52 protein-coding genes and 4 pseudogenes (1 of these 56 cut by a window edge) are annotated in these 55,858 nt (G+C 43.3%); 26 read left to right on the forward strand and 30 right to left on the reverse strand.

What is annotated here, in order from left to right; translation table 11 throughout:
- Both H6G17_RS04610 and H6G17_RS04615 read left to right on the forward strand, forming a co-directional pair.
- Nucleotides 1-970: the 3' portion of a 3-isopropylmalate dehydratase large subunit gene (locus H6G17_RS04610; protein ID WP_192154684.1), read on the forward strand. The gene continues 350 nt to the left of window position 1, outside the view; only the last 970 of its 1,320 coding nucleotides appear in the window; its start codon lies off the left edge, out of view; it ends in the stop codon at nucleotides 968-970.
- A gap of 96 nt (nucleotides 971-1,066) precedes the next feature.
- Complete coding sequence (locus H6G17_RS04615; RefSeq protein ID WP_192154582.1) at nucleotides 1,067-1,960, forward strand: hypothetical protein; 894 nt, start codon at nucleotides 1,067-1,069, stop codon at nucleotides 1,958-1,960.
- Nucleotides 1,961-2,070: 110 nt separating this feature from the next.
- Here H6G17_RS04615 and H6G17_RS04620 read toward each other — a convergent pair whose 3' ends face one another.
- Nucleotides 2,071-3,048: a carbohydrate kinase gene (locus H6G17_RS04620; RefSeq protein ID WP_192154584.1), complete on the reverse strand. Its 978-nt coding sequence runs from the start codon at nucleotides 3,046-3,048 to the stop codon at nucleotides 2,071-2,073.
- A gap of 72 nt (nucleotides 3,049-3,120) precedes the next feature.
- Nucleotides 3,121-3,252 (reverse strand): hypothetical protein, encoded by a 132-nt coding sequence (locus H6G17_RS33905; RefSeq protein WP_277875930.1) that lies wholly within the window; start codon nucleotides 3,250-3,252, stop codon nucleotides 3,121-3,123.
- A gap of 173 nt (nucleotides 3,253-3,425) precedes the next feature.
- Between H6G17_RS33905 and H6G17_RS04625 the strand changes: the two genes are divergently transcribed.
- From H6G17_RS04625 to arsS, 8 genes are all read left to right on the forward strand, one after another.
- Nucleotides 3,426-3,701, forward strand: coding sequence for a LuxR C-terminal-related transcriptional regulator (locus H6G17_RS04625; RefSeq protein WP_015154161.1), 276 nt, complete (start codon nucleotides 3,426-3,428; stop codon nucleotides 3,699-3,701).
- A gap of 117 nt (nucleotides 3,702-3,818) precedes the next feature.
- Entirely contained in the window at nucleotides 3,819-4,475 is a 657-nt protein-coding gene (locus tag H6G17_RS04630) for a DUF6391 domain-containing protein (RefSeq protein ID WP_192154586.1), read from the forward strand.
- A 157-nt stretch (nucleotides 4,476-4,632) separates the two neighbouring features.
- The gene (locus H6G17_RS04635; protein ID WP_192154588.1) at nucleotides 4,633-5,007 is read left to right on the forward strand and encodes a photosystem I reaction center subunit IV; all 375 of its coding nucleotides are present in this window, start codon (nucleotides 4,633-4,635) and stop codon (nucleotides 5,005-5,007) included.
- Nucleotides 5,008-5,010: 3 nt separating this feature from the next.
- Complete coding sequence (locus tag H6G17_RS04640; RefSeq protein ID WP_192154590.1) at nucleotides 5,011-5,925, forward strand: DNA-formamidopyrimidine glycosylase; 915 nt, start codon at nucleotides 5,011-5,013, stop codon at nucleotides 5,923-5,925.
- Nucleotides 5,926-6,058: 133 nt separating this feature from the next.
- Nucleotides 6,059-6,274, forward strand: coding sequence for an NAD(P)H-quinone oxidoreductase subunit O (locus H6G17_RS04645; RefSeq protein ID WP_192154591.1), 216 nt, complete (start codon nucleotides 6,059-6,061; stop codon nucleotides 6,272-6,274).
- Between the two features lie 246 nt (nucleotides 6,275-6,520).
- Nucleotides 6,521-7,063 (forward strand): hypothetical protein, encoded by a 543-nt coding sequence (locus H6G17_RS04650; RefSeq protein ID WP_192154593.1) that lies wholly within the window; start codon nucleotides 6,521-6,523, stop codon nucleotides 7,061-7,063.
- Nucleotides 7,064-7,234: 171 nt separating this feature from the next.
- On the forward strand, nucleotides 7,235-8,203 hold the full coding sequence (arsM, locus tag H6G17_RS04655) for an arsenosugar biosynthesis arsenite methyltransferase ArsM (protein ID WP_192154595.1): 969 nt from the start codon (nucleotides 7,235-7,237) through the stop codon (nucleotides 8,201-8,203).
- 97 nt (nucleotides 8,204-8,300) lie between these two features.
- A complete protein-coding gene (gene arsS / locus H6G17_RS04660) occupies nucleotides 8,301-9,302 on the forward strand; it encodes an arsenosugar biosynthesis radical SAM (seleno)protein ArsS (RefSeq protein WP_192154689.1) in 1,002 nt (333 codons plus the stop codon).
- An 84-nt stretch (nucleotides 9,303-9,386) separates the two neighbouring features.
- On the opposite strand, the gene ispF is transcribed toward arsS, so the two are convergent.
- Complete coding sequence (ispF, locus tag H6G17_RS04665; RefSeq protein ID WP_015154169.1) at nucleotides 9,387-9,866, reverse strand: 2-C-methyl-D-erythritol 2,4-cyclodiphosphate synthase; 480 nt, start codon at nucleotides 9,864-9,866, stop codon at nucleotides 9,387-9,389.
- Nucleotides 9,867-10,052: 186 nt separating this feature from the next.
- On the opposite strand from ispF, the gene H6G17_RS04670 reads away from it, so the two are divergent.
- The 3 genes from H6G17_RS04670 to H6G17_RS04680 all read left to right on the forward strand — a co-directional run bounded on the left by H6G17_RS04670 (nucleotide 10,053) and on the right by H6G17_RS04680 (nucleotide 14,005).
- A complete protein-coding gene (locus H6G17_RS04670; RefSeq protein ID WP_192154597.1) occupies nucleotides 10,053-10,901 on the forward strand; it encodes a VWA domain-containing protein in 849 nt (282 codons plus the stop codon).
- 18 nt (nucleotides 10,902-10,919) lie between these two features.
- Nucleotides 10,920-11,693: a hypothetical protein gene (locus H6G17_RS04675; protein ID WP_192154600.1), complete on the forward strand. Its 774-nt coding sequence runs from the start codon at nucleotides 10,920-10,922 to the stop codon at nucleotides 11,691-11,693.
- Between the two features lie 74 nt (nucleotides 11,694-11,767).
- The gene (locus H6G17_RS04680) at nucleotides 11,768-14,005 is read left to right on the forward strand and encodes a hypothetical protein (RefSeq protein WP_192154602.1); all 2,238 of its coding nucleotides are present in this window, start codon (nucleotides 11,768-11,770) and stop codon (nucleotides 14,003-14,005) included.
- A gap of 230 nt (nucleotides 14,006-14,235) precedes the next feature.
- On the opposite strand, the gene H6G17_RS04685 is transcribed toward H6G17_RS04680, so the two are convergent.
- Together H6G17_RS04685 and H6G17_RS04690 are read right to left on the reverse strand one after the other, a co-directional pair.
- Entirely contained in the window at nucleotides 14,236-14,883 is a 648-nt protein-coding gene (locus tag H6G17_RS04685; protein ID WP_192154604.1) for a hypothetical protein, read from the reverse strand.
- Between the two features lie 57 nt (nucleotides 14,884-14,940).
- Nucleotides 14,941-15,420 (reverse strand): hypothetical protein, encoded by a 480-nt coding sequence (locus tag H6G17_RS04690; RefSeq protein ID WP_192154605.1) that lies wholly within the window; start codon nucleotides 15,418-15,420, stop codon nucleotides 14,941-14,943.
- Nucleotides 15,421-15,905: 485 nt separating this feature from the next.
- On the opposite strand from H6G17_RS04690, the gene H6G17_RS04695 reads away from it, so the two are divergent.
- The gene (locus H6G17_RS04695; RefSeq protein WP_106168296.1) at nucleotides 15,906-16,553 is read left to right on the forward strand and encodes a hypothetical protein; all 648 of its coding nucleotides are present in this window, start codon (nucleotides 15,906-15,908) and stop codon (nucleotides 16,551-16,553) included.
- Between the two features lie 365 nt (nucleotides 16,554-16,918).
- Nucleotides 16,919-17,368, forward strand: a complete 450-nt coding sequence (locus H6G17_RS04700; RefSeq protein WP_192154606.1) for a response regulator — start codon at nucleotides 16,919-16,921, stop codon at nucleotides 17,366-17,368.
- Nucleotides 17,369-17,593: 225 nt separating this feature from the next.
- On the opposite strand, the gene H6G17_RS04705 is transcribed toward H6G17_RS04700, so the two are convergent.
- Together H6G17_RS04705 and H6G17_RS04710 are read right to left on the reverse strand one after the other, a co-directional pair.
- On the reverse strand, nucleotides 17,594-17,776 hold the full coding sequence (locus tag H6G17_RS04705) for a hypothetical protein (protein ID WP_192154607.1): 183 nt from the start codon (nucleotides 17,774-17,776) through the stop codon (nucleotides 17,594-17,596).
- A 125-nt stretch (nucleotides 17,777-17,901) separates the two neighbouring features.
- Nucleotides 17,902-19,320 (reverse strand): 1-acyl-sn-glycerol-3-phosphate acyltransferase, encoded by a 1,419-nt coding sequence (locus H6G17_RS04710; RefSeq protein WP_192154608.1) that lies wholly within the window; start codon nucleotides 19,318-19,320, stop codon nucleotides 17,902-17,904.
- 374 nt (nucleotides 19,321-19,694) lie between these two features.
- On the opposite strand from H6G17_RS04710, the gene H6G17_RS04715 reads away from it, so the two are divergent.
- Together H6G17_RS04715 and H6G17_RS04720 are read left to right on the forward strand one after the other, a co-directional pair.
- Nucleotides 19,695-21,149 (forward strand): condensation domain-containing protein, encoded by a 1,455-nt coding sequence (locus H6G17_RS04715; protein WP_192154609.1) that lies wholly within the window; start codon nucleotides 19,695-19,697, stop codon nucleotides 21,147-21,149.
- 58 nt (nucleotides 21,150-21,207) lie between these two features.
- Nucleotides 21,208-21,642, forward strand: coding sequence for a hypothetical protein (locus tag H6G17_RS04720; protein ID WP_347276407.1), 435 nt, complete (start codon nucleotides 21,208-21,210; stop codon nucleotides 21,640-21,642).
- Between the two features lie 167 nt (nucleotides 21,643-21,809).
- Here H6G17_RS04720 and H6G17_RS04725 read toward each other — a convergent pair whose 3' ends face one another.
- Nucleotides 21,810-22,646: a sugar transferase gene (locus tag H6G17_RS04725; protein WP_192154610.1), complete on the reverse strand. Its 837-nt coding sequence runs from the start codon at nucleotides 22,644-22,646 to the stop codon at nucleotides 21,810-21,812.
- A 1,267-nt stretch (nucleotides 22,647-23,913) separates the two neighbouring features.
- Between H6G17_RS04725 and H6G17_RS04730 the strand changes: the two genes are divergently transcribed.
- Nucleotides 23,914-25,074 carry a WecB/TagA/CpsF family glycosyltransferase gene (locus H6G17_RS04730; protein ID WP_199316503.1) on the forward strand — a complete coding sequence of 387 codons (1,161 nt, stop codon included), beginning with the start codon at nucleotides 23,914-23,916 and terminating at the stop codon, nucleotides 25,072-25,074.
- A gap of 98 nt (nucleotides 25,075-25,172) precedes the next feature.
- Nucleotides 25,173-26,138, forward strand: a complete 966-nt coding sequence (locus H6G17_RS04735; RefSeq protein ID WP_192154611.1) for a glycosyltransferase family 2 protein — start codon at nucleotides 25,173-25,175, stop codon at nucleotides 26,136-26,138.
- Nucleotides 26,139-26,230: 92 nt separating this feature from the next.
- Here the strand turns inward: H6G17_RS04735 and H6G17_RS04740 are convergent, their stop codons facing one another.
- From H6G17_RS04740 to H6G17_RS04790, 11 genes and pseudogenes are all read right to left on the reverse strand, one after another.
- The gene (locus H6G17_RS04740; protein WP_192154613.1) at nucleotides 26,231-27,040 is read right to left on the reverse strand and encodes a glycoside hydrolase family 16 protein; all 810 of its coding nucleotides are present in this window, start codon (nucleotides 27,038-27,040) and stop codon (nucleotides 26,231-26,233) included.
- A 107-nt stretch (nucleotides 27,041-27,147) separates the two neighbouring features.
- Complete coding sequence (locus H6G17_RS04745) at nucleotides 27,148-28,206, reverse strand: glycosyltransferase family 2 protein (RefSeq protein ID WP_192154615.1); 1,059 nt, start codon at nucleotides 28,204-28,206, stop codon at nucleotides 27,148-27,150.
- Nucleotides 28,207-28,259: 53 nt separating this feature from the next.
- Nucleotides 28,260-30,122 carry a hypothetical protein gene (locus tag H6G17_RS04750; protein ID WP_192154616.1) on the reverse strand — a complete coding sequence of 621 codons (1,863 nt, stop codon included), beginning with the start codon at nucleotides 30,120-30,122 and terminating at the stop codon, nucleotides 28,260-28,262.
- Nucleotides 30,104-31,972: an asparagine synthase-related protein gene (locus tag H6G17_RS04755; protein ID WP_192154618.1), complete on the reverse strand. Its 1,869-nt coding sequence runs from the start codon at nucleotides 31,970-31,972 to the stop codon at nucleotides 30,104-30,106. Before H6G17_RS04755 ends, H6G17_RS04750 begins: the two co-directional genes overlap by 19 nt.
- A 22-nt stretch (nucleotides 31,973-31,994) precedes the next feature.
- On the reverse strand, nucleotides 31,995-33,278 hold the full coding sequence (locus H6G17_RS04760; RefSeq protein WP_192154620.1) for a lipopolysaccharide biosynthesis protein: 1,284 nt from the start codon (nucleotides 33,276-33,278) through the stop codon (nucleotides 31,995-31,997).
- Nucleotides 33,242-34,246, reverse strand: a complete 1,005-nt coding sequence (locus H6G17_RS04765) for a glycosyltransferase family 4 protein (RefSeq protein ID WP_192154623.1) — start codon at nucleotides 34,244-34,246, stop codon at nucleotides 33,242-33,244. The genes H6G17_RS04760 and H6G17_RS04765 overlap by 37 nt, the downstream gene beginning before the upstream one ends.
- Before the next feature lie 135 nt (nucleotides 34,247-34,381).
- Entirely contained in the window at nucleotides 34,382-35,623 is a 1,242-nt protein-coding gene (locus tag H6G17_RS04770; RefSeq protein WP_192154625.1) for an O-antigen ligase family protein, read from the reverse strand.
- A gap of 88 nt (nucleotides 35,624-35,711) precedes the next feature.
- Complete coding sequence (locus tag H6G17_RS04775; RefSeq protein WP_192154627.1) at nucleotides 35,712-37,100, reverse strand: hypothetical protein; 1,389 nt, start codon at nucleotides 37,098-37,100, stop codon at nucleotides 35,712-35,714.
- 740 nt (nucleotides 37,101-37,840) lie between these two features.
- Nucleotides 37,841-40,174 (reverse strand): NACHT domain-containing NTPase, encoded by a 2,334-nt coding sequence (locus H6G17_RS04780; RefSeq protein ID WP_192154629.1) that lies wholly within the window; start codon nucleotides 40,172-40,174, stop codon nucleotides 37,841-37,843.
- Between the two features lie 897 nt (nucleotides 40,175-41,071).
- A complete protein-coding gene (locus tag H6G17_RS04785; RefSeq protein ID WP_199316504.1) occupies nucleotides 41,072-41,287 on the reverse strand; it encodes a hypothetical protein in 216 nt (71 codons plus the stop codon).
- Between the two features lie 80 nt (nucleotides 41,288-41,367).
- Nucleotides 41,368-42,003: pseudogene (locus tag H6G17_RS04790) on the reverse strand (efflux RND transporter permease subunit); the annotation flags it as partial.
- A gap of 56 nt (nucleotides 42,004-42,059) precedes the next feature.
- Between H6G17_RS04790 and H6G17_RS04795 the strand changes: the two are divergent.
- Nucleotides 42,060-42,212, forward strand: a pseudogene (locus H6G17_RS04795) (IS630 family transposase); the annotation flags it as partial.
- Here H6G17_RS04795 and H6G17_RS32450 read toward each other — a convergent pair.
- The 5 genes and pseudogenes from H6G17_RS32450 to H6G17_RS04810 all read right to left on the reverse strand — a co-directional run.
- Nucleotides 42,213-42,650 (reverse strand): annotated as a pseudogene (locus H6G17_RS32450) (alpha/beta fold hydrolase); the annotation flags it as partial.
- 181 nt (nucleotides 42,651-42,831) lie between these two features.
- Complete coding sequence (locus H6G17_RS32455; protein ID WP_242038245.1) at nucleotides 42,832-43,041, reverse strand: hypothetical protein; 210 nt, start codon at nucleotides 43,039-43,041, stop codon at nucleotides 42,832-42,834.
- Between the two features lie 12 nt (nucleotides 43,042-43,053).
- A pseudogene (locus H6G17_RS32460) lies at nucleotides 43,054-43,479 on the reverse strand (alpha/beta hydrolase); the annotation flags it as partial.
- 50 nt (nucleotides 43,480-43,529) lie between these two features.
- Entirely contained in the window at nucleotides 43,530-43,829 is a 300-nt protein-coding gene (locus H6G17_RS04805) for a translocation/assembly module TamB domain-containing protein (protein WP_199316506.1), read from the reverse strand.
- Nucleotides 43,830-43,891: 62 nt separating this feature from the next.
- Nucleotides 43,892-44,800: an NmrA family NAD(P)-binding protein gene (locus tag H6G17_RS04810; protein ID WP_192154632.1), complete on the reverse strand. Its 909-nt coding sequence runs from the start codon at nucleotides 44,798-44,800 to the stop codon at nucleotides 43,892-43,894.
- Between H6G17_RS04810 and H6G17_RS04815 the strand changes: the two genes are divergently transcribed.
- Nucleotides 44,799-45,083 carry a hypothetical protein gene (locus H6G17_RS04815; protein ID WP_192154634.1) on the forward strand — a complete coding sequence of 95 codons (285 nt, stop codon included), beginning with the start codon at nucleotides 44,799-44,801 and terminating at the stop codon, nucleotides 45,081-45,083. The genes H6G17_RS04810 and H6G17_RS04815 overlap by 2 nt on opposite strands.
- Nucleotides 45,084-45,086: 3 nt before the next feature.
- Complete coding sequence (locus H6G17_RS04820) at nucleotides 45,087-45,269, forward strand: hypothetical protein (protein ID WP_192154636.1); 183 nt, start codon at nucleotides 45,087-45,089, stop codon at nucleotides 45,267-45,269.
- A gap of 326 nt (nucleotides 45,270-45,595) precedes the next feature.
- Here H6G17_RS04820 and H6G17_RS04825 read toward each other — a convergent pair whose 3' ends face one another.
- Nucleotides 45,596-45,868 (reverse strand): Mo-dependent nitrogenase C-terminal domain-containing protein, encoded by a 273-nt coding sequence (locus H6G17_RS04825; protein WP_192154638.1) that lies wholly within the window; start codon nucleotides 45,866-45,868, stop codon nucleotides 45,596-45,598.
- 361 nt (nucleotides 45,869-46,229) lie between these two features.
- Between H6G17_RS04825 and H6G17_RS04830 the strand changes: the two genes are divergently transcribed.
- The 3 genes from H6G17_RS04830 to fahA all read left to right on the forward strand — a co-directional run bounded on the left by H6G17_RS04830 (nucleotide 46,230) and on the right by fahA (nucleotide 49,791).
- The gene (locus H6G17_RS04830) at nucleotides 46,230-47,486 is read left to right on the forward strand and encodes an RNA-guided endonuclease TnpB family protein (RefSeq protein WP_192154640.1); all 1,257 of its coding nucleotides are present in this window, start codon (nucleotides 46,230-46,232) and stop codon (nucleotides 47,484-47,486) included.
- Nucleotides 47,487-47,547: 61 nt separating this feature from the next.
- The gene (locus H6G17_RS04835) at nucleotides 47,548-48,414 is read left to right on the forward strand and encodes a hypothetical protein (RefSeq protein ID WP_192154642.1); all 867 of its coding nucleotides are present in this window, start codon (nucleotides 47,548-47,550) and stop codon (nucleotides 48,412-48,414) included.
- A gap of 60 nt (nucleotides 48,415-48,474) precedes the next feature.
- Nucleotides 48,475-49,791, forward strand: a complete 1,317-nt coding sequence (gene fahA, locus H6G17_RS04840; protein ID WP_192154644.1) for a fumarylacetoacetase — start codon at nucleotides 48,475-48,477, stop codon at nucleotides 49,789-49,791.
- A 93-nt stretch (nucleotides 49,792-49,884) separates the two neighbouring features.
- Here fahA and H6G17_RS04845 read toward each other — a convergent pair whose 3' ends face one another.
- Nucleotides 49,885-50,370 carry an ankyrin repeat domain-containing protein gene (locus H6G17_RS04845; RefSeq protein ID WP_192154646.1) on the reverse strand — a complete coding sequence of 162 codons (486 nt, stop codon included), beginning with the start codon at nucleotides 50,368-50,370 and terminating at the stop codon, nucleotides 49,885-49,887.
- Between the two features lie 1,213 nt (nucleotides 50,371-51,583).
- Between H6G17_RS04845 and H6G17_RS04850 the strand changes: the two genes are divergently transcribed.
- On the forward strand, nucleotides 51,584-52,441 hold the full coding sequence (locus H6G17_RS04850; protein WP_192154648.1) for an SDR family oxidoreductase: 858 nt from the start codon (nucleotides 51,584-51,586) through the stop codon (nucleotides 52,439-52,441).
- A gap of 38 nt (nucleotides 52,442-52,479) precedes the next feature.
- Here H6G17_RS04850 and H6G17_RS04855 read toward each other — a convergent pair whose 3' ends face one another.
- From H6G17_RS04855 to H6G17_RS04870, 4 genes are all read right to left on the reverse strand, one after another.
- Nucleotides 52,480-53,616 carry an endo-1,4-beta-xylanase gene (locus H6G17_RS04855; RefSeq protein ID WP_192154650.1) on the reverse strand — a complete coding sequence of 379 codons (1,137 nt, stop codon included), beginning with the start codon at nucleotides 53,614-53,616 and terminating at the stop codon, nucleotides 52,480-52,482.
- Nucleotides 53,613-54,371 (reverse strand): WecB/TagA/CpsF family glycosyltransferase, encoded by a 759-nt coding sequence (locus H6G17_RS04860; RefSeq protein ID WP_192154652.1) that lies wholly within the window; start codon nucleotides 54,369-54,371, stop codon nucleotides 53,613-53,615. Before H6G17_RS04860 ends, H6G17_RS04855 begins: the two co-directional genes overlap by 4 nt.
- Complete coding sequence (locus tag H6G17_RS04865; protein WP_192154653.1) at nucleotides 54,368-55,576, reverse strand: glycosyltransferase; 1,209 nt, start codon at nucleotides 55,574-55,576, stop codon at nucleotides 54,368-54,370. The genes H6G17_RS04860 and H6G17_RS04865 overlap by 4 nt, the downstream gene beginning before the upstream one ends.
- Nucleotides 55,577-55,664: 88 nt before the next feature.
- Nucleotides 55,665-55,811, reverse strand: a complete 147-nt coding sequence (locus H6G17_RS04870) for a Mo-dependent nitrogenase C-terminal domain-containing protein (protein ID WP_277875933.1) — start codon at nucleotides 55,809-55,811, stop codon at nucleotides 55,665-55,667.
- Between the last annotated feature and the right edge of the window lie 47 nt (nucleotides 55,812-55,858).

Here is a 55,858-nt window from a genome sequence, read left to right on the forward strand (position 1 = left end):
TGCCCTCGCCCAAGAAGGGCATACCCGCCCCGGGGAAGTTTTATTTGGGACTGACTCCCACACTTGTAATGCTGGCGCTTTTGGTCAATTTGCTACAGGAATTGGTAATACCGATGCAGCATTTATTATGGGTACGGGCAAGTTACTAATTAAAGTTCCTGCCACAATGCGATTCGTCCTCGATGGTGAAATGCCCAATTACTTGTTAGCAAAAGACCTGATTTTGCAAATTATCGGCGATATTAGCGTCGCTGGAGCCAACTATCGGACGATGGAATTTGTTGGGGAAACCGTCAGCCGCATGACAATGGAAGACCGCATGACCCTGTGTAATATGGCGATCGAAGCTGGGGGCAAAAATGGCACGATCGCGGCTGATGATACCACCTTCGAGTACGTTCGCGCCCGTACCGATAAACCATTCGAGCCAGTCTACACCGACTCCGATGCCAAATTCTACAGCGATCGCCGTTACGATGTCTCGCAGTTAGAGCCAGTTGTCGCTCAACCCCATTCTCCAGATAACCGCGCCCTTGCACGAGAATGCAGCGATGTCAAGATCGATCGCGTGTATATTGGCTCCTGCACGGGGGGTAAAACTGAAGACTTTATCCACGCCGCCCATATTTTCAAAGGACAGCAAGTCAAAGTACCTACCTACCTCGTACCTGCTACGCAAAAAGTCTACAACGACTTGTTTACGATCAAGTATGAAGGGCAGACTCTATCAGAAATCTTCCTGCAAGCTGGGTGTATGGAACCAGCTGCACCCTCCTGTGCCGCTTGTTTAGGGGGACCAAAAGATACTTTCGGGCGGATGAACAAGCCAGAAGTTTGCGTTTCTACGACTAATCGTAACTTCCCCGGTCGCATGGGTGATAAGTCAGCGCAAATTTATCTCGCTTCCCCCTACACCGCCGCCGCTTCTGCCTTGACAGGTTACGTTACCGATCCGAGAGAATTTTTGTAAGTCGTAAGTCGTAAGTTGTAAGTTAAGATTCTGTCTCTTACCTCTTACTGCTTACTTCTTGCCTATTACCAATTACCGTTATCAGGAAAAATTACAATGAATTTGCGAAATTTAGTTAGAACCTATAATTATTTGAGTCCGCAGCAAAAAATTGTGATGGCGATCGCGGCAGTTTTAGGTGGTGGAGTCTTGCTGTGCATTCCTTTCTTATCGCTACAGCCATCTCGTCCACCTGCTGTGAGTACAGGTGGTGCTGTTGGTAATCCAAACGGCGGACAAAATCCTTCCGGGGAAAACAACACCGAACCAAGTCAAGCCGCACCGCTTGACACGGCAAATCCCATCGATCTTCCTGCTGATAGCACTGCTGGAACTGAATCGGGTAGCGAATCTGCTTTTGGTGGAACTAGTACAAACTCCTCTAGTGGCGGTGGTAGTAGTACTCTAGATACCACAGATCCGCTAGATGAAAGAGTCGCAAATCAACGGCGATCGCCTGCGTCGTTGAACGATTCTTTATCCAATAATGTAGACAACCCTTACTCTCAATCGACAATGGGTCGATACCAGTCTCCTACTAGCATCAGCAACAGTCCCTATAGTGCTAGTCCTGGCAGTAGTAGTAATTTATCAACTGCCTACGGTCGTGGTGCTGGTGGCTCGTCTGCATCTTCGTCATCGTCCCGGTTATCTAATCTCGAACCTGCTAAAGGCAACAACTTTACCTATCTCAACCCCTTCAGCCCGAATAGCGGTAATGGAACGACAGGCGCTAATTCCAACGCGACAAACCTTCCTGGTAATACCTCAGCCATTCCCAGCCAAAGCGCGATCGCTCCTAGCGGCTTGAGTGGTAATAGTAATGGCATGAGTGCTTCTCCTCGCAATGGTTCTAGCAGTGTTGCTCCACAAACATCTGCTCCCACCAGCCAGCAAAATCCTTCCTTCCCTTCTTCCCCAGGCAACACTCAGTCAGCGCCAAATCTTTGAGGAAGGGAGCAGGGAGCAGGAAGTAGGGAGCAGGGGAGATTTTGATTCCGAATTCCGAATTCTCTCCACTACACTCCATACCCCACACCCTTTCTTCACGCACCACTTTCTTACCCCTCATTCCTTGTTAAAAATGTTTCTACTTCTGCGGCGGTGGGTTGGGCGGCGATCGCGCCTGGTTTGGTTGTCGTCAGCGCCCCTGCCGCACTAGCATAGGTGACAACCTGTTTGGCAATTGCGGCATCAGCGAGGCTGTGAATACCCCGTTGACATAGTTGGTGGACGAAGCCAGCTACAAAGCTGTCACCCGCACCAGTGGTTTCGACGACAGGGACGGAAAAACTAGGGGCTTTACCCTCATTTTCTGACAAACAATAAGCGCAACCATTTTCTCCATCCGTGATCAGCACTCCTTCGACGGTATTGAGGCGATAGGCGATCGCCCCTGGATCGGCTGTTTGGAACAGCAAGAGTGCTTCTTCTTTAGAAAGTTTGAGAAAATCGACGTGCGGCACGATTTCTAAGATTGTCGCTACAGCTTTATCGGGATCTTGCCAAAATACTGGTCGCCAATTGACATCTAGCAAAATTTTGGCGTTGTATTGGTCTGCGAGTTGTAAAGCGCGGCGGACGCTAGCACCACTTTGAGGATAGGCAAGTTCTAAAGTTCCCAAGACGAGAAAATCAGCGTCCTCAAATAGGGATATAGGCAAAGCAGACGCTTGTAGATGCGTATCGGCAAATTCTGCCGTGTCGTAGTCGGCAAAACCTGCAAAAATGCGATCGCCCGACTCAGTGCGGGTAACATAGATTTGCCTTGTTGGTGCTGTGGGATGGCGTTGAATCCCCGTCGTATCGACTCCTACAGTTTGCAGTAACTCTACTAAGGTATTTCCTGGTTCGTCTTTACCCACACAGCCAATGAAACTAGAAGTTGTACCGAGTTTGACCAAAGCACAGGCAACATTAGCAGGTGCGCCACCAGGATAGGGTGTCCAAGACTCAACTTGTTCGAGCGATCGCCCTAGTTGATCGGCAATGAGATCGAAGAGAATTTCACCCAAGCACAGCACGCGAGAATTACTCATTCCAGCCAGCATTTAATGAATGTACGACTTTACCAATACCCTACAACAGAAACTGTTGTCAGTTGTCAGTTGTCAGTGGTAATGGGTAGTTGGTAATGGGTAATGGGTAATTGGTAGTTGGTAGTTGTCCCCCTTGTCTCTCTTGTCCCCCTTATCCCTTCCTGCTCCCTGCTCCCTACTCCCTACTCCCTCTTTAAGTAACAAATATTACTTAATTAAGCTTTACTAAATTTATTACAGTTCTCTTTTTGCTCCAATGTCAACTTATAGAGCAAAAATACTAGTCGAACTTCTAAAACGATAGAGGATCGTCACTAGAAGAATCCTCTAGAATTGAAAGAGGAGCGTGAGTAGATCTACTAAGGAAAAAATACTTCATGGCTGGTGGCGAGTCTCAAAACCCTGTTTCCCTGTCAGAAAGAGAGCTACAAATCATCGATTTGGTAGCTGCTGGCTTGACCAATCAGGAAATAGCAGAAAAGTTGGAAATCAGCAAGCGTACTGTTGACAATCACATTAGTAATATTTTGACCAAAACAGCTACAGAAAATCGCGTATCTTTGGTGCGATGGGCTTTACAGTGGGGAAAAGTCTGTCTTAACGATGTTAACTGCTGCCCTTTACCCGTGAGTGGCGATCGCGAAGTTTTCTAGCAATTAAATTTTCTAACAATAGTCGAGTCGCGAAATTTCGCGGCTCGACTGCTTTAAAGTAGTAAGCGCTAGATTAAGAGAAAAGTCTCCGATCGGGCTGCTACTAGCGGTGTTGGTATGAACAATTTTGCCCCAGACAACATTTTTGAATCGTTAATCCCTTGGTTCAATTTTGAGGAGAATATTCCTCAACCTACCCAAGACACGGATTTAGTCAAGCATCTTCCCTTTGTTCCTGGGTTGAAAGAACTGTTGATGCTGAGGCAAGTTCATGCACTAGAACACGCTACAGTTTGGCTCTTAAGCCAGTCAGGGCGATCGCCATATCCTCGTTTTTCATCCCAGCAAACAGACAACGAATCGTTAGGCGGTCTATCTACCGAACGAGGCTTTTACATTTACGGTCAGGTGAATAAAATCGAACTACAGCGGGCAGTGCTGGCTGCCCTTCAGCGTCTTACCAATGGAGAGTGGAATTTAGCCGTGCATCCCCGTTGTGGTACGAATGTGTCGGTAGGATTGTTGCTAGGCTTGGGATTAGTCATGGGTATGCATCTGCTGCTACCGCGATCGCCGATCGAGCAGATGTTGGGGTTAGGAGTAGCAGCAACAGCCGCCGCCAATTTAACCCCCGAACTGGGAATGCTAGCACAGCGCTATGTCACGACGGCGATTCCTTTCAATTTAGAAATAGTTGAGATCGCAGATGTTCGCGACGAAACCGGACGCACTGCCCATTTTATCCAAGTTCGCTGGCGGGAATCAGTTTATTAGTGACTAGTGACTAGTGGCTGGTGACTAGTCACTCACGAATGACCAATGACCGCTTTAGACAAATAACTTAACAGTTGATTGTGAGATTACCAAAACATTGTATCTTGATGCTATTAACCCGCTCGATTAGCAATTATCTATAACAGGGAAGATACTCATGGTTGAACGTGGTTCTAAAGTGCGGATCTTAAGAAGAGAATCCTACTGGTATCAAGATGTTGGTCTTGTTGCTTCTGTTGACAAAAGCGGCATCAAGTATCCAGTCATCGTTCGCTTTGATAAAGTGAACTATGCTGGCGTAAATACTAACAACTTTGCTGATTTTGAACTTCTAGAAATAGAAAAACCAAAAGCTAAAGCGAAGAAAACTACACCTACGGCTTCTGGTGGTCAGCAAACTCCAATTCAGGAAGATATCCGCAAAACAGGACAAGCTGGACAATCTACAGCTAAAGGTACTGCCGTACAAGAATCCGGTAGTAGCGATCCACTGGCAGAAGGTGGTGGCAATCAGGGAACCGAAAAACGATAAATCGTGCCTGAATTGCCAGAGGTAGAAACAGTTCGACGGGGTGCAAATCAAGTCACCCTGAATCGAGAAATTACGGGTGGGGATGTGTTGCTCGATCGCACCATCGCCTACCCGTTTTCTGTGGTAGATTTTCTCAACGGGATCTCGGGAAAAGCGATCGCCCAATGGCATCGACGCGGGAAGTATCTGCTGGCAGAGTTAGTGCCAGTTACCAGTTACCAGTTACCAGTTACCACCAACTCCCGACTCCCTAGTACGGGCGCACAGCAGTGCGCTCCTACCGACTCCCGAACGTGGTTGTGTGTCCATTTACGAATGACTGGACAGTTATTATGGCTTCCACAGGACGAGCCTTTACACAAACATACGCGAGTCCGATTATTTTTTGCCGAGAATTGGGAATTACGCTTCGTCGATCAACGCACCTTCGGACAGATGTGGTGGGTTCCTCCAGAACGAGTAGTTGAATCAGTCGTGACGGGATTGGCAACATTGGGTCCCGATCCGTTTTCTCCAGATTTTTCTGTGGAGTATTTTGCGGCAAAATTGCGCGATCGCCGTCGTCCGATCAAAAATGCCTTATTAGACCAATCAATCGTTGCAGGAATCGGTAACATCTACGCTGATGAAGCGCTGTTTCGCGCTGGCGTGCAACCCCAGACTTTATGTGCGGATTTGCGATCGCCACAAATATCGCGCCTGCGAACCGCCATTCTTGAAGTGTTAGAAGCGAGTATCAACGCTGGTGGCACGACTTTTAGTAATTTTCTCAACGTTCAAGGCGTTAACGGTAATTATGGCGGTGTAGCTTGGGTTTATAACCGAGCAGGCAAACTCTGCCGCATCTGCAATACTCCCATACAAAAGCTACGTTTAGCTGGGCGATCGGCTCACTTCTGTCCGCAATGCCAGAAATAGTGGTGCGTGGTCATTTGTCATTTGTCATTTCTGTTCCCTAGTCACCAGCCACTAGTCACTAGTTACTCTCCACTGACAACTGATAACTGTAAAATGCGAAAAGAAATAGTTTAGCAATTTGAAAGAGCAGCATATGGCGATTAAAAGAGGGGATATGGTTCGTGCCGTGCGCGAACAGCTAGAAAATAGCCTAGAAGCAAAAGCTAGCGATTCTCGCTTTCCCAGCTATATTTTTGAAACCAAAGGAGAGGTTTTAGATATTAAAGGTGACTATGCGTTAGTCGTATTTGGACACGTACCAACTCCGAATATTTGGTTGCGAGTCGATCAACTAGAGTCATTCAAGTAATTTCAAAGAGATCTCCCAACTGAGATAAAAATAGGGCTTTAAATTCCCCCCTTTTTCATGGAAGTTAGGGGGGAGCGAGATCTGAAGCTTCAAGTGCGCAAATTATAAAGGAGACAAAACTGTAGTTTCAGGGTTACACCAGGGGTTATACTCAGTTAGCTAATTCTCTGGCGGATTGTAAAAAGGCGATCGCTTTTTGACAATCTTAGGATTAGCTACGACTGTATTTAAGAAACTTTGAACTAAATGACAAATATTTCGGCTGATACCCGCATTCCTTTTCCATGCCACCTTGTCTATGCTACATACCGAGATAAGCTGAACGATCTCATTCCCTACATGCACAACGTGCGATCGGTTCAAATCAAATCTCGGCGTGAAGAAAATGGTAAAGTTTACACAATCAATGAATGGCATGGTGGCGGTGAAATTCCTACCGCAGCCAGAGCAATTCTCAGCGAAGATATGCTTTCGTGGACGGAATACAATACTTGGGATGAATCAAAGCTAACGTTGGAATGGCAAATAAAAACTCATGCTTTCACAGAAGCCGTACATTGTGGTGGGAAAAATCAATTCATTGCTGAGGGCGATACAACTTTAATTCAGAGTCGGGGAGCAATGAGTATCGATCCGCATCAGATTAAGGGAGTCCCTTGGTTTCTGACTGGAACTATAGCCCATGTGGTTGAGGATTTTTTAGGTAAAAAAATCGAACCTAATCTATTACAAATGAGCGAAGGCGTACGTCATTTTTTAGAACAAGTCACAAAAAATCGATCGCTTTGACACGGATTTTCTCTAACTTCTGTGCTTGGGCGATCGCCAGTTCATCTCTGCTGCGTCAAGATGTCAACCGCTACTTCTTTATGAGGATTCGCGAGAGTAAAAATCCGCTAGAGTAGAACACAGTGCCAAAGAATACGCCATATTCATCTCGGCATCTTACTCCAGCTGACAATGAGTTATTTAGAGACAACAGCAAAGTTTTACTCCGAAGTCGCAGAAACACCCCAAATCGGTCTATGCTGCGTGCAAAGCAGTCCCCTGCAACTACCCGGACTCAAAATTCCCCTGGTAATGCAGGAGATGAACTACGGTTGCGGTACAACCGTTCACCCTACTGAACTAGCCAACCAACCGATAGTACTATATGTAGGCGTTGGCGGTGGTTTAGAGGCATTACAATTCGCTTATTTTTCTCGTCGTCCTGGTGCAGTGATTGCTGTCGATCCAGTTGTAGCCATGTGCGAAGCAGCTACACGGAATTTACAAGCTGCTGTGACAGAAAATCCTTGGTTCGATCCTAGTTTTGTCGAAATTCGGGCAGGTGATGCTTTTAATCTCCCGATGCCAGATGCATCTGTGGATGTAGTAGCGCAGAACTGTCTGTTTAATATATTTGAGCCAGCAGATTTAACTCTTGCCTTAAAAGAAGCTTGGCGAGTGCTAAAACCAGGCGGACGCTTGCAAATGAGCGATCCAATTGCCACTCGTCCGATTCCAGTTCACCTACAGCAAGATGAAAGACTGCGGGCGATGTGTCTGTCAGGCGCACTTACATACGATGAGTATACTCAGACGATTGTAGATGCTGGTTTTGGACAAGTTGAAATTCGGGCGCGTCGTCCCTATCGGTTGTTAGATTGTCATACATATAACCTGCAAGAAAATTTGCTTTTAGAAAGCCTCGATTCTGTATCCTTCAAAGTACCAATCCCTGATGATGGAGCCTGTATTTTTACAGGAAAAACAGCTATTTATGCTGGTACAAAACCCTTTTTTGATGACTCAGCCGGACACGTACTTCAACAAGGAATTCCAGCCGCAGTCTGCGACAAAACAGCAGCCAAACTCGCTGCTTTGATGCCAACTGAAGTTATAGTGACTAATTCGACTTGGCACTATACTGGGGGCGGATGTTGTTAGTTGATAGTTAATAGTTAATGGTTGATGGTTGATGGTTGAGATGAATCGAAAATTGACCATTAACTATCGATCGCAAAAGAAAAGTGCTTGTCAAATCATGATTCAAACATCAATTACACCTTTCGCCCGTAAATTAAAATTTCCTTTAACTAAAAGTCAAATCAAAGTTTTACAAATAAATTTAGGTAAGCGCTGTAACCTAGCTTGCACTCATTGTCATGTTGAGGCAAGTCCAAAACGGACAGAGGAACTGTCACCCGAAATTTGCAGTCAATTAATTCAAGTTATCGAACGATTTCCTGAAATTCAAATTGTCGATCTAACTGGTGGTGCACCAGAAATGAATTACGGTTTCAAACCTATAGTTGAAGCCGCACGCCAACATGCTAAGCAAGTTATTGTTAGATCTAATTTAACGATTTACTTTGAACCTGGTTTTGAAGATTTGCCAGAATACTGCACTCGACATCAAACGAGAATCGTTGCTTCACTCCCCTGCTATATGGCTACCAATGTGGATAAAATGCGAGGACAAGGAGTTTTCGACGCTTCGATCGCAGCAATACAAACCCTAAATCGATTGGGTTATGGTAAAGAGCCTGAATTAATTCTCGACTTGGTATACAATCCTCAGCTACCAGTCAGCGATCGCTTCTCTCTGACTCCCGACCAACATAAGCTAGAAAAGGATTATAAAATCTTTTTAAAAGAACATTTCGGAATTACATTCAATAACTTATTTACAATTACTAACTTACCAGTAGGACGCACGCTAACGTATTTACAACGAAAGAAACTTTATGCTCCCTACTTAGAGTTTCTAGAATCTAATTTTAATCCGAATACAGTCGAACACTTAATGTGTCGGGATGAACTTTCTGTAGATTACTTAGGGAATATCTACGACTGTGATTTCAATCAAATGATGAATTTGCCTGCCAAAACTCGTGCTGGGGAAACTTTAACAGTAGCGAAAATTTTGGCAGCAGGAACTTTAGATGTAATCGATGAAATTCAAACCGCACCCTATTGTTACGGCTGCACGGCTGGGAGCGGTTCTAGTTGTGGTGGAGCGTTGACAGTGACCAGTGACCAGTGACTAGTGCAGCAGGAAGACAAGGGAGACAAGGGGGACAAGGGAGACAAGGAAGATAACTTACAAATGACAAATGACAAATGACGATTACTGCACTAGTAAAGCAACAGCATAGGCGCAGATCCCTTCTTCGCGTCCTTCGGGACCTAATTTTTCATTGGTAGTCGCTTTAATCCCAATTTGTTCTGGCTCCACTTGCAGAACGGTGGCAAGGCGATCGCGCATGGCTGTAATATGAGGTTTTAGTTTTGGGCGTTCTGCTACGACTACGGAATCGATATTACCAATTTGCCAACCCCGTTCTTGAATGAGTTGGTTGACTTTACTCAGTAGTACCAAACTATCTGCACCTTTCCATTGCGGATCGGACGGGGGGAAATACAAGCCAATATCTCCCAGGCTCAGCGCTCCCAGCATGGCATCCATAATCGCATGGGTGAGTACGTCAGCATCGCTATGTCCCAATAATCCCAATTCGTGCGGAATTTCCACTCCTCCCAAAATTAAACGGCGTTCTGTAGTTAGTTGGTGGATGTCGTAGCCGTTACCGATGCGAATTTTTTGCATAGAATGAGTTCCCTGTGAATATATGTAATTGAGTTGTTAATTATTGGCAATACAACTTTAAAACTTTGCGATCGCCAAAAAGAGATTTTAGATCGCCAACACTAATCTACCAGGCGCAATCAGTCATTTAGCCAAGTTGGGAGATTTTGTATAATCGCTCCCACAAATCTTTGGGATTTAACTGCTATGTCCTACACCCAAGAAATTAGTCGTGCTACGCCGGGATACCTAGTCATCCTGATCGATCAATCTTTCTCTATGTGCTATCCGTTTGGTTCCGCAGGCACTAAATCGAAAGAATGTGCCAAGGCGGTAAATCGGGTATTGCGCGAGACAGTCTTAGCCTGTACCGATGGCGAGGATATCAAGAATAGCTGCGACATCTCAGTATTGGGCTATGGCAAGCTAAAAGATGCAGCCGTCAATGCTTTTTCGGGAACATTAGCCGCGAAACCAGTTGTCACCATTCAAGAACTCACCGAAAATTGCTTGCGAGTCGAAACTATCAAAAGAAAAGTATCGGATGGAGCAGGCGGATTAGTGGAAATCGACGACCAATTTCCGATTTGGATCGAACCTGCGGCGGTGGGAGAAACTCCCATGACAGAAGCATTTGAAATGGCGCATCAGTTAGTCCAAGACTGGATTGAAACGCATCCCTCTAGCTTTCCCCCTGTTGTAATTAATATTACCGATGGTGAAGCCGACTCCCTACCCACAACCCGCAAAGCAGCTGAGGCACTCGCTGGACTAGAAACAGACGATGGCAAGACTTTGTTACTCAACGCTCATATCTCTGGCAATGCAGTACAAGAAGTCGTCCTTCCCGCTGCTCCCACTCAGTTACCCAAGGGAGATAGTTACGCTCAATTTTTATTTGAAACTTCTAGCGAATTGCCCCCAAATATGCTCGAACGAGCCGCGGCATCTGGGTTGAAACCAACTCCATACGCTAAAGGTTTTGTATATAATGCCAAACTCGAAACCCTGATTCAACTATTAGAAATAGGAACAAAAGCAGAATTTCGCGGGTAGATTATCTACCTAAATTCAATGTTTTATGAAATCCGCTATTTCTCTCTACCTAAAGTTGGCGAACTAGAGCAAAACATTCAAGATCGCTTTGAGAACAGCCCCGATGGTAGTTTAGTAGCTCTAGCAGACGGGGCTAGTACTTCGCTATACCCGCAAAAATGGGCGGAGATTCTCGTCAAATCTTTTTGTCATGTAGCAGAAAATCCGATTGAGAGTATCCGGCGATCGCATGAGGATTGGTTGCAGCCATCTCAAGAAATTTGGCGACAATATTACTTGACCAAACTTCAATCTCCTAATCGTAAATGGTGGCAAGGAGGCTCGGAAATCAAAAATCGCGGCTCAGCTACTTTTTTGGGGTTGCAACTACAAAACTTAGAGCTACAAAACTTAGAAGATTTTCCCAAAAGCCAATGGCAAGCTGTCGCCTTAGGAGATACTTGTTTATTTAAACTAGAGCAGGAGACTGGCAATCTCCTCACTTTTCCTATGACCGCTGCACGAGATTTTAGAGGCACAACACTCTGTTTTGAAAGTTTACCAGAATACACTTCATTTCCGCCTCAATTTGCCGCAGGATGGTACGAGTGCGGAGATATTTTTTTACTAGCAACAGATGCCTTATCTCAGTGGTTTTTAGCAGATTATGAAGCTCAAGGAGAAGATTGGAAAAATGTGTTTTATTTTCACAAACAGTATGATTTTGATTGTTTTATTAACAAACTCAGACAACAAAAACTGATTAAAAACGATGATACGACATTAGTAGTAATAAAAGTGAGTAGTCATTAGTCATTTGTGCGTGATTCGGAGATACTTTCTTTTCTACTCCCTGCTCCCTGCTCCCTGCTCCCTACTAACTGATTATGAAATATCCCAGTCGTTCGGAATACTGTAGCGCAATTCGCAATCCTCAATTTGCCTTTCGTAAAAAAGATCCTCAAACCAAAATTGAGCGTGACTTGGATGCAAGCTTGGTTATGGGAAAAGCAGTAGAAAAAATTAAGCCTGATGGGACTAAAGATATTTGGTCGGCTGCTGGAAGTTTCGCGATCGCTTTTAAATTTGAAACTTCGTCACCTCGCAAACTTTGGGCAGTGAGATGTTTCTACCGGAGTAACTTTGAGGTCAAAAATCACTATAAACAGGCTTTAACCCGATTAAAAAATAGTTCATGTCGAAATTATTTTGTAGATTCTACCTTTTTAGAAGCAGGAATTAGAGTACAAGGCGATTGCTACCCAATTTTGAAAATGGAATGGGTAGAAGGGGAAAATTTAAAAAAGTTTATTAAAGCAAATCTTGGGAAAAGAAATATTTTACTCTCTTTGGCAGAGCGATGGCGTGAATTATGTAAAAACTTATACGATGCTGGTATTGCTCACGGCGATCTGCAACATGGTAATGTTTTGGTAGTTAAATCTTTTCAACAGGTTTCGCTTAAACTCATTGATTATGACAGCCTCTACTTTTCAGAAGATCGCCACTCAGTTGATGATAATATCAAAGGATTGTCTGATTACCAACACCCTTTGCGAAAATCTTTAGAGACAAGATGTTTGGAAATTGATTTTTTTCCTCAATTGACAATCTATTTATCTATTTTGGCTCTGGCAGAAGATAAAAAACTTTGGGAAGTTTATCAACTAGATGCTAGAGAAGGCTTGCTATTTTCACGAATAGATTTTCAAAATCCTGATACAGTAGATATCTTTAAATCTTTAGCTCAACTCTCCGATCCAATTCCAGAGTTGGCAAGAAAGATGAAGAAAATTTGTCGATTAAGAGAGTTTAGAAATATCCCTAACTTAGAAACCGTTCTTTCTAACGAACAGTGGGTAGAATTGCATCATGCGAATTCTGTCGAGCGACATTCTAGTTCTCATCAACTGCTCAATTCGATTGTTTCTTGGTTGAAGGAAAGATCCCCCCAACTCCCCTTAAAAAGGGGGGCTATGAGAGAGTGTACTGAAGTGGCTCAGGTGAGCGTACTGGCAACAAACCTAGAACAGGAGGCTATGAGAGAATCTGCTGAAGTCGAGCGGGTGAGCGTAGTTGCAACAAACTTAAAAAGCGATTCCGTGCGAGAATGCCCCGAAGTGCAAGGAGAAGATAGCTTGGAGCCAATAGTGAAAATAACTGCGCTTTCAAGTGAAATTCAACCAATTCAGTCTTTAGTTGAATCTCCAAAAAAGATAAGAGGATGGGACCCGCGATCGCTTAAGTCAGACTATATAAAATACATCAATCCAGTTAGCTCAATTCAAACTACTAGTACAAAAATATCGTCAATTCCTACTCAGTTTGGAACTTTGGTGAAGCAAAAAACGGAGAAACTGCTGAACTGGGTAAATAGTACAAAAGATAATGTCTTGAAAGCCTGTCATTCAGTTTTGAGAAATTTAGCCTTGCAGTGGCAAAACTTGAAGTCAACAATTGTGCAGGCGATCGCACCTATATTCAATCGGTTGGAACAAATTGATCGAGTTCACATTCCAACAAAACCTGTCATTCATCAACCAAAAATCATCGATACACGCAGTGGAGGACAAGAGGAGAGCAAAATTTCTGACTTGAGTTATGTTACTACTGCATCAACTGAATTAGCAAATCCATCTGTTCCTAAAATCGATCGCGCTCAAACCTCCATCCAGCTACAACCGTCCCAGCCAAAAACCCAAACAACTGCCCAAGTCGCCGCTCAACTAGGGTGTTCTTTGAGTTGGTGTCACGCTCAACGATACCAGCATCCAGATCGATTCTTAGCTGACACTCACTACTATAAGGATGCAGCAGGAATCGTGCATTGGATGGACGCGGGAATCGAGCAATTACGTTGTCTGAAATCAAAAAAAAGTCTGAAGTCACAAAAAAAATTATCTGGTATTCCAGCAAACTCTTTACCAACAAAAGAAGTCAGCCGTCGTCTAGGAGTTTCACCAGAATGGCTGACCAAAACTAAAGCCAAACATGCCTCCGACTTTGCGATCGAAATTCACTATCACACCGATGCAAGAAAAAGGTACTATTGGACTCCGAGAGGTATTCAGTTATTACAAAAACTGCTCGACGAGCAAAAACCGCTTGTAGTAGATGGTTATTAGCTTAGAGAAAAATACGTCATGTGTAGCGGCTTTAGTAATACAAAAGGGAGAAAATTTGATGCGATCGCCATCTACTCGATTATCTAAAATTTGGCTTGTTATCTCATATTCGGTTAATTGACCATAAATTTTGTAAGGGCGGGTTTATTGAGATATTGGTACTATGTCTGAAAATCTCTGTGAAAACCCGCCCCTACGGTGATATGGTTATTTGAACGGACTTGATATTACTACCACAATCCTCGGCGATCTGCGGGGTCGCCGTAGGGGTCTTCGCTAGCGGGGCGAACGTTCCCGTACTGCCCGTAATCCGCCGGATCGCCGTAGGGGTCTTCACTAGCGGGGCGAACGTTCCCGTACTGCCCGTAATCTGCCGATCTACCACCACCCATCATCTTCTTGGCAGCAATCGCTGCAATCCCAGCCATCGCTGCTTTTGCTAACGGATTACTAAATAAGTTGCCGCCTCTTTGACCGCCCATCATAGCCCCCGTAGCACCACCCATTAATTGACCGAGTAGGTCTGGTTGTTGCTGATGGATGCTACCCGTTGCGCGGGCGAGATAGTTGGGGTCTTGGAGGCGATCGTCTATGCCATCTTGGTTAAGGTCGGGAAAATCGTAGTTTTGCCCCCGCGCCTGCTGCTGAAGATATTGACCAAACTGCATCCGCTCTTGTGGAGACATGCGGCTAAAGGCTTCTTGTGCGGACTCTTGGTAAATATCAGGAGGTACGTGTCTGGATACTTGTTGATATCGATTATAAACTTCGTCGTCTGAATAGCCTTCGTGCGGTAAACCCTGTTCGTATCGATTCACGAAGTCTCTGTAGTCTCGCTCTCCATCCTGACCGCCAAACATATTTTGTAAAAAGTTCATTTTTCCTTCCTACTGTTTTATTTCACTTGCTGTTCTATACCTTTGCTGCCGCGAGTGTCACAATGCTGGCGCTGGCTGCAAGTCGGTCAAGTCGCGACCTGTCGATCTGTTGTTGTATCCTTGGAAATCTCGGTACTGACGCGCTTCCGATTCTGGAACTCGAATTCCCTCTGGTGGCGGCGTGACCCAATGAGGACGACCTTGAGCATCGCGATAATAAATCCGCCCGTTTTTGGAGAGGTAGTATTGTCCTTGCGGTCCTTGCCCTTTCCTATTTTTATGCTGATTGTAGATGTAGTAGAGTGCAGCAGCCCCACCCAAAATCGCGATTTTTTGTCCCGTAGACAGCCCCTTTCTCGCTTGGGGTTGGTTTGAAGGATAAGTTTGTGTTCTACCAACATTATCTGCAATAGGAGGCGGAGGTGCAGACGTGTTCTGACTGCCGCCACAGGCATTAAGAATTGGCAGTGTCAGTAATACCGTTAACACCAGTGCCATTATCTGCGTCCACTTCCGGCGGGGGTGGATTTTTTCCATAGATTTTCTGTTTCTCCCGATCTAGCTAGACTGTGCCGAGGGATATAGCAGTTTTGTAAATTCGCGCTATTGAAAAAATTCTTGTTCGAGCGGTGTTTGCAATACTATTTACAAACAGATTGTCTCAACAACGCAACTGCAATATTTCGTTCATCATGATTCAATAATTCGGGTAAGCCATCCTGCCAGCGATAGAAGTAGTAACTGCTACCGTATCAATCGAAATACGTACTGAAGTGGGGAATCAAAACTACGTCGCGACTTATTTCATATAAGTCAATATTCTTTCCCAAATGCACTGTGCAATCTAGCACAAAGCCTTGCTAGCAAGAATTTTTTTATAGAAAAATTGAATAATTCTATGGGGATATTTCTACTGATAGATAGCAAAGCTATAGATTTCAATTTAAATTTAAAAATACATCCCTATTACATAAAAAGAAATAGGCATTAAGTTCTAAGGGATCGAGGAAGTAAATTAGGATATGGCATACGTCAATAGACCAACTAACGATGCTGTTTCTGAACGCACCGTTACCAACACTCCCGTTGTCGATTACCACGATCGCATTCGCTGGGGTCCAATTATTTCAGGTATCGTAATTGCAATAGCAACTCAGTTGATTTTAAGTGCTTTATTTGCAGCGATTGGTGCAACCAGCATTGCGGGTTCTGGCGCACCAAGAACAAACGCTGCTGATGTTGCTGGTAACGTGGGAATTTGGTCGGCTATTGGTTTGTTAATTTCTTTGTTAATTGGTGGTTGGGTGACAGCTCGTGGCTGTGGACCAATGAATCGCAGTACAGCTCTACTTAACGGTGCAATTCTTTGGGCGACTACTTTAGCTCTTAGCTCTTGGCTAGTAACATCTGGAGTCACGGGAGCTTTTGGTTTGGCAGCTTCTGCTGCTTCCAATGCGGCTGGAGTCATATCTAACCAAGTCCAAGGGGTTAATCCGCAAAACCTACCTAATATCAGTGCAGAACAAGCTCGTGATATTGCTAATGCTACTGCTAGAAGCTTGTGGTGGTTCGTATTTGGTTCGTTACTGGGTTTAATTGCCTCGCTGATTGGTGCTGTTGTTGGAGCGCGTAGCCCTCGGAAAACTTATGTAGAGTCTAGTGTGAGATAGGAAAAATAGTAGACATAAAAGTTCCTCTTGCAATTCGTATAGACCTTCCGTGGGAGCAATGAATTAAAAAAGTCAATTTGAGTGAAGGTTGATAAGTTCGCAGGTGCGGACTTATTTTTTTAAGTACAGTTACGAGCTGATTTGCCAAAATTGGGTTACTACCCCAAGGTGGCGATCGCCCTGCTGCATCGCTCTATTATTAAAATAATCTTAATTTATCCTCAGATCGCTTTGAAACAAGAGGTATATTAAGTTTTGTTGGTAAGTAATTATAACTATTGAATCATAGCGGAATTTAAATATCAAAGACTGTAGTTTAATAAAGCCTGTTTTTAACAAATTAAATTTATCTAGATTTTCATCTGATGAACTTATCTACTCGTTTTGAAAAGAACGGTACTAAAAGTATTCTTGTCTGCGATGACGTTTACGACCACGCCTTGTTACTCCAGGTTATCTTGGAGGCTGAAGGTTATAAAGTTATACTTGCAGACTCGGGAGCAGCAGCGATCGCCCAGATAAAACGAGCAAAGCCTGACCTAGTTTTACTCGATCTGATGATGCCAGGAATAGATGGGATGGAAGTCGCGCGCTGTATGCGTCAAAATTATCGCAACGATCGCATACCAGTTATTCTAGTTGCACCTAGTCGTCGCGATTCTATTTCGGTTGAATGTCAGAAGTCAGTGAGTGGAATAGTCCACAAGCCAATTGAGTGGGAGGAATTAATTCCACAAGTAGAAGCGAGCTTGGCAACACCGTTTTCTACAAGCAGTCAAAGAAATTCCCGCAGCTTCTCTGTTGTTGGTCAGTAAATCGGAAAAAATAAAACAGTACAATGCTTCGCAGCGGCGTAGAAGCATAGGAGCGTGGCTTAAACGCCTAGATATGCTATCAAAAGTGCTGCTCTTCGTTGTAAAACAAGACTTCCGCTAAAAGTGCTAAGCCCATTAGAACAATAAAGCAGAACACAAAAAACCAAAATAGTCCTAGTCCCATCATGGCGATCGCCTCCAACCAAGCTTGTAACTTACCTGGTTCTATTGCTCAAGCAGAGTCAACACCCACACGAGGATAACAACGGTAAACGGTACTACAGCCAAAAGAAATAAAATTTTTGGTGTCAGCCTGGGATTGTGCATGACCGGGCTTAGAGTTGCTCGGACATATTTATCCCAAAAATCAGAATTCCAGAACTTAGAATGCGAGTCTTGCTCTGCCATCTCCTCCTCCTTGACTTTAGAAGAGATATATCTTTAAATTATCGATATTTTTCAGAGACGACTCGTGTTGAAATAAAAAGTAAAAATTGAAGGAGCGATCGCCTTGAGGAGATTTAAGCAGCAGGTTAGATTGTTTGTTCTAAAGCAGTTTGCAGATCTCTTGTCAGATCTGTAATAGCTTGCTTAGCACTGCGACGACTAGCTTGATATGTTTGCCAGCGATCTGAAACTGAAATTGGTTCGCCTACTGTCATTTGTACTGATTGCTTACCCAGTCGAGGACGACGAACGGTACTACTACCTTTAATTCGGGCAATTGTTTCCCACATCAACAAAGTTGTTTCGGCAAACCGCTCGATCGTCGGTTTCTCCCGAACGTACTTGCCCGTGACGGCGACAAAATTCTCTACGAGTCGCATGTGCCACATTCTCAGGTTAGCTTCCTGGGCAATGCGATCGGCTAATCCTCGCTCTATAGGAGACAGGGCTTCTACTTGCTTAATATCTTCTCGATAAATCCAATCCCAGCCCGCTTGTTCCAAACGACGACAGCGTTCGATCGCGCTACCTTGAGGTTGGAAGTGGAAATACTGCTCTGCTACTTGCAATGCCGCATCCATTAGTGCTTGCAATCGCGCTGCAAAGTCCCGTTCGGAATTAGGTAGTTTTAATCCTGAAGTATTTTCTGCTGACACTGTATCGGCAGCAATTGCATTAGCTGAAGTTGGCAATGTTTGACGGTAAAACCGAGTGTAAAATTCTTCCATCAAGGACAGCAGGTGTTCGCCTAATCGATAAAGTCGTTGGTAGAGCAGGGCTTCATCCATTGAGGCAATTTTTTCTTTTTCTTCCCCTTGCTTCAAACCACTATCTGCTTCCAATTCGCTCAATAACTTTTCTATAGGTTGCCAAGCAGGTTGAACGTAGGAATACTTAATTCCAATTGGCACGATGAAAACTTGTTCGGCGCGTCCAGCCTTCAGCAAATCTTCAACGCCCCAAAATCCTAACTGAGCGATTCCAGGTTCCAAAGGACTAACTATTTCACCGTGTCCGTTAGTGGCTCCTTCTGGAGCGACTGCCATGGGAAAGCTGCCGTTGATTAACAGATTTCGAGCTGTTCGCAACCCGAGCCGATCGACTTTGCCTCGATGAATGGGAATGCCACCCAAGTTGGAAAACAACCAACTGACATGCGCTCCCGCCCACAAAGGAATACCGCGATCGTAGAGAAAATGTGCGTGAATTGGACGTGGTAGCGATATTTGCTGTTGGCGTGCTACCCGTGGTACTAGACGATGCAGTAAGTACGCCATACAAAATGGATCGTCAGGGCTGGGATGCCGGAACGCCATGATAAAACGAGTTTTCCCAGCCCCAAAAGCCCGATAAAGATCGACTAAAACTTCTGTATTCTCTGCTTGAATGTGAGTAATCGCTGTTTGCGATCGCAGCAGGACAGGTGACAGCAGTTGAGTTACCCGCAGAACAAAGGGATTGAGAGCTGGAGGAATAAATTCTAGCTTATGTTGGGCGCGAACCATTAACAAACCTTTGAAGTCCCACTTGCTTTTATGCTAAACCATTCGTGCTGAAAGTTAGATTGGGTAGCTGAAGTTAAAAGTGTTGCTACTTCCTAATGTTGCCGAATACGGGCGATCGCGCATCCTATTCTTACTGTTTGAGCAAAAATCATACAACGCATACATCAAGTTATACATATTCCTGAACGCGATCGCTAACAATCAGTTTGCATACTGTTATAAGTAGCATACAGAGCAACAAGCACCGAGTAACAAGTAATGAATAAATGTCTAAGTCTCACCTTCGATTATACCCGAACTTCGTGAATTTTTCATTTTCATACAGCATTTTAAAAATAGAAAGACCCAGCAAACAACATAGTAAAGAAAGTATTATGTTCACTAAAAAAGATTTTGAGCAATCGGTTTCGATCCAGTCTTCCCTCACCTACTGGAAACAACAATTAGCAGGTTTACCACCTTTGTTATCACTCCCTACAGATCGACCGCGACGCACAGATCGAACTTATCGAGGTAGTTCTCAATCGTTTGTGCTGTCTCGGAAACTAACAACCGCACTCAGCTTGTTGAGCAGACAGGAAGGTGTCACCTTATTTACAACTTTATTAGCGGCATTGAATACTTTGCTTTACCGCTATACAGGTACGGAAGATATCGTAGTAGGTTCCCCTGTTGTTAAACAGAATTATTCATCAATAGACTTAACTTTTATTAATGCTCTAGTTCTTCGCACAAATTTGTCTGAAAACCCTAGTTTTCAGCAATTGCTAGAGCGAGTACGAGCAGTTATTTTGTCAGCGCAAAATCATCAAATTGTACCTCTCTCAGTCTTGATATCAAAATTACAGATGGTGGTAGATCCAAGTTATTCACCTCTATTTCAGGTAACATTGACCTTTAACGAAAATGTTTTTTTACAAGATATCGAACTTTCTAGCTTAGCTACAAGTCCTTGGGGAATAGAAGATAACACAGCGAAGATCGATCTAGCTTTGATGGTAGAACAAAATAGTAATGGATTGAAAGGAAGGTGGTTATACAACGCTAATCTATTTGATTCAGGCACAATTGAACGAATGAACGGGCATTTCCAAACTTTGTTAGCAAGTATAGTTGCTAACCCGCAACAGCCCATTGCTGAATTATCTCTACTAAATACACAAGAGCAACAGCAGCTACTTGTAGAATTGAATAATACTCAGACAGACTATCCCCGAGATAAATGCATCCATCAGTTATTTGAGCAGCAGGTAGTACAAAATCCAGAAGGGGTTGCTGCGATTTGTGAAGATCGACATCTGACATACGCACAGTTGAATGCAAAAGCCAACCAATTAGCTCGTTATTTACAACGACAAGGGGTAAAACCGAATGTTTTAGTAGGGCTGCATGTAGAGCGATCGCTCTTAATGATGGTGGCGCTACTGGGAATTCACAAGGCAGGCGGTGCTTACGTTCCCCTCGATCCCGATTTTCCACAGGAGCGCATCAGCTTCATGTTACAGGACTCTCAAGCTCCTGTTATCGTGACACAGCAAAAGTTCATTAGCAATTTGGTTGTCGAGCCGCATGTCAGTGTTATTCCCATCGATACGATGTGGGACGAGATTGAGCCAGAGGCGATCGCCAATCCTAATAGTGGGGTCAAGCCGGAAAACCCGAGCTACGTTATCTATACATCTGGTTCTACTGGTAAGCCGAAGGGTGTGATGGTAGAACACCGCAACGTAGTCAATCATTTGGTCGGCAACTCATACGCTGACGCAAGTAAATGGAATCGTTCCGATTGGTCGTGCGATCGCCAATCCCGAGCTGTATATTTTAGATAAGAACGGTCAACCCGTTCCCGTAGGAGCCGCAGGCGAACTGCCGCTCGGAGGCGAAGGTGTGACTCGCGGTTATCTGAATCGACCGGAGTTAACTCAAGAGCGGTTTATTCCCAATCCTTTGAGCCAAAATCCGGCAGACCGTCTCTACCGCACTGGAGACTTAGTACGATACCGCAGAGATGGCAATGTAGAGTTCCTCGGTCGCATCGACTTTCAAGTGAAAGTGCGAGGTTATCGCATTGAATTAGGGGAAATTGAAACAATTTTAAGTCGTCACGAGGCAGTTCGAGAAGCAGTCATTGTGGTTCGCGAAGATGTCCCCGGTAACAAGCGCCTGGTTGCCTACGTACTACCACGACCAGGACAAGTTTGTTTAGAGAAGTCACAAAGAGATGCTACTTTATCGATAGATGAGGTTGTAGCGAGGATAGTTATAATGAATTGCAGGTTTTTCATTTTACACCTTATGCTCCAGAACAAAAAGCAATGGTAGACATTTGGTTACAAGCTAAAAGCAGTTCACGCGCACGCATTTCATGCTGTGACAGTTCTTTGCTGCATTCAAATATATATTTGAGCTTGTCACCCTTCAACAATGTTGTACTTTTAAGAAAGCATTTACTGGTAGCTAAACAGCTACCAGCAATAATAAGCTATTACTTAGCAAGCGCCACGTTTAGTAAGAACAACATGTAGTGTTTTTAATAACAAATATAAATCATAAGTAACAGACCACTTAGATTGATAATCTAGATCCATCTGCACGATTGCTTCAAAATCTTTAACTCTGGAACGTCCATTTACCTGCCACTCACCCGTTATTCCTGGTTTAACCCATAACCGCTGCCAATGGTGAGGTTCGTATTGTTCGACTTCATTCACTGTGGGTGGTCGAGTACCGACTAAGCTCATCTGCCCCAGCAACACGTTCCAAAATTGTGGTAGTTCGTCTAAACTAGTACGGCGCAAAAAACGACCGACACGAGTAATACGTGGATCGTTTGAGTTTTTGAAAATCTGTCCTTGAGCTTCATTTTTGATTAGATGCTGTAATTGTTCAGCGTCAAGTATCATGGAGCGGAATTTCCAAATTCGGAAAGGATGACCGTACAAGCCGTAACGAATCTGGCTGTAAAAGATGGAACCAGGATTATCTATTTGCATGGCAACGACTATCGGAATCGCGACGACGGCGGTAATTCCTAGCCCAACTATAGCTCCTAAAATGTCAGTTAGGCGCTTGATACGGCTAGTAGTAGAGGGATGCGCCACTAATTTTTTAGTTATAGAAGCAATGTGGTTACTATTTAGGAACTGAGAAGCATTGGAGTTGGCAGTTGGGAAGCAAGATGAGGCGATCGCTTCGGTCGTTGACTCTTTTGTTTCACTATTCCTATATCTAGAAATAATTTTCCAGCTCTTGAAAGTCAAAAAATTAAATCTAAAGAGAATAATTGTTGCTAAGTTTCTGGAATTACGATATTGACTACTGTTCATAAAGTTATTAGCCTATACAATAGTTATATTTTCTGAATTAGGTAGATTGCATCCTAATTGCACTAAGAGAACGCTATATTTAAAACATTCACTGATAGATTTTGTTGGAAAACCACCAGAAGTTAAAGATATTAGTTCTTTCTAATTAAAGTATGCAAATAGGCTGTTTGCGATCGTGTATAAAAATAAGTATAACTTACTATAGAAGTTGTATGATTTGTATTCGTTTTTGTGTGAGTTAATCAAACTGAGAAAAAGTTCTAGAAAATCTTTTGTTATCTTTTCGGTTTTGATTGAGCTTCAATCGTTAACAAAGTTTAAACTTATTTTTTACTTAATCAGTCAATAGTACAATCATAAAAATGTTATAATAAAACTTAATTATGTAAATAGGTTGACTTGTGTACAATGTACGAGCTATTGATATAGTTCTAAGAATCACCGAAACACAATCTAACTATTATTAAGAAAAGTAAATATTTGTCCCTTTAGCATAGTTTTTTTCAGGTAATCTATATCTACGCACCTATAAACAATTACAGAAATAGCTTAAAGCATTGTTATATAGAGAACCCTTCTGCTAGTAACTATTACTTCTATCAATTCAAGATTAAAGGTTATAACAATAAATCTAAATAGTATCAGTCTTTCTACAAGAATACTACGTGTAGCAACATATAGTACTTCTAAATGATTTGTAGAGCGAGAGCAATTTTTTGTGAGGTTACATAAAATAAACCCTGCCACCTATGGCTTTTTTTCTTCCTCCTTTGTAAGGCGGATAAAGAAGGTTGGGCGGGGTCAGCATCATGTATAACTTTAAATTGAGCTGGTGTAAGCTTCTAGCCTATGTATGTAAAATATTTGCCTCACTTTCATAGCAAGGCTAGGATTATAATAGCATAAATTTATCATTTTCAAGCGAAAATTAAGGCGGAGTTTTCTAAAATTAATCTAGTACTTACAAACCGCTCAGAACAAACAAAAATGCAAACAATTCATACAACTCACACATTAAGTTAAACACTTTATTGAACACAAACGCAAATAAGCTGCTGGCATACTTGAATTTAGGCAAGATGTTTACTCAAAATAGGACACCGCGATAATTCTGACTTAAAACCGAAAATAAACCAATATTGAATTAGGTAGAGTCGAGGCTTGCGCCTATGAAGCCACGTAGCACACTTTATAACATCGTAGCTAAGAGTTTAGCTCTAACAAAGGAATAGCTGTGGCTTCAATTGAGTATTGCTGACAAAATCTTTTGAATCAACTATTTATCGAAATGCTCGAACAACTCAACATTCCTAACTTAGAAAATCTACCAAACCTCAACGTGCATCTGTTGAACCGACGAGTTACTTGTATGACAGTTCCAGCAATTGTTGAAGCAATTCATACAGCGTGCTTTACAAAGAAAAAGATTGTAATTGCACATTACAACGCGCACGGGTTTAACCTCTCAATGCAACTTCCTTGGTTTTATAATTTCCTCCAAGAGGTAGAGATTGCTCACTGTGATGGCTCAGGTATTTTAAAAGCAATGTCGTATATGGGATTAGAGTTACCCATACAGTACAGAGCTTCTTATACTGACTTGATGCCATCATTATTGCAACACTGCTATCAGCATGATTTTTCCATTTTTCTACTAGGCTCGAAGCCTCAACATCTAGAAGCAGCTCTCGACCGCCTAAGAAAACAATATCCAAGCCTCAAATTGTCTGGACATCATGGATACTTTAAGACGGACGATCCTCATCAGAATGAGACGGTCATTCGGCAAATCAACTCGGCAAAACCTGACATTTTAATAGTGGGTATGGGGATGCCACTGCAAGAAAATTGGATTCGGTTGCATCGCGACTATCTCAACGTTCATGCAATTATGTGTGGCGGAGCAATTATTGACAGACTAGCAGGTGTTATCACAGATTGCCCGAAATCGCTATCGAATCTTGGATTGGAGTGGTTATATCGCTTGTGCTGCGAACCTAAACGCCTTGCAGCGCGATATTTATTCGGCAATCCAGCGTTTGCATTTCAAGTTGCTTTAGCTAAGTTGTACGGCTCGCAGCTAAAAGTAGAATGCATGAGAACTACGAGTCACTCTTGCTTGAAGGGTCAAGGTAGCTCGGACGCATTATCAACCTGCAAGCTAGAATACGATTCTTCTACAGAAATTTACTCAAGCACGAAGCATTTTGGTCATTGTTTGGTTGAAGCGGGATTGTTGACTCAAGCACAAGTTGAGATTGCTCGTTCTGAGCAAAAATCAACAGGAATGAACTTAGATGAAGTTCTAATACATAAAAAATGGCTCAATCAACAAACGATTGAGTACTTCAAGGAAAAAGCGGTTTTACTCGATCGCTCCATGTCTTTAGGAGCGTCTTTACATACGAAAACGACCGCTCTTTTGTAGAAATTTAGACATCTTGGTTCAATTAGATAGCTGGTGACTTTTCAAACCGCATCGGACATCACCAGCTCGATCTCAACATTTCATTGTAGAGTTTTTTCATGATGATTACCCCTAAAGTTAGTGTTGTAATTCCCGCCTATAACGTTCGTTCGTACATTAAGGATGCGTTGACTTCGTTAGAGCGTCAATCTTTGCAAGAATTTGAGGTACTTGTTGTTGATGACGGTTCTACTGACGATACGGCAGAGATTGTTAAACCATTTTGTCAACGCGACTGCCGCTTTCAGTTGCTACAAAAACAGAATGGTGGTCTCTCTTCAGCTCGCAATTATGGTGTTCGCCATGCGCGTACTGACTATATCGCTCTACTGGATGCCGATGATGTCTACAAGCCTGATAAGCTAGCAACACATATTGCTTTACTCGATAGTATTTCAGAGGTAGGAGTTGTATATAGTGCTTCGCGGGCAATTCGTGAGGATGGGCATCCAACCTTTATATACCTTAGCGGTCAACCGATTGCATCCGATCCCCTCATAGCTTTGCTTTACAAGAATTTCATCGGTCATGGCTCTAACGCAGTCTTTCGTCGTTGCTTATTTGACCAAGTAGGTGGATTTAATGAAATGTTACGCGGTCGCGGTTGCGAGGATTTAGATTTCTGGTTAAGAATTGCATCTATGCAGCACTGGAACTTCTATCGATTGCCCCAAACCTTATGCTGTTATCGAGTTCGCCGCGCTGGAGTTTCATTTGATGTACGGCAAATGCAACTCTGTTACGAACACGCAATTGAGAATGCATATAGACGCTCCCCAGAACGATTGAAACCAGTTCTTTCAACGGCATATGCTTATATGTATCGCTATCTGGCTCGGTTATCTATAACATCTGGCGATACAGAACAAGCCTGCGATTTTATCGATCGCGCTCTAGCTTGCGATCGCTCAATTTTCTACCGCGATCCGCGATCGCTTCTAACTCTAGCATCTGTACGTTTAGCTCCGCTTGCCAAGTTCGTAATTAAGCAGACACTAGGGACGGCGAAATTGACAGCAAAATAGTTCTTGAAGTCATCCCCGCCATTTGCTGATTGCGAGTGAAAACTCGTTTGGAGCGAGTTTCTATTACAGGCTAAAGTCAACGCAAGCTACAATCATCGTCCTGACTTGCGTTGCCACACTCTAATATAGTCAATGAGATAGTACTTGGGAAATGTAGTGCGATCGGGAGGCATATTTTTCCAAGCAGGACCGACTGCTAAGTTGGCAACAATGTACAAGGGTTCTGCTGGAATGTTTGCAGCAACTTCATATCGCTTGCGTTCCACGCCATCTATATACCAGACGATGCGATCTGGCTCCCATTGCATGGCAAATGTATGATAGTCTGCTGAGAAATCAGGACCATTCCAGTAGGTACCTGAGTTTGCCTTGCCGTTAGCTGTTTTATAGTGGATGGTCATGTAAACGCCTTGAGGATCGTGACCGAGATATTCCATAACATCAAGCTCTGGAGGCCAGACATTTCTTCGCTGTGGGATGAGCCAGAATGCGGGCCAAAGACCACTGCCTTTTGGCATTTTGGCTCGCATTTCTATATAGCCATATTTAAATGAATATTTGTCATGAGAGGAGACCATTCCAGCAGTGTAGTTGTAGCCATTCATACTACGCCGTTGAGCGCGTAAACGCAGTTTTCCTTTTCGAGTTATTACGTCATCTGTTTGATACCATTGAATCTCCATATCTCCGTTAAGCTTGCAGCCCGTAGTTGCCCACCAGTAGCAGGTATTCCACTTATGAGTATTGAGTGTCGTACCATTGAATTCATCATGAAATGTCATCTGCCAGCCTGTTCCAGGAGGTTTGGCGATCGCGCAGCCTGGAAGTGATAATACAGATATATTAATGATGACTTGCAAAGCCAGTTTCTGCCACTTTTGCGGCAATGCTCTTAAAAACATCTACTTGATAATGCGCACATTACTCTGAATTCTGCGGTAATTAGGAAGTCTTAATGAGCGATCGCGCTCTACAAGGCTAGCGATCGCAATCTACAAGTCTATCTTTGTCAAGACTCAGCAATGACAGCTACTGTTACCAATCTTCTAGACTGCTCTTTTTGAATTTGACGTTTTTGCCAAGTAGCTCTCATTTTTATGGCAAGAGCTTCAACTTGGCGATAGAAAGGCTGAGGTAGCAACCATAAGGAATAAGCCGCCGCTAGAGTTAGCAGTGTTCTACCTGGCTCTTCAAGTACGATATGCCAGTAACTTACCACAGCTCGATTGATAAACTCTACAGCCATTGAGCCTGTTTTCAACATCACTGCTCTATGCGCTAGATACCTGAAATTGAAAGCTCTAGCTGGCTTTTCCCAGCGAGCGATTTGTTCTGGAGCATAAGAGCGTGCTTTTTCCATCACTTGTTCCCACGATCGCAACTGCTCGCGCAAATCAGTTGAGAGGCTTTCTAGATTGACTCGATATAGGGTTAGAGCATCAGGGATACCTTGAAATTGCCAATTCGTGGCGGCAGTAATCCGCAGCCAGCACTCAAAATCTTCCGAGCGGCGGAAGCGTTCGTCAAAATAAAAATCTTCTTCAGTACCGTAAAGATTGTCTCGAAAACGAATAGCTTCAAATACTTCTCGGCGAATCACAACTGTCGAACCGTTACCAACAGGATTTCGGCAAAGCATACGACGGAAAGTCATTTCTCCCTCAATTTCAGTCAAAAGATATAAACCTAAAGGTTTGCCTTGCTGGTCGATAAAAGCAGAGCGGCTAAAACTTACCCCCACATTTGGCGAATTATCTAAATGAGCAACGTGTTTCTCTAGCTTTTCCGATAACCAGAGATCGTCGCTATCTAAAAAAGCTAAATATTCACCTTGAGCATAACGAATACCAGTATTTCTAGCTCCGGCTAAGCCGCGATTCTGCTGGCGAATGAATTTAATTCTTGGGTCGGTGAATTGCTGACAAATTGTCATGCTGCGATCGGTAGAACCGTCATCAATTACAATTAACTCAAAGTATGGATAAGTCTGTGCTAACACAGAATTAACCGCTTCAGTTACGTATTGCTCGACATTGTATACAGGTAGAATGACGGAAACTTTTTTCATACTGAGTTTATGGATTGTAAATGTTAAGATTTGTATGTAAACGCTATCTGGTGTTAATACCGACGTACTGCCCAATAGTTCAATAAAGTTAGAATACGGAACAAAGCGTAGGGTGAATTAATATGGATCGTTCCTTTTTTATGTGGTGTTGGTGGGTTAGCCCAATTTGAAAGTGGCACGCTCCAAGGATCGCTACCCCAAAGAACAGAGATTAACTGTCGTTCTTTCGCTGGCGTACTTTCCCACATTTCGCGTAAAGTATTACTGTGAGTGACATACCAACCTAAGTTGGGCCAAGAACCATCTGTAGCGGGACCCAGGTCTCGATTTCTAGAGGTTGATTGGCATCTTCGCCATGCTCGACTTTTAGCTCGAATCAATAGCTTTTCTACATGAGAAGCATTCGGTCGCCAACCGAAGTTAGCATCTATAATTCCATCGCCACAAATCCGAGCTACTACCAATCCCCACAATTTAGTATTCAACTTCCATCGAGCAGGTATGCGGCTGTAGCAATCTGCAATTGCTCGATCTGCCATAAAAACATCGAAAGGAAATATCCGAAACATCAAACTATCGACTGTAGCTGCTTGATAACATCCTGGTCGGATACGTTTATCTTCTACTAACAGTCGGTCTTTGTCAGAAATTAAATCTAATGGTGTATCGCCAAACCATTCCTTCAAGCGTTGCTCGATCTCCATAGAAAATTCTGGTGGTGACTTTCGCTGAGGATACTCTGCCAAGAATCCATTGATGCGCCGACGATCGAACTTGAAAATTGGAATGCGATATCTAAAAAACTGATGAAGACTTCTTTCTAAGGCATCTCCCTTCAACACCATATCTACCGGACAAGCTGTTAGTACGGTGCGAACACCCATTTGCTGAATCAAGTCACGGGTTCCCAGAAAATGATTATCTTCAGCCGACCACATCGCTCCAGACAGACGTACACCTTGGCGCATCCATCTGGGATAATAGTCATCATCTCTAGCAAAACCGACGTATTTGACTCCTGCTGCTTCACAGAGTTGATGAGCTAGGTTAGCTTCCTGATTGGGTATGTCGTAGAGATTTACGCCATATATACAGGATCTATCGGCAGCAGAGAAGAGAACTAGGCGTGAATCCAAACCGCCACTAGTGTAGCTGACAATAGGCCCAAGGCGGGGAAGGGTACGGATGCGAATGGCGTGACGAACAGCATTTGAGAGTTGTTCGACAGCTGTTTGTAGATCTGGAAACCAGCCATATTGAAAGGGCTGCCAGTATTGACGCTGACGACAAGTACGCTCTGGCAGCTGCCAACACCAATGAGTAGCAGCTCTAGCGTATTCGATCTCGTTGTAGTAAGTGTGGGGAGGGGTGGCTTGCCATTCCCGTAAAAACTCCGCCATCGAGACGTAATCGGCAGTTGTCTGCACGGCGCGATCGTCGGCTATAGCATCGGCAAAAGTCGAGATGACACAACCTTCTACAACCTGGGGGCGATACAAAAATACGGGATGGAAGCCAAAATGATCTGTCAACAGGTGCAGTTGTTGCTGTCTGGGATCCCAAATTAACAGTGCTGCGGCACCGTTGTGTCGTTCGACCGCCGCTATCCCACCAGACAAATAGCGTTCGAGAATCAGACGATTGCTCAAACCACCCTTGTACTGATGCATGGTTTCTGCTCTTTGCCAATCTGGTTCGTCCCAAGCGACTCTGCCTGAAGTGATGACGCGAACTCCGGTTTGCGGGTCGCACGCCGGACCAAATAGAGATGGGTCGTCGTGGCTGACCCAAGCCACTGCCATTTCCGGCTCGCGCACAATCTGCGTGTATTCATCTGAAAAGAAGGTTAGACGCTCTGCCGCTTTGTTGATGCGTCTTTGTTCTACATTCCCTACAACTACATACAGTCCTGCCATGCCATTTCCTCACAGTACTTTGTTTCGTAGCGAACAGACCAATAGTTGAGTAGGGTTACTATGCGAAAGAAATCATAGGGAGATTTTGCCCACTGCTCCAAAGGCACTTGCCATGGATTACTTCCCCACAAATCTGTCATTAATTGGCGATCGCCTAAAGGAGTGGTTTCCCACATTTGCCGCAGTGTAGAACTGTGGCAAATATACCAACCTAAGTTGGGCCAAGAACCATCTGTGGCAGGACCTTGATTGTTTATCTTAGGCGTTAATCCCAGTCGTCGTTGCATTCCACTTCTAGCACGAACCAGAAGTTTTTCTACATGAGAAGCATTCGGTCGCCAGCCATAACTGGTAGTCACGTTAGCAGAACTACAAATCCGAGCTACCACCGTTCCCCACAATTTAGTATTCAATTTCCACTGAGCAGGTATGCGACTGTAGCAGTCAGCAATTGCTCGATCCGCGAGGAAAGTATCATAAGGAAAAATGCGGAACATCACTTGACCGGAAAGTGCCGAAACATAGCATACTGGACGAGATCTTTTGTCTTCAACTCTGAGTCGATCCTCGTCAGAAGTGAGAATGGACGGCGTACCTTCAAACCACTTTCTAAAACGCTCGTCAATCTGTTGATTGAATTTAGTAGGTGAGGATAGTTGTTGATATTCAGGGTAAGGTAAAAAGCTATTGGTTCGGCTGTTTTTATACTTGAAAATCGGTAAAGTTCGTCCCATCAAGCGCCTATGCTCTTTGTCGAGGGTATAGCCTTTAAATAGTAGGTCAGTTGCGCAGGCTGACATAACAGTGCGAGTGCCGATTTGTTGAATGAGATCGCGAGTTCCCAGAAAATGATTATCCTCCGCCGACCACATTGCACCAGAGAGGCGAACGCCTTGGCGCATCCATCTGGGATAATAATCATCATCTCTGGCAAAACCAACGTATTTGACCCCGGCTGCGTCACACAGTTGTTGAGCTAAGTTAGCTTCCTGATTGACTGCATCGTAGAGATTGACACCATGCACGCAGGACTTGTCAGCAGCAGAAAAAAGGAGAACTCGCGAGTCTAGACCACCACTCGTATAGATTGTTACAGGGGCTAAACGAGGCAGAGTCCGAATCCGAATCGCGTTGGTAACAGCTTCAGATAGTTCTTCTACAGCTGTTTCAAAGTTGAGTGACGGTGGATTCTGAAAAGGCTTCCAATACTCGCGGCAGTTAGACGTATGATTTGAAATATTCCAACACCAATGACTAGCAGCTCCGGCGTATTTGATTTCATTGTAGTAAGTGTGGGGAGGGGTGGCTTGCCATTCCCGTAAAAACTCCGCCATTGAGACGTAATCGGCAGTTGTCTGCACGGCGCGATCGTCGGCTATAGCATCGGGAAATGTCGAGATGACACAACCTTCCACGCGCTGGGGATAGTACAAGAATACGGGATGGAAGCCGAAATGGTCGGTCAATAAGTGGATGCACTGCTGTCTGGGATCCCAAATTAACACTACTGCGGCACCATTGTGTCGTTCGACCGCCGCTACGCCACCAGATAAATAGCGTTCGAGAATCAGGCGATTGCTCAAACCACCCTTGTACTGATGCATGGTTTCTGCTCTTTGCCAATCTGGTTCGTCCCAAGCGACTCTGCCTGAGGTGATGACGCGAACCCCTGTTTGCGGGTCACACGCCGAACCAAATAGAGATGGGTCGTCGTGGCTGACCCAAGCCACTGCAATGCCACTCTCATGAATTATCTGCGTGTCTTCATCGGAAAAAAAGCTGAGACGTTGTGCCGCTTTGACAATCCGATTTCTTTCTACATTCCCTATAACTGCATATAGTCCTGCCATTATTCCTTCCTAATTTCCTAATTTAATAAACTGTTCTTCGGAAAACATACCGTGTCACTCTAAACGTATAAACTGGTAGAGCCGTTGCATGAATTAATAAAACTGCTGCCGCAACTCCTAAAGTGTTCCAGCGAGTACCGATGGATACTGCTAAAGCGAAAATTGCCGTGAAGAAAAAATTCCATGCGAGGTCCCAGTGTGGCTTATCTAGTGCCCATATACTCAACGAGGCTGCAGTGGCGAAAGGACGAGGAATTCCTGACAAGCAAATTAAGATCAGAATGGGAATTGCAGGAATCCATTTATGCCCGTAAATAATGGGGACGTAGAAAGGAGCTAGGCTAGATTGCAATAGAATCAAAGGCACGATAACTACAGCAATTGTTTTTAAACTACTGAGATAACGGCATCGAAATTGTTTCAAGTTTGTGCGAGCATCACATAAATGAGGAAATAGCGCTCGATCTATAGCACTAGCTACACTAAGAGTGAGTACCAGTCCAGCATTGAAAGCAAAGTAATAGATTCCTAAAGCTTGAACTCCTAGAAAACGTCCTACTATAATGTAATCTAAATTATTTCTCAAAGTGTTCAATAGTTCAATCCCCAGAATAGTTTGACCAAATTTAATAATTTCTTGCCAATGCTTCACGGTCAAAATTCGAGAAGGTCGCCAGTCGTGATAAATATAGTTACCGATAACGAAAATAGGAGCTACTAAAACTCTTGGTAAAACCATAGCCCACATACCACAACCTAAAAAAGCTAAAATAATAGACAGTACGCTTGCAATTAAATTTTGTAAACCACTGATAATCGCACTCACATGTAAACGATTTTCTCGCTGAATTAGCGCTGCTTGAACTAGAGAAATAGGAAGTATTAAATAGATGGAAGCTAAAACACAAATAGGCAGAATAATTTGATTGTCATGATAGAACCAGGCAACTGGAAAGGCAACTAGGCATTGAACGATGAATAGTAAACCACAAATCAACCAATTTAGCCAAAAAGCAGTTTGACAAAAGTTTTTTAAATCTTTTGTATCGACTTGAACTAGCTTAGCCCAAACTCCATTATGAGTGAAAACATCGACAAATTCATTTGTTGTCAGTACGAGTGCGGCTAAACCGTAATCGTAGGGTTTAAGTAAACGAGCTAAGACAATAACAGTGAGTAGGCGGGTAATACGAATAAAGAGTTCTGAAGCTCCTAGCCAACTCATATTACGAATAAACGGACTCGATGATTTCTGCCATAGTAAGTTAATCAAAGCTCTAGAACCTCCCAAAGCAAAGTTCGCCATTGACTTAAATATCGATCCCAAGCTCCTCTAACCGACTCTCGACCTTTACTTCCCCAGGTTTCTATTTGAGTTTGTGGCAGTGAAGCAAAATACTGAATTGCTTGAGCTAATGCTTGAGGATTGTCTGGAGGCGTAAGAACACCACAGTATTGAACTTGTTCGGTTAAGCCATCGATATTGGAAGCAATAACTGGCTTACCTGCTGCTTTAGCCTCTAAGCAAACGTTACCCCAAGGTTCCCAACGGGAGGGAATCACTACAACATCAGCTCTCAGCAAAAAACTAGGTAGATCGTCAACACGTCCCACAAATTTAGTGTTTTCTAATCCGCGAGCTAATTGCTTGAGTTCATTTTCTTGCAATCCCTCACCACCAAGGTATAGCCTGATTGGGATGTGTTGAAGCATTTTTAAAGCCTTGAGCAAAATATCAAATCCTTTTTGCGAGCAAAACCTTCCATATGCTGCTAAAACTAGAGTTTTGTCTCTAGGTTTTTGAGTAAGTGTAAAAAGTTTCTGTATAGGCGTACACTGTTGAATCAATGTTAACTTTTTAGGTAAAACTAAAGAATTTTTTGCCATCCATTCCACCTGGGCTTGTGAAATTGCTATCACTTGATTTGATAAACCATAATTTAGTTTCAACATTTCATGAAACTGGATTCTATTAGAGATATTAAACTGTTCGTAACCTTGAGAATAATGGTGTTCGCGGATAATGATTTTAGCATGAGGATTTAGTAGTTTTAGTAGTTTTAAAACTGGCAAATTTTTTAGACGAGAAGCCTGACTACACATAATGACATCTGGCTTTAAACATAAACATTTGGAAATCGACTTATTTGAATTAAGAGACAAAATACTAAACTCAAACTCTTTAGATAAGTAAGAATTCACTAATCCATCAAGGGTGAATTTAATTCCACCCATCTGGTTATCTCCTGCAATCTGAAGTATTTTAGGTTTCATTTTTAGTAGTTTTCAAAGTCAGTTCTATTTTTGTTTATTTTTCAGGTATACGCGACTTGTTTTTACAATACTTTTCTACGTAATAGAAATCACGATCTATAAATTATTTACAGGAGCGAGAATAAAATCTATCATTTACTTGCTTTTAAAAGCAATTCCTATTATTAATAAACCCGCCCAGTAAATATAAGCCAAATCACTTATATTTTCACTGAAAGTAAATATAAATAATACCAACAATATACTCAATCCAATCTCGGCAATCTTATTCCTTTGTGCTTTCATTAGCAGATCTATAAAGCTCCACAAAAGAGGAAAAATAAACGCGATAAAACCCACTAGTCCTTGAACGTATAAAAGACCAGACCATGTACTATGACTACCAATAGGCATAGATGCTACAATAATAGGACCTTTTTCTTCAGTAGCTCCATGTCCCCAAATAGGAGCCTCTTTTTCCCATTTGTATAGAGCCATGTCACTTAAAGTTTTTCTAACTTTTGAAGAGCTGGCTCTACTACTATTAAATAGCTTCTCAAAAAGTTCCAATAGTTCGATCGCTAGACTCGCAAAAACGGCACCAAAGAAACTTGATATTCCTAGAATAACGTGAACTAGAGGCTGGTTGATTTTTTTTATAAACAAAGTCAAAAATGGAATGATAAAAAGACATAAAATAGCCGATCGCGAAACTGAAAGTACAATCATAGCAATACAACTAATTATGCCTATCCATCGCCATTTTTTATTCTGTTCTTCACGCGCAAGTAAGAAGTAGATATTAGCAACTAATCCTAAAGCAGGAGCCCAAGGAGCAAACAGAGATAGACGAACTTGGTTAGTATCAATATCAAAACTATGAAGTGATATTGCATAATACATAGGTCCACCTCCTAAAAACTTTAGTGGAGAGATGTACGCACTATCTGGGATATTTAAAGCTATTAATATGTAGGCAATGGGAATTATAACTAAGCTTTGTAAACAAAGGATACAAACTGCTCGGTAAATCAGTGCTGGTCTGATATTGAGACAACTAATTAGAGGAAATAGTGCCCAGAGAGACCACCGCCTAGCCCAGTTAGCTGTTGAGGCAATTATCTTAAATAACCCTAATTCAAAGTCTACGTGACCAACAATCATTCCCAATCCCATAATGATTATAGAAATAAGCCAAATCCAAATTGAAAGGGGAATAACAATTTTTTCTTCTTCTAAAGTTCGCTCGGTTTGAATCCAAAGTTTTTTACATACATATAACGTCAGCAACCAAGCGATCGCGGGGATGACAACATATTGCGCTCCCAATAAAAAGAATATATACGTTCCTATTAGGGAGTACCAAACTACTTTTTCTTCAAAGTTTTGAGGTGCCATTTTTAGGAGATTTCCCTTCCCTGTAAAATTTTAGTAATGAGTTGGAGCTTAATCGCAGTTGTATATGCTTTGAACGCACAGAATAAACTCATTTGCCTGTTGATGTTTTACCTTGGCGCAACCAATGCAATCCTAGTCCCGTACTTACAAACAAGGAGCATAATATCGTGCCTACCAAAACAAATTCCTGTCTCGGCCAACTGGGAGTATCAGCTAAAGTAGGTTCTGTAACAATTTCCATTAATGGGTAGGAGCCAAAAATGTTTGATTTTCCAAGATCTAATTTTGCTAGGTTAGAGGAGAAAACTGCTTTAGCAACTTCTACATCTCGCTTGAGAGCATCTAGAGTATTTTCTTGCTCTGTCAATTTTTTTAGTCTGTCTTCAAATTGAATAATTTGCTTGTCTAGTCTCTGAGCTTGACCTTGAAGCCCTGTTCGATCTGCTCGAACTATCATTAATTGCTGGAATAACTGCTCTCGTGCTGAGTCAGAGTTGCTACTAAGATCCAATTGCCGCAGGCTCGCCAAACTGATTTGTCTTCCTAAGAGAAAATGACTCTGGTTTAGAAGGGCTTTTTCAGCTGCTTCTCTCTTAGCTTCCTGTTCGACCACTATAGGGGCATTAGGCAAAAACTTGGAGCTTAAAACATCCAGAGCAGCCTTCGTTTCACTATAATCTTTTAAGTTCTGCTGAAATACTCGATCTGTTTTCAAGGTCAAAGCATCTGCTACCAGTTGAGCTGATGAATTTAGATCGGCTGATATTTGTTTCAAACGATCGCTGGCTTGCTGCTGTTGAGCTAAAACTTCAGCTTTTTGTCTACGTAATTGTTCAATAGTTCCTAAAAGCTCTCTGAGTCGATCGCTAGAGTTTAATCCTGAATGAATTTTATAATTTGAAAGACGTTTTTGAGCAATTTCTAGCTTTTTTTTAGAAGTATCAAGAGCGATTTGAAAAGCTACATTTCTTCGAGTTACTCCTTGACTTCTAATTCGATCAAGCTTTGTTTCAAAAACTTGGTAAAAAGTCAAAGATTTATTTCGAGCTTCCTGCGGACTAGCACCTTTAAAATTTACCTCCATAATAGCACTATTGACTACTAGCTTAATCTGTGGCTTACCAAACTGCTTTGAAGACATACTCAGATGCTGCGCTGCTGCTTTCAGTATAGGTAGGCTTTCAGCTATAAATTTGTAATTTTCTCTCGGATCTTGAGTAGAACCGCCAGAGTACGGAGTAGAATTTTGATAAGAAGCTTCTCCAATGTTAGGCAAATTAACATTAACAGATGAACCCTCTCCAGGCACGGCGATCGCTGAATGACTAGTATAAGTTGGCGGCACAAACTTGAGATAAAGTAAAGCAGAAATCCAAATAGTTGCATTAGTAATTAATCCAAGGGTTAAATAAAATTGCCAACGCCCACGATTGGTCAATGATTTATGAGGATTTAACTTAGGAAGTGCTATAGACATAAGGCGGTATAAATTTGGTATGGTCAAAAAAAGATGTGTTAAATTACCAAGCTTGCGAATGTATGAACTAATTTACTGCTTGTTGCTCGGTAGTACGCTACTTATAACAGTATGCAAACAGCCTATTCGCGATCGCGTCTCAGAAAGTGAATGACTTTATGTACAACTTGTATGAGTTGTTTGTTTTTTGTTTGAGTTAAGTGATTCTCAAATATCGATCGGTTTCAGAGAAGATTTTGCTGATTTTTTGTATCGAATGTAACAAAAAACTGCATTACTGCTGTAGCATTTTAAGAAAAACCTTCAGTAGATAGAGAAATAAAAATGAGTTCTATGGCAAAGGCTTGAGCTTTTTTCTCGAAATTTTTCAGCACTCGCTCTTGATATCGTCAACATTCTCCCTGTTGAAGTGGACAAGGAGAATTAGGTATTGGCTCAACACAATAGGTAGCACTACCGACAGGCAGAACCTAAAAAATGCACAATACACTGTTGTCACCCCTGCCGCTATTGCTTTCAGCAGTTGAGCTATTCTATTCCTCGCCGCTTCTGTTCTTTCGGCTAATTTTGATTATCTGTAACGTGTCCTAAGGGCAATCTCTAACAGATGTCATTGGCACGGATTGATTCTCGCTGGTTCTATAGGCAAGCATACTGGCAAATCGCACTTAAAATAAAGTCCCTGCCCATACCTCACCTCTATAGAATACAATCAAGTAACCAGACCAGAAGATTACCCCCTATTGCAAAACTTTCAGCAATGCTGGTAAAAGCAATATTTCCTCAATTTTTTCTCGTACGGTAAAACTGATTTCACGACTCTTTTTAAGGCACTTTACTACTAGGTACTTAGCAACGTAGTATTGCTGAAGTAATGCCTTCTGATATTCGCTAAACTGCCACTGGTAACCAATGTTACGCTCCCAGAGGATCTGAGACCTCATTTCCTCAACCCAAGTTTGACCATTGGTAATCCACCATTCCTTGAGCTTTTCTTGGCTTTGTTGAGGGGTGGGTAGTTGTTCTCTCAGTTCTTGGAGTAAATTTTGCAATTTGGAGTGACAATCGAGGTCTATCTTATAAGGAAAAGCAGAGATTATAGCAAGGATTTGTTCCTCAGACGGGCGATCGCGGATAGTAAGTCCTATGGATAGCAGGCGTTTCAAAGCTAGATCCAAATATAGATCGTAAGTCAGTTTACTCGTAAGTCTTGGATCGATCTCAATGGAGAGAGACAAGTCGTAAACTGGTTCTGATTCGCCGTGAAGCTCCAACGATAGATAAAAAGCACGAACTGCGGCAGGTTCATAAGATACTTCGACTGAAAGAGATTTCTGCTGAAGCCAGAGCAAGAACTGCTGCAATTTCTCATCAGCATCTACCAGCTCATCGCTACGCTGTTGCATTAACTGAATTAGAGGATCGGCATCTTCTATCATTTCCATAACGAATAGAAATACTTCATGCCAGCGAGGATCGCTCATGTGGATAGTCAACTGCCTCAGATTTCTATTTAAAGCTTCTGGCTCAAGATTAGCAACAATATTTCTAGCCGTGAAATATTCTTGAAAAGTGGGATATGAGAATGAGTAGATTCCTTGAGCTTGTTCTACTATGACTCCATGTTCTACCAAGAGCGACCTTAGCACTGTTTCACTAATGAAGTAAAGTTCTTCTGAATCAGATGGAGTATTGGGTAAAGCGCGAAGATAGTCTTTGATATAGTGCAAAAGATTACTCTGCGTAAAACAGTAGTTGTCTTGCTCAAAGGTAATAGCAGCAATCTGACTGAGTAATTTTATCTTATGAGGTAAAGATAACTGATAGAGGCTTTTATCTGGTTTAATTCCTCTCACGCGATCCCACCGAACTAACAAAATATCTAATACTTGTTTGTATAACTCAGCGTGTTGAGCAGAAAAGCTTAAATTGGTTTGAAATAGAGAACAAGCTAGGTGCAGAAAAAGAGGTGTTCTAGCAAGGCTATAAATTGACTGATTTTCAGGCAACTTTAGTTCTTTTAGAAACCGATCTGCTTGCACTAACCCTTGTTCTCTGGGGTTATTACTGACGTTTACAAACCACTGCTGAGCGAATGCTTCGACTTGAGAGAAGTTTAAATCAGCTATCTCAACATCAGTAAATTTCTCCAGCCAGTACCACGGTGTAGAAGTGCGACAGGAAACTATAAACTGATTTTTGTCATAATCTTTTGACAAAACACTAATCTGTTGCTGAACCTCTGCCCTATACTCTTCTTCTACTTCATCTAAGCCATCCAGTAGAAACAATGCTTGACCGTGATGAAGTAAAGTTTCAATCTGCGGCTCAGAAAACCCGATTTTACATAACTCTTGACTAATATAGCTGAATAAACTAAAGTGTTGAGTCTTGCTGGCATCCTCGGCAAAGCTTCTGAGTCGGATAAAGATTGGTAGCCGATCTGGAAACAAGCTACCCCGATTGCATTGAATAGCAATGTACTGCAAAAGTGTGGTTTTGCCAGACCCTGGTTTACCTAGAATCGTCAGCTTAGAATAAGTTTCAACTACCTGTGCTGCTGAGACGTGTTTTTGACGAACTTCATTACAAATCTGGCAGCTCGAATCTTCGACGCTGGAGCAATTTAAATGAGATTTGTCTAACCGTCTATGACTCGTAACGTTCTCGAATACATCAACTTTAATATAAATATCTTCTAACTCTATTGGTCGGGCTGTATCTAATAAACGTATAGCGCCATACTCTGCTTGAATTCTATCGTGACAATGCGATCGCGCTGCTCGTACTAAGGCATCGAGATTCGCTCTCTCATCGTTCTCGTTCTCTTGCTTTGCCGATGTGCTCTCAGTTGGTAGAGCTACGATCTCTTGCCAATCTAAACCTAGACGAAAACAAATTTCTAGAAATGTCTGCCGCTCAATCGGTTTGCCTGCAAAGAACTTCCATATTGGTTGGCGTGTTTCAATTCCGACTTCACATGCTAGATCTTCTTGCGTCCATTGCGTATGTCTAAAAGCCCTTTTTGCTTTTTCAATACCTGTAGTAGATGCTTGTAGGGAGCGTCGTGCCATATGTCAATAAATATGAGGAATAAAAATTAAGTTGAATTGAATAGTTATGAAAAATCTGCAAAAATCAATTTGACTAGTTGGCAAAATTCCTAGCCATGTAGACAGATTTAAAACGAGCGCAAATTTAGTTGGATTATCAAAAGTATTTTCAGACAAAGTATTTAGTTGTCTTAAAACTATCCAGTAGCTAAATTAAATAGCTAATATATCAAATATAGTATAAAACCTTTTTATTGTTTGTTTTTTTGATTTTTAATTGATATCTTCATTTCATAACATACTCTATTATTTTTTTGTCAGCGTTAGATAACAAAAAGCAGTATGATAATCGAGTATTCAGCGATACTAGTGATGAAATTCTAACTCATAAATATATTAAAACTAGTAATTTTCTTTTTGTTTTGGTAGTACATATCTTCTATTTTTTAGAATACCCCCCCACAGGATATTGTCCAAGCGAATGATAAACAGCGTAACAAAATTTCAAATTATTTGCAATGACATGTAATATTATTGCCATTATATAGTAAAAAATTGGTATTAAGATACTAAGTCGTATAAAAATGTCAAACACTACTACTTTATTACTTAAGATACTTGAACGTCTTTTAATTCTTACTAGCTAGAGCAGAGCTTAGTTAACGTAGTAAGTGTAGCTACGTCGAGAGTATGCTATAAAACTCAAAGACGCTCGCCACTTGTCAGCATCAGCACAAGAAGCACTGCGGTATCGAGTCGTGAATGCAGATCGATTATGGTATGAGTAAATCCGTTGCAGCTCGCGTGTTTCAGGTGTTGCGCACAGCAGTGCATCATTGAACGCTCGTCTGTAGCAAATGGTAATGCATCATCGTTGAAAGGGTCGTGCCTCAAGCAAGTGTGGAATAAGCAGCAATATCATTCCAAGTCCAAGGACGATCGAATGTCCTGCTGTTGCTCCCGCACTTGACGAGCTGCTTCGTTTTGGTCAATGATGCGATCGACCGCTTCAAATTCCTGAACCCGACGCAGCATGACTTCAGCTCCAGGAATTTTGCTTGCCCTTTCAGCAACGGCTTGCGCTAGTTTCCAGGTATGACCGTACATCGAGTAGTAAACAACTAGAATTTTCATGATTCCTCCTAAGGAAGTTTTGGTACGTTGCTGTCAGATTTAATTACTACCTTTAAAGGTGGTAATTAAATCAGTAAAACTTAGCGAGTGACTTCTGACTCTCGTGCTGGCTCTGATAATTGTTGTTGAGAACGTTTAGACTTGCGACCTATATGAAACCAGCGATCGCCAAATGACTCAAATGTGATGTACAAAATCGGTACGACAAACAAACTCAAAACCGTAGCTACCAGCATTCCAGCAAATACAGCCGTACCTAAAGATTGACGGCTACCCGCTCCCGCTCCAGCAGCTATAACTAAAGGGAAAATTCCCACTAGAGTAGAAATTGCTATCATCAAAATCGGTCGCAAGCGTTCTTGAGCTGCTTCTAAGGCTGCTTGCGTAATTGATAACCCGCGATCGCGCAATTGATTGGCAAACTCTACAATTAAAATCGAATTTTTACTTGCTAAACCAATTGACATCACTAACCCAACTTGACCGTAAACATCATTAGGAAAACCGCGTAAAGTTAAAGCCAATAATGCACCCAGAACAGCTAGCGGTACAGCTAAGAGAATAATGAACGGATCGAGATAATTTTCATACTGAGCCGCCAAGACTAAAAAGACAAAAACAATTTCCAAGTCAAAAATAATGGGTGCTTGTCCGCCAAACTCTAATTCCTCCGCCGTAATTCCCGACCATTCATAACCGATATTAGGTGGTAAGCTAATCGGCATTAAAATTGCATAAACTGGAGATAGGAATACTTGAAAATTTCTCTATCATGCCAGCTAAGAATTTTCTGGCACATGAGCAAGTTAAGAGATTGCAATCAGAACTCAAGCAAAGCGAGTTACCGCATGTAAGAGAACGAATCTTAATTCTGTTGCTCCAGAATTATGGCAAGACACGACAAGAGATTGCTCAATTTTTAGGTCGGTAATTCCAAAGTCCGGCACTGAAGCAGTAGAGATAAATTAAAAGTTTCGCCCAGATTTTGACAATCTTGTTGCAGTTGGTCGAAATTCAACTTAGCACCCGCTAAAGCTAATGCTGTATGACCGCCGTAGGAATGCCCAACAACTCCGACTTGTTGTAAGTTGAGGGCAAAAGATGAGTCGCCGCGATCGAGCTGTGCTAAAACATCGAGCAAATACGAAACATCCAGCGGACGATTGATAAACTCCCTTGGAGGTGTCACGGCAGTAGCGCGACCATTCAGGAGCGATCGCAATTGTTCGGCATTGCTATTTGGATGTTCGGGAACGGCAACGGCAAAACCGTAACTGGCTAGCTGCTGGGCGAGATATCTAAAGGTATTGCGGTCTGAGCCTAAACCGTGTGAAATGACAATAACTGGGAAGCGTCGGGAGTCGGTAATTGGTAATTGGTAATTGGTAGTTGGTAGTTGGTAGTTGCCCCTCTGCCCCTCTGCCCCTCTGCTCCCTACTCCCTGCTCCCTTGGTAAATAAAGATCGGCAATAAAGGCGCGAACTGCGCAAAGCGCATGCTTCGCAAACGCGGCTGCAGTCGTAAAGTTCTAAGGTGCGTTTCGTCTAAGTAAAACTTCCTTGTTGGCGCAAGTCTGGTAATTGGGAGAAATTGGCAGGCTGTTGGGCGATCGCAGCCGCGAATTGTCTCTGCACTAGGGCGATCGCTTCATTTGTACGATTGATTACAGCTTGTAATTCTTCTACAATCTCTAAACTTTGCCCTAAATCGACTTGAATTCCATTTGTGGGAAATTGACGCAAGACATCGAGCAAAGTAAAGCCTTGGCGATTTTCTACTGCTGCTAAGATGAGAGCCGAGCGAATTGCATAAAATCCAGGAAGTCTTGCTTCAGTCCGAATCAGTTGTCCCAGTCGTTGTCATAAAGTTTCGCCAATCGAGGAATAAAGAAATTGGGAAATTGCCACCGGACTCAGATCGACTGGTGCAATCAGTATGCCTCGCACTCGTGCTAGTTGTGCGGGACTGAGCCTACGAGCGTAATCGATCAGTCCTCCCTTAATTTTGCCCGTTTTGGCAAACTCAGCTAAATCCTCGATCGCCACAGAACTTTCAAAAGCGCCGTATGTCGCGTAAATGCGATCGGCTGCTATTGCGGTTTGAACTCCCGCAGCTGGAAATAACAACAAAGAAAGTGTAATTCCCAAAGATTTAAAGAATTTACTGGTCAAAAGTTGTTGCAACACTGTCATGATGCCATTAACATCTTGCCTCGTACTCTACTAGCAACTGCTCTCGCCGCTCAAATTGGTAGAGGCACGTACCAAGGTTTGGTCGTTGAGGCGATGGTCTGAAACAAGCGTAATTCATCGATGCCTAAAGCCTCACCAATCTCGGTAATATTGTCTTGGAAGTTGGATAGTAGGGTAGAACCTGCTATTGTGGCAAGTCCTAGTGTAGGATTTCCTCTACCCAAAGTATTGATAAAGGAATTGCCTAACAGCGCGACGCTCTCTGCTTCGCTGCGATTCAGTTCGCTAGTCAGTTCTAGCTTATCCGCCAATTCACTCGCAGAACCCTCTACCACTGCTTCCACGCGCACGGTGCGGAAAGTGCCGAAGCTTGATGATAGGATTAGAAGGGATGGGAGGCGATCGCCTCCGCTCAGAGATTTTCGTAAGTAAGTTCTTTGTTTGCCCAGTGAGTTTCTGCCAGAAATTCACTAAATGTAGTTAGAAGTCTGGGAAATTCCGCTTCTCTTAAGCGCCTAACATCGGCTTGATAGCCTTGAGTGCGATACCACCTAATCAGGGCAAATAGTTCCCATCGCCAAAGAAGTAGAAATATCCATGCAGGTATTTCTCTATAGACAACTGGCATGGACTGTGCTTCTGAGAAGCTCTGCGCCATTTGTAAAGGAGTTAGCACGTCGCCTGCCAGCTCAATTTCTTGACCGATGTACTTTTGTGCATTTTTCATCACATAAGCAGCAATGCGTCCCATATCCCTAGTCGTAATTAGATGTAGCGGTCTGTCGGGCTGAAGCGAAAAGGAGAAGACCCCTTTGAGGATGGATGGTCGCGTGTACTTCTTCCAAAACTCTTCCATAAATAGACAAGCTCTGAGCATAGTTGTTGGCAAGCCAGCCTGTTTGAAAACTTGCTCCACCTGATACTTCTGCTCGATATGGCTGACTCCAGAATTTCTCTCTGCTCCACCAGCGGAATTATACACCAAATGCTCGATCTTGGCATCAACAGCCGCTCGTGCCAGTCGGTGCGCTCTCTCGATTTCTTGTGGATCGGGTTTAGCAGCATCGGCAGACAAACCGTGGCAGTAGACAGCCGAAATTCCCTTCAAAGCTGCTTGAAGCGATGCTTCATCATCCAAGTTAGCCTCAACTAGCTCAACGCCTGCATCACTTATCTTTGACAAATTGGGACGGCTCAGGTCGATTTTTCTAGTGATGGCGTGTAAGTCAGTAACTCCAGTATCGAGAAATCCCTTGACTGCGTTTTTGCCAGTGCCACCAGTCACTCCAATTAGCAAAACCCTACCAATTTTTGATTCCATGTCATTCGGGAAAAGCGATCGGGGAAATTCAAAACCTTTGCTTGTCATTCTATATATTATTGAGCCACAAAAATCCCCCTTCTGGTGGTTTGGACTGCGAGAAAGACTGCTGGTATATGGGCGATGGTCGCGACAAGCGCGTTTCACCCTCGGCATCGCGATCGAGACGAAGAAGCTGCGATGGGGGCAGGCTGACATAGATCGGTTTTCTCTCTACGATTTTCCTACCCGCCGCAGTACGAATAGAGACACAATAATAAATAGAAATAACTTTTTGAGGTAAGCTATGTTTCCTTTTTGGAGTAGTAGCTGCTACGGTGGCGAACCTATGTCTCGCAAAAGCTTTTTAGAACGTAGGCTTCGGTTTCTCAAGTGGATGCGAGACGATCTAGAGACAAAATTAGCAGGCATTAATGCGGCGATTGGTAAAGTAGAACAGCAGTTAAGTGAAGATGAAGCACCCGTTTGAAGTTAAAGCTTGAGGCTATATCTATACGCTACAGCTAATTAGGTAAATCCGAGCGTAGTCCCAGTGAAGCAACTGGGACTTTTCTATTAGCGGCAGGGGTCAGAAGAATAGTGATAACTGCGCTAACGCACATCATACTGTTCTGGCGATTCTGCTAATAGGGGAAATGTGTTCAAGTGCATCCCCTATCTTTCTTTGTTTTCGGCTATTTAGTCTAAACTCCAGTTTTACCGACTGACTGTCTACAATTGCGGCAGTAGCTTGGGGAGATCTTTATTGCTTCAAAAGATCGCTTAGTAAAACTTGTTTGCCGTAAGGCACTCTCATTAGTAGCAATATAGTGCTTTATGCTTATCAGATTCATTCGTGAGATAGGACAGAGCCTTGAACCGAAGGTTAACCAATTGCTCGTAAAAAGGATTTAGCTTGCACAGAGGTGGAATGTGAAATAAAGTACGCCCAAAAAGCTTAATGTCTCGTTCAAAAGGACAACTTGCTGGGATCGACTGGCATAATAACTTTGCAACCTTGCGATCGCGCACTTCTATCTTATCAAACCATTGGTCAACCAAATCCCGTAGATTGAGAAGTTTCACCATAACGATCGCTCCTTGTAATCCAGTTGAATCATGCTTGGTTTTTTGAGTCTATTCATATAAAGATGCATACTCTCGAAAAATTGGTCTGACTCCACTTTTTCGCGTTACACTCCTTGAGTTATGAACACTAATCAATTATTGATTAGTATTCATAGTATGAAAGCTGTCTGTTTGCGATCGGGTTCAATCAGATGTATAACTTCGTGTATAACTTCTGCCAGTAGTAGGGGATAATTTAACTTCAACGACAATTCATCCCACTACCATAACGCTTCGCGTTATGGTAGTGGGATGAATTGCCGACCGGATCTATACTATAAAATAGTTTACCACAAGTGTAAGGTTATGGTAGACTACTTGTATGCTGACATTGAACTACACCTATCGAATTTATCCCGACGCTGACCAGCAAGCCCTTCTAGACAAATGGCTAGAGACTTGTCGGTTGTCCTACAACTACGCATTGCGCGAGCTGAAGGACTGGATAGCGTCGAGAAAATGCCCGATAGATCGGTGTAGTTTGGAGTCGGAATATATCATGTCTGCCGATTATCCTTTCCCTGGATATCATCAGCAGCAAAACAATTTACCCAAGGCAAAGAAACTATTTCCTCACCTCGCCGCAGTCCCTTCTCAGGTTTTACAAACCAATATTAGAAGACTGCACGATGCCTGGGACTTTTTTCAAAAACGGGGGTATGGGTTTCCGAGGTTCAAAAAGTACGGACAGATGAAGTCCATACTTTTCCCTCAGTTCAAAATCAACCCTATTCAGGAAAAGCAAATAAATTTACCTAAACTAGGTCATGTGCAAATAAACTTGCATCGACCTATTCCAGATAGCTTTGCTGTCAAGCAAGTAAGGATAGTCAAAAAAGCAATGGGGTGGTTTGCTATTGTTTCTATATCCTCAGATGTAGAAATACCAACACCTTTACCCCATGGTCATTTTATTGGTGTGGATGTAGGGTTACTCAACTATTTGGCTACCAGTGATGGTTTCGTAGAACCAGGACAGAAGTTCTTCAAAACCGAACATCGTCGGCTGAAAGTGCTGCAACGTCGGTTAGCGAAGAAAACTAAACGTTCTAAGAACTACGAACAAGCCAGAATTAGGGTTGAGAAACAACACAATCACATCGCATTCAAACGCAAGGATTACCAGTTCAAGCTTGCCCATAAACTTTGTGACATGGCTGATTCTATATTTGTTGAGGATATAGATTTTAGAATCATGGCAAAAGGTTTTTTTGGCAAGCATACTATTGATGCAGCATTCGGACAATTTAGATCCATACTCAAATATGTTGGTTGGATGCGTGGCAAATTCGTTGCTGAAGTAGACCACAAAGGAAGTAGTCAGACCTGTCCTAACTGCCGTATCGAAGTGAGAAAAGAGCTGGGAGACAGAAGGCATTTTTGTCCAGAATGCCTGCATGAATGCGACAGGGATGTTGCTTCAGCTCAAGAACTGTGTAACCGAGGGCAAGAAACGTATCCAGGGACTCTGGAAAAGCAAGAAATTGGCTCTCAAGTCGGGTTGTCGGGGGCGATGAGCCTAGATAAATGGCGTAGGGGAGCAATACCCAAGAGCGATCTTGGGAAGCCCACGCCATAACGGTACTCCGTTTGGCGCTGGGAGGATGTCACATCAGAGCGTCAGGAGGAAATGAGATCTAATGCTCGCATCACTAAAAGCACTTCTCACCTCAGTTGTAGACTATGCCGGACTGTTTCCCCCAGCAAAGCTTGACTTGCGACAAGCAATGGAAAATTACGTCCAAGACTCGGCATCACCCTACGCTTGGATGCTGAGTCGCTTTGTCATCCCAATTTCCCGTTTGTCGGAGTTCGCGGAACTCTTATCGGCGTTTTCTTTAAAGCATTGGTCGCTCAGTGTAATTCTTTCGGGACTGGAATCGGAAATCGAGCAGGTGCAATCCCTTCACGTTGACAACAAGGTAGCGATCGCAGCTCTTGAATTTTCTCCTCTTTCACCTCCAGAAATAGAAAGAGTGTCGTCCGATCTTCCTACTGGAGTTGAAGCATTTTTTGAAATTCCCTTTAATAGCGACTTAAAGCCATATCTAAAGGTTCTGCGGCATACTGGTGCAGCAGCTAAAATTCGCACTGGCGGCGCGACCATCAATGCTTTTCCCAGCGTTACTCAATTGAGCCAATGCATCTTTTCATTTGCCGAAGCCCAAGTTCCTTTTAAAGCAACCGCAGGTTTGCACCACCCCTTACCAGCTCAATATCCCTTGACCAGCGAACCAGACAGTCCTGCCACACTAATGCATGGCTTCTTGAATGTGGCAACTTTAGCAGCACTCGCATACTGGCAAAAAGTCACGCCAACAGAAGCCATAGAACTTCTCCAAGCATCCAGCCACACTTTCCAATTCAAACAAGATAGTATTTGCTGGCGCGATCGCTGTTTAGATATTTTAGAGATAGAAGCAGCTCGACAACATTTCTTCCGCTCATTCGGTTCCTGCTCCTTTCAAGAGTCAGTCAACGACCTCAAGCATGTTTTAAATTGGTAAGAAAGCGATGCGTGGTGTGTGAAATATTTTTGACTTTTAACTTTTGACTTTTGACTTTCTATGATCCGTTCCATCAATCGCACCCACGATCCAAATTTACGCAGTTGGGTTGAATCGGCAAATCAAAAGGACACTGATTTTCCGATCCAAAATCTGCCGTTTGGCGTGTTTCGACCTCGGAACAGCAATAATTCTCGAATTGGGGTGGCGATTGGCGATCGAATTTTAGATTTAACTGCGTGTTGCCAAGCTGGATTGCTGCAAGAACTTCCCCAGGAACTACAAGCTGCATGTACTGCACCTAAATTAAATCAATTGATGGCGATGGGAAGTAGAGCAGCCTCAGCATTGCGCGATCGCTTGAGTCAGCTCTTACGAGCCGATGCACAAAATCCCCCTTTAGAAAGCAAAATTCTTTACTCGATGTCTGAGGCAGAACTTTTATTACCTGCGGATATCGGCGATTATACTGATTTCTACGCTTCGATCTTTCATGCCACTAATGTTGGTAAGTTGTTTCGTCCCGACAATCCACTCCTGCCTAACTACAAATACGTCCCGATCGCTTACCACGGTCGTGCTTCTTCCATCGTGCCTAGCGGGACTGCGATCGCGCGTCCCAAGGGTCAGAGGAGAAGTTCTGGGGAGTCAGTGCCAAGTTTCGGATTTTCTCAACATTTGGACTACGAACTGGAAGTTGGGTTCTTCATTGGTAATGGAAATCAGCTAGGTCATCCCATCTCAATTGATGATGCGGAGGAACACATATTTGGGCTTTGCTTGGTGAATGATTGGTCGGCAAGAGATATTCAAGTTTGGGAATATCAGCCTCTCGGTCCCTTCTTATCCAAAAGCTTCGCAACGACGATTTCTCCTTGGGTAGTAACCCTAGAAGCTCTAGCACCATTCCGTTGTGCATCTTTTCAACGTCCCCAGGAAGATCCGCTACCACTGCCTTATCTTTCCTCAGCGCATGATACTAAACTAGGTGGCATTGACCTTACGGTAGAAGCACTAGTCCGCTCAGAGCAAATGCGTGTTATGGGGATGCAGCCGTTTCGCTTAAGTCGCGCTTCTTTCAAATCGATGTATTGGACTTTAGCTCAGATGCTTGCTCACCACTCAAGTAATGGTTGCAATCTCCGCTCTGGAGATTTGCTAGCCAGTGGCACAGTTTCTGGTGCTGAAGCAGGAACGCAAGGATGTTTACTCGAAATCACTCAGCGTGGCTCAAAGTTGATTCAACTGCCAACAGGCGAGGTAAGTTCCTACCTAAATGATGGAGATGAAATTGAGCTGCGCGGATACTGCGAGCAGGAAGGCTATGCCAGAGTTGGATTTGGAGAGTGTCGAGGTAGAATTCTCTCAACTAGCTGACATTCCACTGATAATACGTCTATTTGTTGGAATGGCGACGTATCTTTGAGAGTAGTTAACAGTTGTCCATTCGAGAATTGATTAGGTTTTTATCTATGCGAGAATGGTAACAATCTCCCTACGCATACATTTCATTGCCAGCTCCAGAGGGGTATCCCTATACTTGCTTCTAGTATTTAACTGTGCGCCCGCATTTACGAGTAGCTTGACCCCTTCAATATTATTTTGCACAACCGCATCGTGGAGAGCAGAGTACCCGTTGTAGGGACCCTGAGCATTGAGATCGATCCCATATTCAATTAAAACTTTCATCACTGCTGGATACCCTAGATAAGAAGCGGCGTGAAGCGCAGTTCCTTTCATGCTAGAGTCAACGGCACGAATATTAGCACCAGAGTTAAGCAACAGCCTGACCATTTCAGAGTCGCCATTGGCAGCACTAATTATGAGCAGGCTATTTCCATAACTGTCCGTTTGGTTAGCGTCCGCTCCGCTAGCAATCAATTTTTTTGCTAATTCAAGGTTATTGTCGTTCACGGCAGCAACCAGACTGGTACTCGTAACTAAATTAGTTTTCATCAGTTTGTCCTCATGTTTGACGAATTTTTACACTACACATTTAAGAGTGCAAATTAAATCTTAAAAAAATCTTAAGACAGAAGATTACCAGATTGCTAGGGTCAAACTTTTTGAGTGAGGTAGCATTCTTTTGACTGTATGTGGTACACAGTAAAGGCAGCAAGTAAATATCTAGAACTAAAGATTTAAAAGAACTGAAGACTCAAACCAGAAAGCAAGAAATAGAGCAGGATTTATTCACTCCAGCACCCAAATTTGCCAACATTCCATTTCTGACTGTCTCAGAGTTAAAAGCCAAGCCGTTATTTGAACAGGAGCCAGGAGTCAGGAGAGTATTAAGTTGGGGATTCAGACCCCTCCTTATACTTGTGCCTCCAAATCGAAGATTTGGAGGAGGCTTTAGACCCAATAAGTCAGGAGCCAAGGAGCGCATTATTCCCACACGAATTCTGGCTCCTGACACAGCGACTCCTTTTTGGTTAGGCTCAATTAAAGTTCGACTGCAATATATGAAGGATTTCGCAGCGAACTTGAGCATTTATTACCTATTGACGGAAACAAACAAATTGCTGTACGAGCATTTAACCAGGGTCTATCTCGTCAGCAGTAGATGCCGCAAAATTTTACAGGGAGATTCTAATAGAATGCGATCGCTTGCTTTCAGTCCGCAAGGCAATCTTTTCGGATTTTAACGATTAATAAATGAGGACACTCGACGTAAACCATCTAAGACCGCTCTGATGGAGGATTGCGCCTCCCCTCGACGGTAACAAAGTGGAGGAAGCGATAAAAACTCCACACCATCGATGTCCTTAATTTGCACTGTTCGCACATTTGACATCGCTCTCCTTCAATGCGCGCTCCTGAGCCACAGCGGTATAACGCTCATACAGTGCTGTTTCTTTTCAGAAGTTTAGAGTTTATAAACAGCGATCGCAAGGCTAAATTTTTCGGAGTAAGTTTGCATTCTTTTGCTTTCTTCTCTGCGTGCGCTCGGATTTAAATGATAGGAAAGATAACCTTAGTGTAATACAAAATTGCACTATGAGTAATATCAACTTACTAAATAGATAAATACAATAAAGTTACTGAATCTTCAATAGAATAGTAATGCAATTTTCAGTATTTTTACTATAGACATTCCAAAGTTTAATGCTGTGAAGACAACACCTCATCATTTGCAGTTTCTCCAAACATTTGAGAGAATGCGGAAATGAGTAATAACATCTTGGTAACGGGCGCTACAGGCAATGTTGGTTCTGAAGTTGTGCGTTTGCTGAGCAAACGGGGATATTCAGTCAAAGCTGCTGTACGAAGTCATTCTGCTTCGCGCATTCACCTACCTTCTGGTGTAGAGTCTGTTGCTTTTGATTTTGAGCAACCCCAGAACTTTGAGCCTGCTTTTCGGGGGATTAATACATTGTTCTTGGTCAGACCACCTGCGATTTCGCAGGTGAAGAAATATATCTATCCCGCGCTTACAATAGCCCAAGCAACAGGTGTCGATCGCATTGTCTTTCTATCTCTCCTGGGAGCAGAACGCATGGCGATCGTTCCCCACGCTAAGATCGAAGCATACACTAAATCTCTTGGTCTGACGTACACCTTTCTGCGGGCAAGTTTCTTCATGCAGAACTTGAGTACAACGCATAGTCAGGATATTAGAGATAACAACGAGATTTTTGTCCCAGCAGGTAAAGGTAAGACAAGTTTTATTGACGTGCGAGACATTGCCGCTATCGCCGTAAAAGTACTGACTGAACCAGGACATGAGGATCGAGCATATGCCCTAACCGGATGTGAGGCGCTGGACTATTACGAAGTCGCCCAAATCTTTACAAATATTCTAGGAAGACAAATCGTTTACACTCACCCTTCTATCTTAAATTTTGCTCTGAAAATGTATGTTCGAGGGTTACAGCCTGGGTTGATTGTGGTAATGCTGGGAATTTACACTACAGCACGTTTGGGATTGGCAGCAAAAGTTACCGAAGATGTCAGACATTTGTTGCAGCGCTCGCCTATTAGTATGGAAGAGTTCGTGCGGGATTATCGAGCAAGTTGGATGTGACAAAGCCAGCACCAACTGTCATTGAGAATGAGACCCTGCTATAAAGGTGTCGCTTGCTTAAAAGCGCGGGCGATCGCCTTCCACGCCTCCTTGCGTCTCATGTTTGCATCAAGTGGTAAGGGACGTACCGCTCCCCCATCTCGGCGTGCTTGCCTCTGGGACAGCCAAGTGTAGCGATCGCTCAGTCCCCAAGTGATGATGGCAATGACCGCTGGCTCATCTAATACCACGGACAGATAATCTTGATAAACTCCGGCAACTAGGCGATCGCGGAGATGAATATCTGATGGCAGGTGTTTGTCTGTCACATCCAGTTCGGTAATTAGAATTTTCAGACCGAGACTTGCAATATCCTTTAGAAAAGCCTTCAACTTGCCAGGATTAAAACGAGTTTCTCCCCCCCATAAGTGAGCTTGAATACCAAGAGCCTGCACGGGAGTTCCCTGAGATCTCAAACGCTCTAGTAACTTGAAAACAGCAGTTCTCTTTGCTTCATCTTTAGGTGTGTCATACTCCATACCATAATCGTTGTAAACTAGCAATGCCTGCGGGTCTGCTGTAGATGCGGCGCGAAACGCTAGATCGATATAATCGGAACCCAAAAACCTCAACCACGGCGTGTTGCGCAAACCATCAGACCGTCCATCCTGGGGAAAAACTGCCTCGTTGACCACATCCCAGGAATGCATCTGTCCGGCATAATGCCCAGCAACTTTTGTGATGTGTTCCAGCATTATCTGTCTGGCATTCCGATGGTTGACCGTCGATTTAAACCATGATGGTAATCGGGCGTGCCATAACAAGGTGTGTCCGCGAAAAAGTAGATTGTGAGTTTTGGCAAACTGAGCTAGGCGATCGCTGCGCGTAAAGTCAAAACGGTTTGGACTAGGGCGAAGACTTTTCCACTTCAATTCGTCTTCTGGCACGATCATGGCACACTCTCGAACAAAGCTGCTGGCAAATTGCGGATTGGATGACAGCATGTATTCTTGCGTAGCGGCTCCATAGACTAATCCCTTCACTGCTGCCCATTCGCGTAAAGAAGCATTCTCGATCGCAGCGTCTGTATCTGCCGCTAATATCTGCCGATCGTACCCAGGCTGAGCTTGACTAGCGCCAGCACCTACACCTGCTAAAGCGCCCAAACCTAACAAAAACCTACGTCTCCCAGTCATCGTTCTTTAACTATTAACTCGATGGCAAATAGCCTCAAGATCAACCAAGGCTCAATTGAGTAGCGCCGCCAGAGCCGTTGCGGTTCAGCCAGCAAGCGAAACAACCACTCTAGACCGAATTGTCCTGCCCATCTAGGAGGAGTTGGTACGGCTCCTGCTACGTAGTCCATAGCAGCTCCAGCAGTCAAAATCGCATTGGCAGACAGTCGTTCGAGGTTATCTAGTATCCAGTGTTCTTGTCGAGGCATACCCATACCCAACATCAGTACGTGCGGTTGGTAAGCGGCGATCGCGTCCAACACGGCTCGGTTTTCTGAACTGCTCGGATGCACGTCAAAATAACCGTGAGCTGTAGCTAATTGCAAGCCAGGAAATCGCTGTCGTAATATACTAGCACCCCGCTCGACGACTCCTGGTTTACCTCCTAAATAAAATATGCGCCAACCTTGCTGCGCGGCTACCGCCATCAAATGGTCTGTCCAGTCTACATATGTAACTCTATGCTCTCGTCTAAGAGGCAAGCCCAGCAACCGCCCCAGCAAAATTAGAGACATACCATCAGCATGTATGTAGTCAGCGCGATCGTAGAAGGCACGCATCTTTGGGTCTTTGTGGTAGATGCAAAGACTGTGTAAATTGTGATTGGCAATAATCCATCGTTCGTCATGCTTAACAGCCTCGGCAATGAGGCGATTGAGATCCGAGATTGTCAATGCATTCACCCACACTCCAAGCAGGTAATAGGACTGTTTCATTGTTCCCTATCCCTAAAGATTTGCTCAACTGTTTCAATTAATGTCCGAATGCGGGCAGTCCAACTGTGGTGCGTAAGGATCTCTTGACGAGCTAGCTCTCCCATGTTTGGTAACGCTACCCGCGACTCATAAGCTCTGACTAATGCCAATTTGAGCGCTTGTTTATCGCCAGAAGGAAACAAAAATCCGGTTTCTCCATCTCGCAGCGCGAACTTGGCATCCTCAAAAGCCGAAGCTAAAACTGGTTTGCCCATCGCCATGTACTCATAGATTTTGAGCGGCGAATGATACATTGTACCGATTTGTAATTTGACATGACCGGAATATCCTAAGTCAAATCCGGCGATATAATCGGGTACTTCGTCCCAGGAAACTTGACCGACAAACTCGACCCGGTTTGATAAACCTAAACTACGAGCCTTAGATTCCCACTCTTGTCGCATCTGACCGTCTCCTACAACGACCAGAGACAGATCGAATCCATCCGTTTGCAAATCGTTAAGGACTTCTAGCAAATCGTCTAAACCCTGCCAAGGGTAAAGATTACCGACAAATCCAATTGTGAAGTTATCGAATATGCGTTTGGGATGGCGACCCTTGGAGTCAAAAACACTAGTATCTACGCCGTTGGGTAAGACAATGACTTTCTCTGGTGAAATCTCTGCTTCTCGAATGATAATCTCTTTGAGTGCTTGGGTGACGCAGACCAGCAGATCGCACTCTCGGTAGGCTTGAATTTCCAATTGACGTTGGAGATCGCTTAAAACAACATTCTTTCGCTCTGCTTTTGTCTCGTAGAACAAAGGGGAATTAGTTTCTAAGATCCAGGGAATACCGTGCTGCTTGAAGATCCAACCTAGAGACTGCAACGCAGCACGACGCTCGTAAACCAAATCTACCTGTTGAGCTAATTCTTGCCAAGCTCGTCTTGCATTGAGGTTGCTCATATACAAGCGGATTAAATCCGATCCAAGAGTCCGAACAAATCCTGCTGTTACGGCGCGCTCCGAGCCTTTTGTCACCCAACTACGCGGGACGCGATCGCCTACAATAAAAGGATGAACTTGCCATTGGAGAGCTGCAAAAGCTCTCATCACTCCCAACATATGCGATCGCGGTCCGCCTGCTTCAGCGTCAGGACGAGTAGAGGCTCGTGGGGCAGCAGATAAGTAGCCAAGCCTGCATATTACACTTTTGCGTTCCATATTTACAGTTCTAAAACACTGTCATTAGTCCTTAAATTCTGCAAAAATTTCAATGACTGCTTAACTAATTTTTTGACAGCGTTAAGTACTAGCAATATATTGCTATATCCTCTCCGCATTCGTCCGCTAGATAGCATAGGGCTTTAAAACGAAGATTTACCACCTGCTCGTAAAAAGGATTTACTAACCAGAGCATAGAATGGTGAACAGTTTTAGGCAGCGGAGTAAGCAACATGTTTCTCACGAAAAAAGTTTTGTACAACGTGTGGTTGACGTTGTGTA

This window comes from Chroococcidiopsis sp. [FACHB-1243] (assembly GCF_014696895.1).
In the GTDB taxonomy this organism is placed as follows: Bacteria; Cyanobacteriota; Cyanobacteriia; order Cyanobacteriales; family Chroococcidiopsidaceae; genus Chroococcidiopsis.

Coding starts and splice junctions, on each gene's coding strand:
- H6G17_RS04845 (WP_192154646.1), bottom strand. CDS start 50,370: ATGAAAACTAATTTAGTTACGAGTACCAGTCTGGTTGCTGCCGTGAAC.
- arsS (WP_192154689.1), top strand. CDS start 8,301: ATGATTCAAACATCAATTACACCTTTCGCCCGTAAATTAAAATTTCCT.
- H6G17_RS04680 (WP_192154602.1), top strand. CDS start 11,768: ATGAAATATCCCAGTCGTTCGGAATACTGTAGCGCAATTCGCAATCCT.
- H6G17_RS04695 (WP_106168296.1), top strand. CDS start 15,906: ATGGCATACGTCAATAGACCAACTAACGATGCTGTTTCTGAACGCACC.
- H6G17_RS04765 (WP_192154623.1), bottom strand. CDS start 34,246: ATGAAACCTAAAATACTTCAGATTGCAGGAGATAACCAGATGGGTGGA.
- H6G17_RS04725 (WP_192154610.1), bottom strand. CDS start 22,646: ATGAACAGTAGTCAATATCGTAATTCCAGAAACTTAGCAACAATTATT.
- fahA (WP_192154644.1), top strand. CDS start 48,475: ATGATCCGTTCCATCAATCGCACCCACGATCCAAATTTACGCAGTTGG.
- H6G17_RS04685 (WP_192154604.1), bottom strand. CDS start 14,883: ATGAACTTTTTACAAAATATGTTTGGCGGTCAGGATGGAGAGCGAGAC.
- H6G17_RS04635 (WP_192154588.1), top strand. CDS start 4,633: ATGGTTGAACGTGGTTCTAAAGTGCGGATCTTAAGAAGAGAATCCTAC.
- H6G17_RS04825 (WP_192154638.1), bottom strand. CDS start 45,868: ATGGTGAAACTTCTCAATCTACGGGATTTGGTTGACCAATGGTTTGAT.
- H6G17_RS04700 (WP_192154606.1), top strand. CDS start 16,919: ATGAACTTATCTACTCGTTTTGAAAAGAACGGTACTAAAAGTATTCTT.
- H6G17_RS04820 (WP_192154636.1), top strand. CDS start 45,087: ATGTTTCCTTTTTGGAGTAGTAGCTGCTACGGTGGCGAACCTATGTCT.
- H6G17_RS04810 (WP_192154632.1), bottom strand. CDS start 44,800: ATGGAATCAAAAATTGGTAGGGTTTTGCTAATTGGAGTGACTGGTGGC.
- H6G17_RS04735 (WP_192154611.1), top strand. CDS start 25,173: ATGATGATTACCCCTAAAGTTAGTGTTGTAATTCCCGCCTATAACGTT.
- H6G17_RS04815 (WP_192154634.1), top strand. CDS start 44,799: ATGTCATTCGGGAAAAGCGATCGGGGAAATTCAAAACCTTTGCTTGTC.
- H6G17_RS04745 (WP_192154615.1), bottom strand. CDS start 28,206: ATGAAAAAAGTTTCCGTCATTCTACCTGTATACAATGTCGAGCAATAC.
- H6G17_RS04785 (WP_199316504.1), bottom strand. CDS start 41,287: ATGAAAATTCTAGTTGTTTACTACTCGATGTACGGTCATACCTGGAAA.
- H6G17_RS04620 (WP_192154584.1), bottom strand. CDS start 3,048: ATGAGTAATTCTCGCGTGCTGTGCTTGGGTGAAATTCTCTTCGATCTC.
- H6G17_RS04760 (WP_192154620.1), bottom strand. CDS start 33,278: ATGGCGAACTTTGCTTTGGGAGGTTCTAGAGCTTTGATTAACTTACTA.
- H6G17_RS04625 (WP_015154161.1), top strand. CDS start 3,426: ATGGCTGGTGGCGAGTCTCAAAACCCTGTTTCCCTGTCAGAAAGAGAG.
- H6G17_RS04850 (WP_192154648.1), top strand. CDS start 51,584: ATGAGTAATAACATCTTGGTAACGGGCGCTACAGGCAATGTTGGTTCT.
- H6G17_RS04860 (WP_192154652.1), bottom strand. CDS start 54,371: ATGAAACAGTCCTATTACCTGCTTGGAGTGTGGGTGAATGCATTGACA.
- H6G17_RS04750 (WP_192154616.1), bottom strand. CDS start 30,122: ATGGCAGGACTGTATGTAGTTGTAGGGAATGTAGAACAAAGACGCATC.
- H6G17_RS04675 (WP_192154600.1), top strand. CDS start 10,920: ATGTTTTATGAAATCCGCTATTTCTCTCTACCTAAAGTTGGCGAACTA.
- H6G17_RS04650 (WP_192154593.1), top strand. CDS start 6,521: ATGACAAATATTTCGGCTGATACCCGCATTCCTTTTCCATGCCACCTT.
- H6G17_RS04835 (WP_192154642.1), top strand. CDS start 47,548: ATGCTCGCATCACTAAAAGCACTTCTCACCTCAGTTGTAGACTATGCC.
- H6G17_RS04670 (WP_192154597.1), top strand. CDS start 10,053: ATGTCCTACACCCAAGAAATTAGTCGTGCTACGCCGGGATACCTAGTC.
- H6G17_RS04615 (WP_192154582.1), top strand. CDS start 1,067: ATGAATTTGCGAAATTTAGTTAGAACCTATAATTATTTGAGTCCGCAG.
- H6G17_RS04715 (WP_192154609.1), top strand. CDS start 19,695: ATGTTCACTAAAAAAGATTTTGAGCAATCGGTTTCGATCCAGTCTTCC.
- H6G17_RS04740 (WP_192154613.1), bottom strand. CDS start 27,040: ATGTTTTTAAGAGCATTGCCGCAAAAGTGGCAGAAACTGGCTTTGCAA.
- H6G17_RS04690 (WP_192154605.1), bottom strand. CDS start 15,420: ATGGAAAAAATCCACCCCCGCCGGAAGTGGACGCAGATAATGGCACTG.
- H6G17_RS04755 (WP_192154618.1), bottom strand. CDS start 31,972: ATGGCAGGACTATATGCAGTTATAGGGAATGTAGAAAGAAATCGGATT.
- H6G17_RS04630 (WP_192154586.1), top strand. CDS start 3,819: ATGAACAATTTTGCCCCAGACAACATTTTTGAATCGTTAATCCCTTGG.
- H6G17_RS04705 (WP_192154607.1), bottom strand. CDS start 17,776: ATGGCAGAGCAAGACTCGCATTCTAAGTTCTGGAATTCTGATTTTTGG.
- H6G17_RS04780 (WP_192154629.1), bottom strand. CDS start 40,174: ATGGCACGACGCTCCCTACAAGCATCTACTACAGGTATTGAAAAAGCA.
- H6G17_RS04770 (WP_192154625.1), bottom strand. CDS start 35,623: ATGGCACCTCAAAACTTTGAAGAAAAAGTAGTTTGGTACTCCCTAATA.
- arsM (WP_192154595.1), top strand. CDS start 7,235: ATGAGTTATTTAGAGACAACAGCAAAGTTTTACTCCGAAGTCGCAGAA.
- H6G17_RS04775 (WP_192154627.1), bottom strand. CDS start 37,100: ATGTCTATAGCACTTCCTAAGTTAAATCCTCATAAATCATTGACCAAT.
- H6G17_RS04710 (WP_192154608.1), bottom strand. CDS start 19,320: ATGGTTCGCGCCCAACATAAGCTAGAATTTATTCCTCCAGCTCTCAAT.
- H6G17_RS04645 (WP_192154591.1), top strand. CDS start 6,059: ATGGCGATTAAAAGAGGGGATATGGTTCGTGCCGTGCGCGAACAGCTA.
- H6G17_RS04865 (WP_192154653.1), bottom strand. CDS start 55,576: ATGGAACGCAAAAGTGTAATATGCAGGCTTGGCTACTTATCTGCTGCC.
- H6G17_RS04855 (WP_192154650.1), bottom strand. CDS start 53,616: ATGACTGGGAGACGTAGGTTTTTGTTAGGTTTGGGCGCTTTAGCAGGT.
- H6G17_RS04830 (WP_192154640.1), top strand. CDS start 46,230: ATGCTGACATTGAACTACACCTATCGAATTTATCCCGACGCTGACCAG.
- H6G17_RS04870 (WP_277875933.1), bottom strand. CDS start 55,811: ATGTTGCTTACTCCGCTGCCTAAAACTGTTCACCATTCTATGCTCTGG.
- ispF (WP_015154169.1), bottom strand. CDS start 9,866: ATGCAAAAAATTCGCATCGGTAACGGCTACGACATCCACCAACTAACT.